This is a genomic window from Actinoplanes cyaneus, assembly GCF_016862095.1.
Classification (GTDB): Bacteria; Actinomycetota; Actinomycetes; order Mycobacteriales; family Micromonosporaceae; genus Actinoplanes; species Actinoplanes cyaneus.
Genome location: NZ_BOMH01000014.1, coordinates 1 through 56,988 on the forward strand (window position 1 = coordinate 1; position 56,988 = coordinate 56,988).

The window sequence follows — 56,988 nt, forward strand, 5'->3', positions numbered from 1 at the left end:
CCCGAAATCAGAGGCCAATTCCGGGCCGGCGGCCCCGGAGCGGGTGAGCGAGGTGAACTTCGGCTGGGGCGCCGGTATGCTGGGCGGTAGGCCGTGACTGGCGCGTTCGGATGGTTGACCATCGGGGAGCGGCCTCGTCGAGATGACGACTGCCGTGCGCCTGGGCCTCTTCGCTACGTGATAGGGAGGTCCTGTGCCTGAATTGAACGCTGAATCCACTGCTTTCCGCTCCGCCCTCGAGGTGGTCCGATCCGTCGAGCCGCGCATCGCTGACGCGATCGAGAAGGAGCTCGCCGATCAGCGGGAGTCGCTGAAGCTGATCGCGAGTGAGAACTACGCTTCGCCGGCCGTCCTGCTCGCCATGGGTAACTGGCTGTCCGACAAGTATGCCGAGGGCACCATCGGGCGCCGCTTCTACGCCGGCTGCCAGAACGTGGACACCGTCGAGTCCGTCGCGGTCGAGCATGCGAAGGCGCTGTTCGACGCGCCGTATGCGTATGTGCAGCCGCACTCCGGCATCGACGCGAACCTGGTCGCCTACTGGGCCATCCTGGCCGATCGCGTCGAGGTGCCGTACCTGAAGAAGTTCGAGAAGCGGCAGATCAACGACCTGACCGACGCCGAGTGGGCCGAGCTGCGGCAGGCGTTCGGCAACCAGCGGCTGCTCGGCATGTCCCTGGACGCCGGCGGTCACCTGACCCACGGGTTCCGGCCGAACATCTCCGGCAAGATGTTCGACCAGCGGTCGTACGGGGTGGACCCGGCCACCGGGCAGATCGACTACAAGGCGCTGCTGGAGTCCGCCAAGGAGTTCAAGCCCGCAGTGATCGTGGGCGGCTACTCGGCGTACCCCCGGAAGGTCAATTTCGCGAAGATGCGCGAGATCGCCGACGAGGTGGGCGCGACCTTCATGGTCGACATGGCGCACTTCGCGGGGCTGGTCGCCGGTGGTGTCTTCACCGGGGATTACAACCCGATCCCGCACGCGCACATCGTCACCACCACCACCCACAAGAGCCTGCGTGGCCCGCGCGGTGGCGCCGTGTTGTGCCAGCCGGAGCTGTCGTCGCAGGTGGATCGTGGCTGCCCGATGGTGCTCGGCGGTCCGCTGCCGCACGTGATGGCCGCCAAGGCGATCGCGTTCGCGGAGGCACGCCGGCCGGAGTTCGCGACGTACGCGCAGCAGATCGTCACCAACAGCCAGGCGCTCGCCGACGGCCTGCTCAAGCGTGGTGTGCAGCTGGTCTCCGGGGGCACCGACAACCACCTGGTGCTGATCGACGTGCACCCGTTCGGGCTGACCGGCCGCCAGGCGGAGCAGGCCCTGCTGGACAGTGGCATCGTCACCAACCGCAACGCGATCCCGTCCGACCCGAACGGAGCCTGGTACACGTCCGGCATCCGCGTCGGCACCCCGGCTCTGACGTCGCGTGGCCTCGGCGCCGCGGAGATGGATCAGATCGCCGAGCTGATTCACACGGTTCTGGCCGGCACCACGCCGGACCCGTCGTCGAAGGCGAAGTTCACGCTGGACGCGGCGCTGTCGGACCGGATCTCGAAGCAGGCGTCAGAGCTGCTCGCCCCGTTCCCGCTCTACCCGTCGGTCAGCCTCGCCTGATCGTCGTTCGCACAGCCGCCCCCGTGGATTTCTCCCCGGGGGCGGTTTGCTGTCCGCCGCCGGCACCGGCTGGTGCTGAGGGCTGCCGCAGCGGCCGGACGCAGCCCTGAGCGCCAGCCGTTAGCGGCCGGCTGGTGCTGAGGGCTGCCGGAAGGGCTGGGAAGAGCCCTGAATGCCAGCCGGAGGGTCGGCGGGGAGCGGGTCGGCTGATCATGGGCGGGGTGGCAGGCGGTGAAGGGTGACGTCGGTCAGCGAGCCGGCGGTGACCTCGGCGGTCATGTAGGTGGCATAGGGCTGCCGCCGCCGGTCGGTCGGTGATCCCGGGTTGAGCAGCCGCAGGCCGGTTTCGGCGGTGGTGTCCCACGGGATGTGGGAGTGGCCGAAGACCAGGACGTCGGCGTCCGGGAACCGCTCGGCGCAGCGCCGCTCCCGGCCGTCGGCGGATCCGGTCTCGTGGACGACCGCGAAGCGAACCCCCTCCAGCTCGGCCCGGGCGATCTCCGGGAGGCGTCTGCGGAGATCGCCGAAGTCGTTGTTCCCGTAACAGCCGATCAGCCGGGTCGCGCGGTCCTCGATCCGGTCGAGCAGGGTCACGTCCACCCAGTCGCCGGCGTGCAGGACGACGTCCGCCTCCTCGATCGCGGCCCAGACCGCGGGCGGCAGATCGCGGGCGCGCTTCGGTACGTGGGTGTCGCTGATCAAGGTCAGTCGCATGGCTTCATCCTGCCCTCCGGCGACCGGGGGACAGGCCGTCGTGGTGGGGACCCGCCGACCGTGAGCCCGATGGGAGCGGGACCATCAACTGGGCTGAACATCCGCATCCGTACCGTATGGGTGTTCTCGCAGGCGGCGGCGGAACCGGTTTCGGAAGAGCTGTTATCGATGTTTGTGAAACACGTCATGACGATTGTTACGAGCCTCTGAGCAGTGCTTACGTAGTGGACGGCGGTGCGACCTGTGTAACTGGGTGGTCATTCGGTACCGGTTCCGGAACCTCGCAACATCCTGGACATCGATTGGTAACGACTCTTAGCGTCGTGGCACCGGGTGAGCGCTCTCCCAGTACCTAGTTCCCCGTCCCGTCCCCCTAGGAGAACCCATGAGACGCTCCCGTTGGCGGAGCGGCGCGATAGTCGGCCTGACGGCCGCTGTCGTCGCCGGTTATGCCGCAATCACCATGACCGGCGCCTCGGCCGCCGAGACGCTGCTGTCGCAGGGCAAGCCCGCGACCGCGTCGTCCACCGAGGCAGCCGGCGCCTACCTCGCCTCGGAAGCCGTCGACGGCAATGCCGGAACCCGCTGGGCCTCGGCCTTCTCCGACCCGCAGTGGCTGCAGGTCGACCTGGGCAGCACGCAGGCCGTCTCCCGGGTCGAGCTCAGCTGGGAGACCGCCGCGGCCAAGGCGTTCGAGATCCAGGTGTCGAACAACGCGAGCACCTGGACCTCGATCTACTCGACGACCACGGCGACCGGCGGGAACCAGAACCTGACGGTGAACGGTTCCGGGCGCTACGTCCGGATGTACGGCACCCAGCGCACCACCGGTTACGGCTACTCGCTGTGGGAGTTCAAGGTCTTCGGCGGCGGCACCACCACGCCGACCGACCCGACCACGTCGCCGTCCGGCCCGACGGTTCCCGGCGGCGGCAGCCTCGGCTCCCAGGTCACCGTCTTCGACCCGAGCATGTCGAGCGCGTCGATCCAGGCCACGGCCGATGCGATCTTCAAGCAGCAGGAGACGAACCAGTTCGGCACCCAGCGCAACCTGCTGGCGTTCAAGCCGGGCACCTACAACGGCCTGAACATCCAGGTCGGGTTCAACACCTCGGTGATCGGTCTCGGTCAGAACCCGCAGGACGTGCGGATCAACGGGGACATCACCGTCGACGCCGGCTGGTTCCAGGGGAACGCGACCCAGAACTTCTGGCGCTCGGTCGAGAACATCTCGCTCTACCCGGTCTCCGGCGCGGACCGCTGGGCCGTGTCGCAGGCCGCGCCGTTCCGCCGGATGGACGTCCACGGTGATCTGAACCTGGCGCCGAACGGCTACGGCTGGGCGTCCGGTGGCTACATCGCCGACTCGCGGATCAGCGGTGTCGAGGGTCAGTACTCGCAGCAGCAGTGGTTCACCCGCAACAGCCAGATCGGCTCGAACTCCAACGCGGTCTGGAACCAGACGTTCGTCGGCGTGCAGGGTGCTCCGGCGAGCAGCTTCCCGAACCCGCCGTACACCACGATCAACCAGACCCCGGTCATCCGGGAGAAGCCGTACCTGTACCTCAACGGCGGCAACTACGCGGTCTTCGTGCCGAACCTGTCGACCAACTCGTCCGGGGTCAGCTGGGCGAACGGCAACACGCCGGGCACCAGCATCCCGCTGAGCCAGTTCTACGTGGCCAAGCCCGGTGACAGCGCGGCGACGATCAACCAGGCGCTCGCGCAGGGCCTCAACCTGATCTTCCAGCCGGGCGTCTACCACGTGAACCAGACGATCAACGTGACCCGGGCGAACACCGTGGTCATGGGTCTGGGCTACGCGACGATCATCCCGGACAACGGCGTCATCCCGATGCAGGTGGCCGATGTGGACGGCGTGAAGGTGGCCGGCCTGCTCTTCGACGCGGGCACCACCAACTCGGCGAACCTGCTGGTCATCGGCCAGAACGGCTCGTCGGCGAACCACGCGGCGAACCCGACCACGGTCCAGGACGTGTTCTTCCGGATCGGCGGCTCGATCGCCGGCAAGGCCACCAACAGCCTGCTGGTGAACAGCAACAACACGATCATCGACCACATCTGGGCGTGGCGGGCCGACCACGGCAACGCCGGCACGTACGGCTGGACCGTCAACACGGCCGACAGCGGCCTGATCGTGAACGGTCAGAACGTGACCGCGTACGGCCTGTTCGTCGAGCACTACCAGAAGTACGAGGTGATCTGGAACGGCAACGGCGGACGGACGTACTTCCTGCAGAACGAGCAGCCGTACGACCCGCCGACGCAGGCGGCGTGGCGCTCCGGGGCCAACGGTTACGCCGCGTACAAGGTGGCCGACTCGGTGACCAGCCACGAGGCGTGGGCGCTGGGCAGCTACTGCTACTTCAACGTCAACCCGAGCATCCACTCGAACAACGGCTTCGAGGTGCCGGTGAACTCCGGGGTGAAGCTGCACAACCTGCTCACCGTGTCGCTCGGTGGCAACGGCGTGATCGACCACGTCGTCAACAACACCGGGGCGGCGGCTCAGGGGACGGCGACCGTGCCGGTGTACCTGAACAGTTTCAACTGAATCGCTGAGTAGTCGATCGGGGGTCGCCACGGGCGGCCCCCGATCACTTTGTGCAACAAGCGTGCAACCGCGTGTTGACATGCCGTAAGCCGAGGCGTCTACTCCAAGGCAACGGCGTCCCTCGATGTGGCGGAGGCGGCATGCGCAGGCTGATGGCGGTCGCAAGCTGCATGACGCTGGCGCTGGCCGGCGCGGCCTGCAGCCGGGGCACCGGTGAGCCGATCGTGGGGCTGATCACCAAGACCGACACGAATCCGTTCTTCGTGACCATGAAGAAGGGCGCCCAGAGCGCCGCCGGGTCGGTCGGCGTCGACCTGCAGACCTTCGCCGGGAAGGTGGACGGCGACAACGAGGCTCAGGTCCAGGCGATCGAGAACCTCATCTCGTTCGGCGCCAAGGGCTTCCTCATCACGCCGAACGACTCGAAGGCGATCGTGCCGTCGCTGGACCGTGCCCACAAGGCGAACATGCTGGTCATCGCCCTCGACACGCCGGTGGACCCGACGGATGCCGCGGATGCCACCTTCGCCACCGACAACTACCAGGCCGGAAAGCTGATCGGCGAGTGGGCGAAGGCCAAGTTCGCCAAGGACGGCAAGCAGGCCAGGATCGCGATGCTCGACCTGAACCCGAACCAGGTCTCCGTCGACGTCAAGCGGGACCAGGGCTTCCTCGAGGGGTTCGGGATCCCGAACGGCGACCCGAACCGGATCGGTGACGAGAACGACCCGCGGATCGCCGGGCACGACGTCACCGACGGGAACGAGGAGGGCGGCCGTACCGCGATGGAGAACCTGCTCCAGAAGGATCCGTCGATCAACCTGGTCTACACGATCAACGAGCCGGCCGCGGCCGGGGCCTACCAGGCGCTGAAGGCGGCCGGCAAGGGCGCCTCCGACGTCACGATCGTCTCGATCGACGGCGGGTGCCCGGGCGTGGACAACGTCGCCAACGGGGTCATCGGCGCCACCTCGATGCAGTTCCCGATCAAGATGGCCCAGCTCGGCGTCGAGGCGATCGCCAAGTACGCCACCGACGGCACGAAACCGCAGAACACCGCCGGCAAGGACTTCATCGACACCGGCGTCCAGCTGATCACCGACGACCCGCAGACCGGCGTGGAGGCCAAGGACTCCGCGTGGGGCAAGCAGAACTGCTGGGGGTGAAGTCCCGACATGACCGCCGCCACCGACTTCGACGTACGCCGGCACGACTCGGCAGGCCTGCGCCTGCAGCACACGCTGCACGGCAACCCGGTGCTCGGGCCGCTGGCCGTGCTGATCCTGGCGATCATCGCGTTCTCGATCGTCAACACCCGCTTCTTCGCCGCGGCCAACCTGTCGCTGGTGCTCGTGCAGGTCACCGTGATCGCCACGCTCGCGCTCGGGCAGACGCTGATCATCCTCACCGCCGGCATCGACCTGTCGGCCGGTGCGATCGCCGTCTTCTCCTCGATCCTGATGGCCCAGTTCTGCGTCAAGGCCGGGCTGCCCGCGGTGCTGGCGCTGCTGCTCGGGCTGGCCTGCGGGACGGCGATGGGCGCGATCAACGGGATGCTGGTGACCCGGCTCAAGCTGCCGCCGTTCATCGTCACGCTCGGCACGCTGACCATCTTCTTCTCACTGAACTCCGTGGTCAGCAACAGCGAGACGGTTCGTGGATCGGACATGCCGCGCCTGATGACGTGGACCGGGGACGCCATCTCGATCGGGAGCTTCCAACTGACGTACGGCTCGATCCTGATGCTCGTGCTCTTCGGGTTCTTCTACTACGCCCTGGGCAGGACCGCGTGGGGTCGCCACGTCTACGCCACCGGGGACGACGCGGAGGCGGCGCGGCTGGCCGGGATCCGGACAAACCGGGTGTTCTTCTCGGTCTACACGGTGGCCGGGCTGCTCTACGCCGTCGGCGGCTGGATCCTGATCGGACGGCTCGCCTCGGCCAGCCCGAACGTCGGCACGGAGTACAACCTGGACTCGATCACCGCCGTGGTGCTCGGCGGGACCAGCCTCTTCGGCGGTCGCGGCGGGGTGATCGGGACCCTGATCGGCGCGCTGATCGTCGGTGTCTTCCGCAACGGGTTGCAGCTGGCCGGCGTCGAGGTGGTCTGGCAGGGGTTCGCGATCGGGCTGCTGGTGCTGGTCGCGGTCTCGCTGGACCAGTGGATCAGGAAGGTGAAGGCATGACCGCCTCCGAAGCTTCCGGCACGCCCGTCCTGGAGGCGAAAGGGCTTGTCAAGCGGTACGGCCGGGTGGTCGCGATCGACGGCAGCGACCTCGAGCTGATGCCGGGCGAGATCCTCGCCGTGATCGGTGACAACGGCGCCGGCAAGTCCAGTCTGATCAAGGCACTGTCCGGTGCCCTCATCCCGGACAGCGGCGAGATGCGACTCGACGGCGCGCCAGTGCAGTTCCGCAATCCGATGGAGGCTCGTGCGGCCGGCATCGAGACCGTCTACCAGACCCTCGCCGTCGCGCCCGGCCTGGACATCGCCGACAACCTGTTCCTGGGGCGGGAGCAGCGCCGGCCCGGCCCGCTGGGGTCGATCTTCCGGATGCTGGACCGCAAGCACATGCGCGAGGAGGCGGCCCGGCACATGAGCGAGCTCGGCGTCGCCACCCTGCAGAACATCGGGCAGGCCGTCGAGTCGCTCTCCGGTGGTCAGCGGCAGGCGGTCGCGGTGGCCAGGGCGGCCGCGTTCGGCAGCAAGGTGGTGATCCTCGACGAGCCGACCGCGGCGCTCGGCGTGAAGGAGGGCAACCGGGTGCTGCAGCTGATCCGCGACGTGCGGGACCGGGGGCTGCCGGTGATCCTGATCAGTCACAACATGCCGCACGTCTTCGAGGTCGCGGACCGCATCCACATCCAGCGGCTGGGCCGGCGGATCGCGGTGATCACGCCGTCCTCGCACTCGATGTCGGACGCGGTGGCGATCATGACGGGTGCCGCCCCGCCGCCGTGACCCGCCTTTTCCACAGCTCTATCCACAGGATGACGGGAGTTATCCACAGGCTGTGAAACGGCGTGGCGGGGCCGGGGATGCGGTGAAACTCTCAGCCCGTACCGTCCGGCGTCGATCAGTCACGCATGTGGTTGCACCGGTCATCTCGGCGGACAGGCGCTCGGACCGGTCGGCGTCTGTTCGTGACCTATGCCGCCGCGAGCCTGGTGCCGGTGATGGTGCTCGGCGCGGTGATGTGGCAGGGGTATCGCCGGGACGCCTCCGAGCAGGGCCGCCGGCAGGGACTGGCACAGGCCCGGGTGATCGCCGAGATGGCGGTCACGCCGTCACTGGACGGCGCCGACCTGGAGGACGGGCTGACCACCAGCCAGCTCGAAGGACTGCGCCGCGCCACCGAGCTGGCGGTCTTCCACGGGTCGGTGCTGCGGCTGCGGGTGCGCGGCTTCGCCGGCCAGGTGGTCTTCTCCGACGACGGCGCCACCGGCGGCGGGCTGGCGGTGTCGGATCCGGATTTCCGGGCCGCGACCACCGGCGCGTCACGCGTCAAGGTCATCGGTGGGCCCGGGCACGAGGTGATCCGGGTGGTGCAGCCGCTGGTGGCCGGCGCCTCCGGGCAGGCTCTCGGGGTCCTGGAGCTGTATCTGCCGTTCCAGGGCATCGCCGCCCAGATGCGGGAGCAGCTCAACGGCGTGACCCGGCGAATCGCCCTGGGACTGGCCGCGCTCTACCTGGTCCTGGCGCTGCTGGCGTGGTGGACGACGCGGTCGTTGAGCCGGTACGCGGCCCGCCAGGAGTACAACGCCACCCACGACATGCTGACCGGCCTGCCGAACCGGGCCGAATACCGCGACCGGGCCGAGGCGGTGCTCGCGGCCGCCGGTCGCGACGGCGGGCACGGCGCGGTGGTGCTGCTCGACCTCAACCGGTTCAAGGAGGTCAACGACACTCTCGGCCACCACGCCGGCGACGAGCTGCTGCGGGTGGTGGCCGACCGGATGCGCGCCGGGCTGGCGGAGGGCGACGTGCTGGCGCGGCTGGGCGGCGACGAGTTCGCCCTGCTGCTGCCCGGGCGCGACGCCGCGCGGACGGTGGCGCTGCTGGAACGGCTGCGTACGTCGGTCGCCGAGGAGCTGGTGCTCGACGGCGTGCCGCTGAACATGGAGGCCAGCTTCGGCATCGCGCTCTACCCCGAGCACGGCCTGGACCTGCAGACGCTCAAGGTGCGCGCCGACGCCGCGATGTACCAGGGCAAACGTGGCGCCGAGGACATCGTGGTGTTCGCCGGCGGGGCGGCCGGGCACCCGCACCAGTGGCTGAAGGTCCAGGCCGAACTCCGGCACGCCCTGGAGCGCGACGAGCTGGTGCTCTGGTACCAGCCCAAGGTCGGCCTGCCGGGTGCCGGGATCAACGGCGTGGAGGCGCTGGTCCGCTGGCAGCACCCGGAGCGCGGGCTGCTGCCGCCCTGCGAGTTCCTGCCTGCCGCCGAGCACTCCGGCCTGATCGCGCCGCTCACCGAATGGGTGCTGCGCCGCGCGCTGATCGACCAGGCCGGCTGGACCGCGACCGGGCAGGACTGGACGCTCTCGGTCAACGTGTCGGCCCGCAACCTCGACGCGCCCGGGTTCGTCGGCTACGTCACGGCGCTGCTCGCCGAGACCGGCGCCCGGCCGGACCGGCTGATGCTGGAGGTCACCGAGACCGCGCTGGCCGGGGACGCGGACAACGCCGTCCGGGCGGTGAAGGAGCTGGGCGCGCTGGGCGTCGGCATCTCGGTCGACGATTTCGGGACCGGATACACCAGCCTGTCGCACCTGCGGGGCCTGCCGATCAGCGAGATCAAGATCGACCGGGCGTTCGTCGCGGACGTCGATGCCGACCCGCAGAGCCAGGCGATCGTCCGCTCGGTGATCGAGCTGGCGCACGGCCTGGGCAGCCGGGTCACCGCCGAGGGCGTGGAGACCGTGGAGATCCACCGCTGGCTCGTCGACGCCGGGTGCGACGAGGCGCAGGGCTACCTCTACGGCCGCCCGGTGCCGTGGCCGCAGGTCGCTGTCGAGCCGATTGCCGAACCGATCACCGAGAGGACCGCCCGATGAACGTCTTCCGTCGTGTCGTGACCGTCGCCGGCGTACTGGCCGTGCTCGCGGCCGGTGGCTGCGCCGAGTCGGCGGCCGAGTCCACCGCGAGCGCCGGCCTGGACCTCACCGGCGCGGTGACCGTCGACGAGAGCCTGCACGCGATGCTGCCGCAGAGTGCCCGCGACCGTGGCTTCGTGCGGTTGGTGACCGACGCCAGTTACGCGCCGATGGAGCACTTCGCCGCGGACGGCAGGACGATCATCGGCTTCGAGCCGGATCTCGCCGCAGCACTCGGTGCGGTGCTCGGCATCAGGGTCGAGATGGTGTTCGGCGATTTCGCGACGGCGCTCGACGAGGTCGCCAAGGGAACCTACGACGGGGTCTTCTCGTCGATGACCGACACCGCGCGCCGGGAGAAGCAGGCGGACTTCGTCAACTACTTCACGACCGGCTCGGCGATCCTGGTGCAGCGTGGGAATCCGCGGCGGATCACCGATCTGGCCGGGCTGTGCGGGCAGCGGGTCGCGGTCGAGGCGGGCACCGTCCAGGAGGACATGCTGCGCCGTGGCCAGGAGCAGTGCGGTGCGCGGCCGATGACCCTGGACGTCGGCCGGACCGGCGCGGATGCGCTGCTGCGGTTGCGGACCGGGCGTGCGGTGGCGCTGCTGCTCGACTACCCGCCGGCGGTCGCGCTGGTCACCGACTCGCTGACGGACGCCTACTACCAGCTCGCCTCGGAGCAGCAGTACGAACCCGGCCTCTACGGCATCGCGGTGGCCAAGGACAACCCCGCGCTGCGGGACGCCCTGCAGGCGGCGCTCACGCGACTGATCAGCACCGGCACCTACGGCGAGCTGCTCCAGCGCTGGAAACTCACCAGCGGCGCGGTCACCGAGGCGACGATCAACGCCGGAGATTGACGGGTATTGTTGCTACACGCTTGTGTAGTACCCTACACAGGTGAGTAGTGACAGCGATCTGACCGCGCGGGCCCGGATCCGGGACGCCGCCATCGGCCTCTTCGCCGAGAAGGGCGTCGCCGGCGCGACGATCCGGGACATCGCGCAGGCCGCCGGGGTCTCCTCCGGCCTGCTCCGGCACCACTTCGGGTCGAAGGAAGGGCTGCGCGACGCCTGCGACGAGTGGGCCACGAGCCGCGTCGCCGAGCTGCAGATCCGATTCGCCGAGACCCAGTTGATCGGCGCTCTCCCGCCGGACACGATGATCCTCCAGCGCTATCTGGTGCGATCGCTGATGGACGGCTCGCCGACCGGGATGAGGCTGTTCGCCGAGTCCATCGACCGGGGCAGCTTCTGGCTGGAGAAGGCCGGCATCGACAGCGCCGACCCGCACGCGTTCGTCGCCGTGATCGCCGCCATGAAGATGGGCATGTTCCTCATGCACGAGCAGCTCTCGAACGTGCTCGGTGAGGACGTCCGCGTCATGCCCGGCTGGCTGCGCATGAACCGTGCCGCGGTGGAGATCTTCCGGCAGTCGCTGCTCACCCCGGAACAGGCCGGCCAGGCCATGCAGGCGCTGGATCGGCTCGCACTCCACGAAGGGGAGAGCACCAATGAGCGAGCTCGCGAGGAAATCGGCTAGCTCAGCGCGTCACGTCGAGCCGGAGCGAAGCGGAGGTGGCGGCGGGACAGCGATCGACGCTGAGGGTCTCATCAAGCGATTCGGGAAGGTCACGGCCCTCGACGGGCTCGACCTGACGGTCCGGACCGGGGAGGTGCACGGCTTCCTCGGCCCCAACGGCGCCGGCAAGACCACCACCATCCGCATCCTGCTCGGGCTGATGCGCAACGACGGCGGCAGCGTGCGCCTGCTCGGCGGCGACCCCTGGGCCGACGCGACGAAACTGCACAGACGATTGGCGTACGTGCCCGGCGACGTCACGTTCTGGCCCAACCTCACCGGTGGCGAGGTGATCGACCTGCTCGGCCGGTTGCGGGGCGGCCTCGATCCGCGGCGCCGCGACGACCTGATCGAGCGGTTCGAGCTGGATCCACGGAAGAAGAGCCGGACGTACTCGAAGGGAAATCGTCAGAAGGTGGCGCTGATCGCCGCCCTCGCCTCCGACGTCGAGTTGCTGATGCTCGACGAGCCGACCTCCGGGCTGGATCCGCTGATGGAGGAGGTGTTCCGGGAGGTCATCCTGCAGGAGAAGAGCCGTGGTGACCGGACCGTGCTGCTCTCCAGCCACATCCTGGCCGAGGTGGAGGCGCTCTGTGACCGGCTGACGATCATCCGCGACGGCCGCTCGGTGGAGACCGGCACGCTCGACGACCTGCGGCACCTGACCCGGACCACGATCCGCGCCGAGCTGACCGGCCCGGTCGACAGCCTGGCCGGCATCGCCGGGGTGCACGACCTGACCAGCGCGGACGGGCGGGTGGCGTTCGACGTGGACGCCGACGGGCTCGAGCCGGCGCTGCGCTCCCTGGTCACGGCCGGAGTGCGCAGCCTGGTCAGCCAGCCGCCGTCGCTGGAGGAGCTGTTCCTGCGGCACTACACCCGCACCGGGAACGGAAGCCCCCGATGACCGGCACCGGCCGGCTGGTGCGGCTCATCCTGCGGCGGGACCGGGTGGTCCTACCGATCTGGGTGCTCCTTCTGGGCCTGCTGCCGCAGCTCTACCTCGCCGGCTTCCAGAAGCTGTTCACCACCGATGCCGAGCGGCTGGAATACGCGCACGTCAGCGGGGCCAACGCGGGGTTCGCCGGGCTCTACGGCCCGCTCTCCGGCGACAGCCTCGGCGAACTCGTCGTCTGGCGCTCCGGGTTCGTCCCGGTGATGATCGGGCTGGCCGCGCTGCTCACCGTCATCCGGCACACCCGTGCCGAGGAGGAGGCCGGGCGCAGCGACCTGCTCCGCGCCACGGTCGTCGGCCGGTGGGCCCAGCTCGCCGCCGCGCTGCTCGTCACCATGCTCAGCGGGCTGATGATCGGCCTGCTGGTGACCGGCTCGATGATCGGGGCCGGTGAGCCGCGCGAGGGCTCGATCGCGTTCGGTGCGCTGTTCACGCTCAGCGCCTGGCTCTTCGCCGGCGTGGCCGCGATCGCCGCGCAGCTCACCACCAGCTCCCGGGGCGCCCGGATGACCGCGGTGCTGGTGCTCGGGATCTCCTTCGTGCTGCGGATGGGCGGGGACATCTCCGCGATCGGCGACGGGCGGCTGGCCTGGCTGTCCTGGCTGTCACCGCTCGGCTGGGCGCAGAAGATCATCCCGTACGGCGAGGACAACTGGGCTCCCGCGGTCATCGCCCTGCTGGGCACGGTGATGGCCGTCGCCGTGGCCGGGGTCCTGCTCGCCCGCCGCGACCTGGGCGCCGGCCTGCTCGCCTCACGACTGGGCCCGGCACACGCCGGCGCCGGCCTCTCCTCGCCGCTCGGTCTGGCCTGGCGGCTGCACCGGGGGCTGCTCCTGGGCTGGACAGCCGGGTTCGCCGCGCTCGGCGTGGTCTTCGGCGGGGTCGGCACGAGCGTGGTGCAGCTCGCCGCGACCAGCAACGAAGTGGCCGACACGTTCAGCAAGATCGGTGGGTCGGGATCGATCACCGACGCGTACTTCGCGTCCACGACCGGGATCTGCGCGCTGGTCGTCTCGCTCTACGCGATCCAGGCGACGCTGCGAATGCGCGACGAGGAGCAGAACGGGCATGCCGAGCTGATCCTCGGAACTGCCGTCGGGCGTACGTCGTGGGCCGCCGGCCACCTGCTCTTCGCGCTGCTCGGGCCGGCCGTGGCGATGGCCGTGCAGGGCGCGGCGGCGGGGTTGACCTTCGGCGACCCCGGGCCGGTGCTCGGTGCCGCGCTGGCGCAACTGCCCGCGATCTGGGTGCTGGGCGCGGTGACCGTGCTGCTGGTCGGGGCGGTGCCGCGGTTCGCCGCCGTCGCGTGGGGGACGGTGGCGGTGAGCCTGCTGATCCTGCTGGTCGGGCCACTGCTGGAGTTCCCGCAGTGGGCGATGGACGTGTCGCCCTTCACCCACGTGCCGCAGTTGCCGGCGGCGAGCTTCTCCGCCGTACCGGAAATCGTGTTGATCCTGATCGCGGTCCTGATCGCCGCGACGGGACTGGCCGCCCTGCGCCGCCGCGACATCCCCGCGTGACAAGCATCGGCTGGTTCTCACCGTGGTCCTGAGGCTCGGAAACCACGGGGAGAACCAGCCGGAGGGTCGGCGGTGTCACCGCCGGCCTGATCAGCGGGTCAGTGCGCCTTGCCGCGTTTCGGCAGCACCAGCTCCTCGTGGTCGAGCTCCCGGTTGAGCACCCGCAGGTTCTCGTCGTCGAGCCGGCCGGCGTCGCGCCAGCGCAGCAGCTCCTCGCGCTCGGCGTCGATCACCGCCTGGCGGACCATCAGCGCCGCCTCGTACTGCGGGGACGGTGGCAACTCCGGGGTGTCGACCTGTTCCAGCAGGTCGAGCCGGTGCCGGTAGCGGTCCAGGCGGATCTGGAGCTGCTTGCGCATGGTCTCCATCGCCTCGTCCTCGACGTTGTCGTGCTGCTCACCCTGGATGTCGTCGAGCCGGTTCAGTGCGGCGCGCACCGCTGCCGAGCGTGCCTCGTTGCGCAGCCGCGCCTTGTCGGTCTGGTTCGCCCGCAGGCCGAGCCGCCGGACCAGCGGCGCGAACGTCAGACCCTGGCCGATCAGCGTGACCAGCACCACCGCGAAGGCGCAGAACGCCAGCAGGCCGCGGTTCGGGATGTTGGTGTTCAAGCTGTAGACCGCGGCGAGCGTGATCACGCCGCGGGTGCCGGCCCAGCTCAGCGCGATGGACTCGCGGCCGCCGAGCGACCTCTCCTTGCGCTTGCCCTTCGGCAGGTCCTCGCCCTCCTCCTCGTCCTCACCACCGAGACGGGTATGCAGCGAGCGGGGCAGCAGCTGGGTCAGCACCAGCCAGAGCGGGCGCAACAGCAGCACGACGGCGAGCGTGACGCTCACCGCGATCACGATGTCGCTGGTCTCGTACTCGTGCAGCTCCTCCAGCACCTTGCTCATCTGGACGCCGATCAGCAGGAAGACCGCACCCTCCAGCAGGAAGTCGATCAAGCGCCAGACAGCGGCGGTCTGCAGGCGGCTGGCGCCGGTCGCATAGCGCGGGGTGTCGTGGCCGATGATCAGGCCGGCCACCACGACCGCCAGCACCCCGGAGAGGTGGTAGTGCTCGGCGAGCAGGAACGCGGCCATCGGGGTGATCAGCGAGATCGCGTTGGCGGTCAGCGGGTCGGCGCGCAGCACCCGCAGGAGCCGGACGAGGTAGGCGACCGCGACGCCGACGACCACGCCGCCGACCGCCATGACCACGAACTTCCCGGCCGTGTTGGTGAAGGTGAACTCCTCCTTGCCGATCGCGACCTGCTGGGCCACCAGCAGGATGGTCAGCGCGGTGGCGTCGTTGAGCAGGCCCTCGCCCTGGATCAGGGTGATCAGCCGCGGCGGCAGGCCGGCCTTGCGGCCGACGGCCAGCGCGGCGACCGGATCGGGAGGCGCGACGGCGGCGCCCAGGGCGATCCCGGCGGCCAGGGTGACGCCGCCGACCGCGAGCGAGAGCCCGAAGCCGACCAGGAACGCGGTGACGATCACCAGGGCGACCGACAGGCTGATCACCGTACGCAGATTGCGCCTGATGTCGAGCAGCGATGAGTCCAGCGCCGCGTTGTAGAGCAGCGGCGGAAGAATGAACGTAAAGATCACGTCGGGTTCGATCTCGAAGTTCTCGCCGGGCAGGAACGCGTAGATGATCCCGGCGACGGTCAGCAGGACGGCGGCGGGCAGGCCGGTCTTCCCGGTGATCCAGTGGACCAGCACGATGATCGCGATGGCCCCCAGACCGAAAAGAAGGGTCTCCTCGTGGCTCATCTCCCTATTCTTCGCTATTCCCGGTCACGCCGTTGTGGCAGGTCGATGACGTGATCGGGATATCCGCCGGACTACTGGCCGAATTGACCCAGCGAGGCACGGTGGCGCCGGATGACGGTCAGAGTGCGGCGGGCGACCTGCCGGGCCGCGACCTCGTCGCCGTCGGTGAGCTCGGCGCGGACCACCCGGGCGGCCCTCTCGTGCAGCATCGCCTGGCTGGAGACGAAGAGCTGGTCGAAATCGGCGTCCGGAGCCGACCGGTAGACCAGCACGCTCTGCTGGACGGTGCTGTTCGGCTCCTGGTCCAGCGGGACGTCGAGGCGCTGGGCGGCGGCCCGGACGGCCAGGTCGAGGCGGGCGCTGTCGGCGGCGAAGCGGGCGCCGAGGCGACGCAGCGCCGGGCTGGAGGCTTTGCGGGCGGCGATCCGGCCGAGCGTGATCTGGGCGAGATTGCCCTGGTGGGCGGTGCGCAGGAAAGCGGCGTCCGGGTCGAGGCGGCGGACCGCCTGAGCCGCGGTGGTGGGCGCGAGCAGGGCCGCGGTCACACAGAACACTGTCGCGAGGCGTCGCGTGAGCATAGAAAAGTCCCCCTATGTCGGTAAGCGCAGGTTAACTGCACCGAAACCGACATAGAGGGACTATCTACTGCTTATAACTCAGTAGCGGTAGTGCTCCGGCTTGAACGGGCCCTCGACGTCCACGCCCAGGTACTCCGCCTGCTTCTTGGTCAGCGTGGTCAGCTTCACGCCCAGCGCGTCCAGGTGCAGGCGCGCGACCTTCTCGTCCAGGTGCTTCGGCAGGACGAAGACCTGCTTCTCGTACTCGCCCGGCTTGGTCCAGAGCTCAATCTGGGCCATCACCTGGTTGGTGAACGACGCCGACATCACGAAGCTGGGGTGGCCGGTGGCGTTGCCCAGGTTCATCAGCCGGCCCTCGGAGAGCACGATCACCGAGTGCCCGTCCGGGAAGCGCCACTCGTGCACCTGCGGCTTGATCTCGATCTTCTCGATGCCGGCCACCTTGTTCAGGCCCGCCATGTCGATCTCGTCGTCGAAGTGACCGACGTTGCCGACGATCGCGTTGTGCTTCATCGCCGACAGGTGCTCGACCGTGATGATGTCGGTGCCGCCGGTGGTCGTCACGAAGATGTCGACCTCGCCGACGATGTCCTCGATCCGGGCGACCTGCAGGCCGTCCATCGCCGCCTGCAGCGCACAGATCGGGTCGACCTCGGTCACGACGACGCGGGCGCCCTGGCCGCGCAGCGTCTCCGCCGCGCCCTTGCCGACGTCACCGTAACCGCAGACCAGCGCCAGCTTGCCGCCCAGCATCACGTCGGTGGCCCGGTTCAGGCCGTCGACCAGGGAGTGGCGGATGCCGTACTTGTTGTCGAACTTGCTCTTGGTGACCGCGTCGTTGACGTTGATCGCCGGGAAGAGCAGCGTGCCCTCCTTGGCCAGCTTGTAGAGCCGGGCCACACCGGTGGTGGTCTCCTCGGTCACGCCGCGGATCTCCGACGCGATCTTGGTGAACCGCTGCGGGTCCTCGGCCAGGCTGGCACGCAGGGTGTCCAGAATGATCGAGTACTCGTGGCTGTCGTTCTCGGTGGTCGACGGAACCGCGCCGGCCGCCTCGAACTCGACACCCTTGTGCACCAGCAGGGTCGCGTCGCCGCCGTCGTCCAGGATCATGTTCGGGCCCTGGCCGTTGCCGAAGTCGAAGAGCTGGGTGGTCGCCCACCAGTACTCCTCCAGGGACTCGCCCTTCCAGGCGAAGACCGGGACGCCAGTGGGGGCGTCGACGGTGCCCTCACGGCCGACGACGACCGCGGCGGCAGCCTCGTCCTGCGTGGAGAAGATGTTGCAGGACACCCAGCGCACCTCGGCGCCGAGCGCGACCAGCGTCTCGATCAGGACGGCGGTCTGCACGGTCATGTGCAGCGAACCGGCGATCCGCGCGCCGGTCAGCGGCTTGGACGCGCCGAACTCCTCGCGCAGCGACATCAGGCCCGGCATCTCGTGCTCGGCGAGACGCAGCTGGTGACGGCCGGCCTCGGCCAGGTTGATGTCGGCGATCGCGAAGTCGAGACCGTTGACGGATCGAAGTTTGTCGCTCATGAAAAGAGGGCTCCTCCCTCTCAGGAGGCGCCCTTACGTCAACACACCGGATCCGAGCGTGGCGGACTCCGTTGTCCGTTGCAGCGCCTCTCGGATCGGCGTAACTACTTTATCCTCTTCGGCGCTTGATCACATGCGCCTGAGGGTTCCGTCGGTATCAGTGACGACGAAGGTCCCGTCGCCCAGCGGCTGCAGGTCGTATTCATCGATCGTGACGATGCCCAGATCATCCAGCACCTCACCGGTGCCGGTGTTGACCCGGTAGTGCCGCCACCACGGCCCGCCGGCTTCCTCGTCCTCGCCGTGGACGACCACGATCACGGTCTCCGCGTCCAGGTAGCCGCCGGTCCACTCGATCACGCCGATCTCCGGATCCTCGCCGAAGTCCGAAACCGTGAGCCGGACGAGCACCTCGCCGCCGGGAAAGGCATGCAGGGCGACGTCCGCCTGGCCCTCGTGGTCGATCGTCATGAATTGGCGCTCGTCGGGCGAGACGTCGATGAGCACACGGTCGGACCAGCCGAAGTTCCGCGGCTCGCCGTCCGGCCCGGCGAGGAAGATCAGCGAGCCGTCCTGGCCCTCTCCGACGTCGAGCATCATCCTGCCGTCGCGGAGCGGGAACTGGTGCCCGCCCTGGCCCACCGCCTCCAGCGGGCGCCGGCTGAGGATCGCACCGGTGGCAGCGTCCAGCACGATCCACTCGTCGTGCTCGGCCGCTGGGTTCGGCGCGTAGACCCACACCCGCGAGTCGTCGGCGGAGAAGGCGACATCGATCATGGCGGCGGGGTCGGGATCTTCCATGTCGAGATCGAGGCGCCACCGCTCGCTGCCGCCCGGATCGATCCGGATCACCGTGCCCTCAGTCGCATAGACCAGGGCGTCCCTGGTGGAGGGGGCCGCGTGGGCCCAGGGGCCGAGCGGGACCGGGAAGATCTTGGAGGACTTCAGGTCTGCTTCGAACACTTCGATGCCACCGACGGCCGGTCGGGAGATCACGCGCACCCCGGGAGCTTAGCGACGGATCGGCCGGTCACTTGATGGGATGGAAAACATCAAGGACCTTCCATGCCACCTCAGAAACCCATCATCCTGTACGCGTGAGGCACCCCCACCGGATCCAGGAGATCGCCACGCGCGCGGGCCTGAGCCCGGCCACCGTCGATCGAGTGCTCCACCAGCGCGGTGGTGTCCGGGAGGGCACGGCCCGCCGGGTGCGTCAGGCGATCGCGGCGCTGGACCGGGAGCTGTCGGCGACGGTGGACCTGCCGGTCGCCGAGGTGGACTGCTTCGACGCCGGGGCGACCGCGGGTTACCTGCTCGAGCAGTGGCTGCACGACCGGGCCGGTGACGTGCTGGTGGTCGGCGGCGTGGACACCGAGCGGCGGGTCGCCGGGTTCCGTTCGGTGGTGCGGCCCAGTCGTCGGCTGCGTCTCGTGACCGGTCCTGATCAGGTGCGGGCCCTTCTGGCGGGCACGCACACGGTTCGCGCGGCCTATGCGACGCGGCCCGGGGCGACGGCCGAGGTGGTCGCGGCGTTCGAGGCTGAGAACCGCAACTACGACGTGTTCCTGGCGCACGGCCTGGACCGGGACAACCTGGCGCTGCTCCGTGCGCGCCGGATCAACGCGGTGCTGCACCAAGATCACGGCATTGACCTGCGGCGATCCGATCGAGCGGATTCACGGGCACACACGGCGCCACCTGGGCCGATACGCTCGCAGCCGGCCGCCGTAAAAGTAATCACGCCTTTCAACGCTCCGGTGTCCTGAACCGGCGAGGCCGTTCGTCATGTGCATGAGACCAACGAAAGGGACCCCATGAAATACATGATGTTCGTCTGCACCGACACCGAGCCGGAGACCGAGCTGGCGGCTCCCGACATCTTCGAGTGGGTGGCCGAGAACGACGCGAACGGCCGGCGGGTGGCAGGCAATCAGCTGGTCAGCCCGGAGGCGGCGACCACGGTGCGGGTGCGCGGCGGCGAGCTGCTGCTCACCGACGGCCCGTTCGCCGAGACCAAAGAGCTGATCGTGGGCTTCGACATCCTGGAGTGCGCGGACCTCGACGAGGCGATCGAGGTGGCCCGCAAGCATCCGATGGCCTGGAACGGGCGACTGGAGCTGCGGCCGTACCACGGTGAATGAACCCGTCTTCCGGGAGGCGTACGGGCGGGTCGTCGCCACGCTGATCCGGCTCACCGATGACTGGCAGCTCGCCGAGGACTGCGCGATGGACGCGGTCGAGTCGGCGCTGGCCCGGTGGCCGCGCGACGGGATGCCGGCGAATCCGGGCGGCTGGCTGATGACGGCCGCCCGGAATCGCGCCATCGACCAGCTCCGGCGGGCCACGATGGCCGAGAAGAAGCTACGTGACCTGGCGCTTCTGCAGGATCCGGAGCCGGCTCCGCAGGGCGACGACCGGCTGCGGCTGATCTTCACGTGCTGCCATCCGGCGCTCGCGACGGAGTCCCGGGTGGCGCTCACCCTCCGTACCGTCGCCGGGGTCGAGACGGCTGAGATCGCGCGCCTCTTCCTGGTCAGCGAGTCGGCGATGGCCCGTCGGCTGAGCCGGGCGAAGGCCAAGATCACGCAGGCGAGGATCCCGTACCGGGTGCCGTCCGGGCCGGCGCTCGCCGAGCGGCTCCCGTCCGTCCTCGCCGTCCTCTACCTGCTGTTCACGCGCGGTTACGACGGCGAGCCGGAGCTTGCCGAGGAGGCGATCCGGCTCGTCCGCCTGCTGCCGGCCGAGCCGGAGGCGACCGCGCTGCTGGCGCTCTGCCTGCTGCAGCACTCGCGGCGGGCGGCCCGGCAGAACGAGACGGGTGATCTGCTCACCCTGGCGGAGCAGGATCGGTCGCTGTGGGATCACGCCGCGATCGCCGAGGCGGTCGAACTGCTCGGCGGGAGCCCGGTGACCGGGCCGTACGCGATCCAGGCGCACATCGCCGCCTGTCACGCGACCGCGCCGGACTTCGCCGCGACCGACTGGCCGACCGTGGCCGCCTGGTACGACCAGCTCGCCCGGGTGCATCCTTCCCCGGTCGTGGAGGTGAACCGGGCGGTCGCGCACGGTTACGCGCACGGTCCCCGGGCCGGGCTGAAGCTGCTCGCCGCGGTCGGTGACGCGGTCGCCGGGTACGCCCCCGCCGTGGCCGCCGCGGCCGACCTGACCGAGCGTGCGGGCGACCCGGCAGCCGCCGCCGTGCTGTTCCGGCAGGCCGCCGACCTGGCCGGCTCGGATGCGGAACGCCGCGCGCTGCTCAAACGCTCCACGGCCGCGGGTTGATTCTGGGTTGCAGAGGTCAGCCTGATCCCCTCGGTGCCGAAGCATCCGGTACCGACGAGGAAGAGGGATGAACATGGCCGGAAACCGTGGACTGGGGCAGTGGTGCCGGGACCGCCGGGTCTCCACCAAAGTGCTCGCGGTCGCCGGCGTGGCGATCGCCGGGACCGCCGTGACCGGGGTGCTGAGCGTGACCGGGATCAACGACCTGGAGAGCACGCGGAACACCGAGATCAGCCGGCTGGTGCCGTACGTGACCAGCCTGAACGGCGCCGCGCTGGATCTCAAGAGCGCCGCCAACGACGAGCGCGGTTTCCTGTTGAAGGGCGACGCCAAGTTCAGCACCGAGGCGCTCGGTCGTCAGGCCGAGGTCAACGCCGCCCTGGACTCCGCCCGCAGGCTCGGCGAGAGTGACGACCAGCGTGCGGTCGCCGACGTCCAGACTGCCAGCGACGCCTGGTTCGAAGCGCTGAAGTCCGAGTTCGCCCTCTACGAGACCGAGCCGGCGAAGGCGGCCGCTCTGGCCCTGGGCAGCAACCGGGACCTGCGCAAGACGTACGAGGCGCTGCTCACCGCCGAGATCGAGGACGCCAACCAGGACATGCTGGCCGGCAAGGGCTTCGACGCCACCGCCAGCCGCACCCGGGTGTCGGTGATCGCCGCGCTCGGCCTCGCGCTGCTGCTGGGCGTGGCCGGCGCCCTGTTCGTCGCCCGGCTGATCATCGTGCCGTTGCGCAAGGTGAGCGGCGTTCTGGACCGGGTGGCCGAGGGCGATCTCTCCGGCGACCCGGATGTGCATCAGCGCGACGAGCTCGGGCACATGGCGGACTCGCTACGGGCCGCGACCGCCTCGCTGCGGCAGACCGTGACCGACCTGACCTCGCACTCGGAGTCGCTGGCGGTCGAGGCCGGCGCGCTGGCCGACACCAGCCGGCAGTCGGCGACCAGCGCCGAGGACGGCGCCCGCCAGGCCGCGACGGTGGCCGACTCGGCGGCGACCATGTCGTTGAACATCCAGACGGTGGCGGCCGGCTCCGAGGAGATGGGCGCGTCGATCCGGGAGATCAGCCAGAGCGCGACCCAGGCCGTCGAGGTGGCGAACCGGGCTGTCGAGGTCACCGCGACGACCAGCGCGGTGATGGCCAAGCTGGGCGAGTCCTCCACCGAGATCAGCGAGGTGGTCAAGACCATCACCGCGATCGCCGAGCAGACGAACCTGCTCGCGCTGAACGCCACCATCGAGGCGGCCCGGGCCGGTGAGATGGGCAAGGGCTTCGCCGTGGTGGCGAGCGAGGTCAAGGAGCTGTCCCAGGAGACCGCCCGGGCCACCGAGGACATCGGCCAGCGGGTCGCCGCGATCCAGACGGACACCGCGGGCGCTGTCGCCGCGATCGAGGAGATCAGCGAGATCATCGGGCGGATCAACGAGTTCCAGACCACCATCGCCTCGGCGGTGGAGGAGCAGACCGTGACCACCAACGAGATGAGCCGCAACGTCAGCGAGGCGGCCGAGGCCGGCAGCCGGGTCGCGGACACCATCACCGGGGTCGCCAGTTCGGTGCAGCTGACCACGGTCGGCGTGGCCGAGGCCGACCGGGCCGCCACGCATCTCGCCGGGATGTCCGCCGACCTGCGGCGCATCGTGGAGCGTTTCACGCTGTAAGAACTGAAAACATCGGGCCCGGTCTTGCAAAAGCACGGCAGAATCGCGGCAAAACCGGACTGACCCTTGTGGAACAGATCACACGACTTCTATGGTCGGCGACATGTTCGCTCCGCCCCGCTGGGCCGCTCTGCTGGCCACGCCGCTGGTCACCCTCGGCGTGGCGATCGGCCCGGCCGACGCTGCCGCAGCACACCCGTCCTCAGTCGCCATCACCCCCACGGCCACCCGTGCCGCTCTCGACCCGGCCCTGGTCGCCGGGCGCGGCGCGGGAGTCGCGTTCACCGAGCAGGAGGCTGAGCACGCCGTCACCACCGGCGCCGTGCTCAGCCCGAGCCGGACCGCATACACGCTCGCCGCCGAGGCCTCCGGACGGTCCGCCGTCTCGCTGGACCCGGGGGAGTACGTCGAGTTCACCCTGCCCAAGGCCGCCAACGCGATCACCGTGCGCTACAGCATTCCGGACGCCCCGAACGGTGGCGGGATCACCGCGCCGCTGACCGTCGGCACTCCCGGCGGCACCCGCACGATGAACCTGACCTCGCAGTATTCGTGGCTCTACAACCAGTACCCGTTCAGCAACGACCCGCGGGCCGGGCTGCTGCACCCGGACTGGTGGATCACCGAGTGCTCCTGCGTGCCGGCGGCCACCACGCCGGCCCCCGAGGTGAGCACGCCGTTCCGGCCCATGCACTTCTACGACGAGCAGCGGCTGCTGCTGGGCCGCACCTACCGCGCGGGCGACCGGATCCGGCTCACCGCGCGCCAGGTGACGACCACGATCGACCTGCTCGACTCCGAGCTGGTCGGAGCGCCCCGGATCGACCTCGGTGGCGTCAACGTGCTGTTGTTCGGCGCCGACCCGACCGGGCGGCGGGACGCGGCGCCGGCGATCGAGCGGGCCATCGCGTACGCCAAGAAGGTCCATCGCCGGGTCTATCTGCCGCCGGGCGTCTTCCAGGTCAACCGGCACATCGTCGTCGACGACGTGACGATCGCCGGGGCCGGCAACTGGTACACGACGGTCAAGGGTCACGAGGTGGCGCTGACCACGCCGGCGCCGGACGGGTCCGTGCACACCGGGGTCGGTTTCTACGGGAAGGCCGGCGGCAGCCGCAACGTGCACCTCGCTGACTTCGCGATCGAGGGTGACGTCCGGGAGCGCATCGACACCGACCAGGTCAACGGCATCGGCGGCGCGATGAGCGACTCGACGATCACCGGGCTGCACCTGCGGCACACCAAGGTCGGCCTCTGGTTCGACGGTCCGATGTCCAACGTGGAGGTCAGCGGCAACATCATCGTCGACCAGATCGCCGACGGGCTGAACTTCCACACCGGGGTCACCGGGTCGGTGGCGCGGAACAACTTCATCCGCAACACCGGTGACGACGGGCTGGCCATGTGGTCGGAGAAGATCGCGGACAGCGACAACACCTTCGACCGGAACACGATCCAGACGCCGACCCTGGCGAACGGCATCGCGATCTACGGCGGCACCGACAACACCGTGTCGCGGAACCTGGTCGCCGACCCGATCCGCGAGGGCAGCGCCCTGCACGTCGGCTCGCGTTTCGGCGCCGAGGCGTTCGGCGGGCGGCTCACGATCGCCGACAACACCACGGTGCGGGCCGGGACGTACGAGCTGAACTGGAACATCGGTCTCGGGGCGATCTGGTTCTACGCCCTCGACTCCAGCATCGACGCGGACATCCGGGTCACCGGGGACCACTACCTGGACAACACGTACAACGCGATCATGCTGGTCTCCGACTGGCCGGTGAAGGATCTCTACTCGATCAACGGGGTGCACTTCCGGGACGTACGCGTCGACGGGGCCGGGACCAGCGTGATCAGCGCCCGGGCGGCCGGCGGTGCCACCTTCGAGAACGTGGACGCGCGCAACGTCGGGGCGGTCGGCGTGAACAACTGCGGCTCGTTCCACTTCACACCCAGCGGGTCTGAGTTCACCCTCAGTGATCTCGGAGGTAACGACGGGGGCTGGCTCGCCCCGTTCACGCCGAACGTGATCACCTGCGACGACCGTCCCGCGGTCGTTCCGCCTCCTGCGCCTTCTACCTGGTGACCTCCATGAGGTGAAGTATCGCGGCCGTACCCGACGAGTTCGGGTACGGCCGCCCGACTTGGTAGCCTTGTCGGCGCACTCGCCGCGGCTGAAGGTTGGGAACTACGTTGAGTCAAACTCTGCTGGTCACCGGCGGTGCCGGATTCGTCGGTACCGCGCTGATCAAGTCCCTGCTGACCGAGTTCCCGGACGCCACTGTCGTCTCTCTCGACAACTACTTCACCGGGTCGGGGGAGAATCACGTCCACGACCCCCGGGTGACCTACATCGAGGGCTCGACCACCGAGATCGCCAAGATCTGGGCCGGGCGCGGGTTGCCCGCCCCGTCGCTGGTGTTCCACCTGGGGGAGTATTCGCGGATCGTGCAGTCCTTCGAGGACCATGACCTGACCTGGGACTTCAACCTGCTGGGCACCAAGGAGGTGGTGAAGTTCACCGCCTCGGCCGGAGCGAAACTGATCTACGCCGGCTCCAGCTCGAAGTTCGGCAACGACGGCGACGACGAGAACCTCAACCCGTACGCCTGGACCAAGGCCAAGAACATCGAGTACATCAAGAACTACTCGAACTGGTTCGGGCTGGACTACGCGATCGCGTACTTCTACAACGTGTACGGGCCCGGCCAGATCGCCAGCGGGAAGTACGCCACCGTGATCGGCATCTTCGAGCGGCAGTACCTGGCCGGTGAGCCGCTCACCGTCGTCGCGCCCGGCACCCAGACCCGCGACTTCACCCACATCGACGACATCGTCCGCGGCCTGATCCTGGTGGCCCGCAGCGGCGACGGCGACGGTTACCTGCTGGGCACCGGGCGGGAGTGGCCGCTCGCCGAGGTGGCCGGGCTCTTCGGCACGGAGTTCACGCTGATCCCGGCGCTGCCCGGCGAGCGCGTGCGCGGCAAGGCGGACCTGACCAAGGCGGCCGGGCTGGGCTGGCAGCCGCGCAAGCAGCTCAACGAGTACATCGCCGAGTTCGTCGCCACCAACCCGCGCGGCTAACCGGCGAGGGGGCGGAGCATCGCGAGCAGCGCGCCGGGGTCGGGGAGTGTCCCGAAGAATGCGGCATCGGTGGCCTCCACGGCGGTGATCGCCCGCTGAGCCACCTGAGCGCCGTGCTCGGTCACCCTCAGCCGCTTGGCGCGAGTGTCGGCCGCGTCGACCTCGCGCTCGATCAGTGACTTCGCCTCCAGCTTGCGGAGCACCTGCGACGTCATCTTCACGTCGGTGCCGGCCTGCCGCGCCACGGTCAGCTGGTTGGGCGGCTCGCCGCGGGTGTTCAACCACCACGTGGTGGCCAGCAACACGAACTGGACATGGGTCAGATCCAGCGGGGTCAGCGCCGCGGCGATCGCCCGCTGCCAGCGCAGCGTGACGTGCCACATCAGGAAGCCGGGGCTGTCACCCGGGTCGAGCGCCATGTCCTCAGCCTTCCGCCCGCCGCACCAGGGCGGCGACGACATCCGGGAAGTCGGCGGTGATCGCGGGGCCGATCTGCGGACCCACCTGCTCGGCGGCCGGACCGCTGATCTCGGTCCGGTAGGTCACCCGGGTCGTGCCGGGCGTCACCGGCTCCAGCGAGTGCACCGTGCGGACGACGAAATCGCCGGCGTCCATCTCGTCGGTGAACAGCTTCCCTGGCACGACCTCGGTGAGCCGCATCCGCAGGGGTTCATCGCCGGGCGGAGTCATGGTGAACACCGAGCCGGCCTGGAACGGACCGTCGATCTCGATCTTCTCGACGCCCTCGTTCCACTCCGGCCACTGCGCAACGGTCGACCAGTGATGCCACAGGGCCTCCGGGGTCGCGGTTGTTTCCACGCTGTGCTCGTACTCCCACATGGTGCTCTCCCTCAGCAGTTCGGATGTGCAAAGACTATCTACGCGCAGACTATCTGTCAACGCGGGACCGCTCGCCCGCACCGCCGGGGGGTGTTCAACGATCAAAGGCCGATTCGCCCGTACGGGAAATCGGCCTTTGATCGTGAAAAGGTGTCAGCCGGTGGCGCGGGGCCTGGAGGTGACCGCGGACAGCGGCGTGGCGACGTCTTCCAGGGACTTGCCCTCGGCGTCGACGCCCAGGAAGATCTCGACCACCCCGCCGATCGCCATGACCGCGGCACCGATCAGGTAACCGATGAAGAGTTTGCCCGGGTCCTCGCCCTCGCCGATCAGCCAGCCGTAGAAGACCGGGCCGATCGCGCCGAAGCACTGCGCGATGGCGAAGAAGACCGCGATGGCCTGCGCCCGGATCTCCAGCGGGAAGATCTCGCTCACCGTCAGGTACGCCGAGCTGGCGCCCGCCGACGCGAAGAAGAAGATGATGCACCAGGCGATGGTCTGGGTCATCGCGTTCAGGATCCCGGCGTTGAACATCACCGCGCTGATCGCCAGGAGCACTGCGGAGAGCAGGTACGTTCCCGAGATCATCTTGCGTCGCCCGACCACGTCGAAGAGGTGCCCGAGGATGAGCGGCCCGGCCAGGTTCCCGACCGCGAAGGCGATCAGGTAGAGCGGCGCCTTCGTCTCGTCGACCCCGTAGAAGTTGGTCAGCACCAGCGTGTAGGTGAAGAAGATCGCGTTGTACAGGAACGACTGCGTGATCATCAGCGTGGCGCCGAGGATGGACCGCTGTGGCAGCTGTTTGAAGAGCACCCGGACAAGCGACAGGTAGCCGTGCGACTCGGTCGGCCGGATCTCGATCGCCTTGGATTCGTCGAGCGGGGCCAGCGTCTGACCGGACGCCTCGACGGCCTCCTCGATCTGCCGGATGTTCGTCTCGGCCTCGGCTTCCCGGCCGTGCATGATCAGCCAGCGCGGGCTCTCCGGCAGGTGCCGGCGCAGGTTCCAGATGCAGAGACCGATGATCGGTCCGATCAGGAAGCCGAGCCGCCAGCCGAGATTCAGGTCCATGTGGTCGAGCAGGACGAAGGTTCCGAGCGTGCCCAGGACCGCGCCGCCCCAGTACGTGCCGTTGACGCCGATGTCGACGCGCCCGCGGTACTTCGCCGGCATCATCTCGTCGATCGCGGAGTTGATCGCGGCGTATTCGCCACCGATGCCCGCTCCGGCGATGAATCTCGTGAGATACAGGAAGGTAAGCGCCAGAGCGTCATTACCCCAGGTCAACGCGGTGAGCGCGTTGCCTGCGAGGTACACGCCCAGGGTCACGATGAACAGGTTCTTGCGGCCGAGCTTGTCGGAGAGGCGCCCGAAGAACAGGGCGCCGAAGACCTCGCCGAGCAGGTAGACAGTGGCGATCGCGCCCACCGCGGTGCTGCTCAGATGCAGGGTCTCCTCCTCTTGCAGCACCGGGCCGATCGCGCTGGCGATGGTGATCTCCAGGCCGTCGAGCACCCACGCGGTGCCGAGCGCCAGGATCATTCGAGTGTGGAACGGCGACCAGCTCAAGCGGTCGATGCGGGCGGGGATCAAGCTCCGGATGGTTCCCGAATTGGAAGCCGGGGCTGGAGATCCGAGGCCTTGAGCCATAGGAACACCTCCAGAAATGCCATGATGTAGCTCACGGCTTACCCAGAGTGCCGATTACCATGCACGGTGATGGATGCGATCGGTGTCGCAGTGATCGGTTTCGGCTGGATGGGTCGGGTGCACACCCAGGCCTATGCCCGGGTTCGCCACCATTACCCCGATCTGCCGGCACCCGTACTGGTGACGGTCGCCGACGACGTACCCGGCCGGGCCGCCGGCGCTGCCACCCGCTACGGATTCGCGGCCTCCACCACCGACTGGCGTGAGCTGCTCGACGACCACCGGATCGGCGCGGTCAGCATCACCGCGCCGAACTTCCTGCACCGGGAGATCGGCGCGGCGTTCGCGGCCACCGGGCGGCACATCTGGATCGAGAAGCCGGTCGGGCTCAACGCCGACGACGCCCGGGCGCTGATCGGAAGCGGACAGATCTGCGTCGGCTTCAACTACCGGCACGCGCCGGCCGTGCAGCGGGCCAGGACGATCCTGCGCGACGGCGGGATCGGCCGGGCCACGCACGCCCGGTTCGCGTTCCTCAGCGACTACGCGTCCTCCCCGGACGGTGCGCTGACCTGGCGTTTCCAGCGTGCCCGTGGCGGCAACGGGGTGCTCGGCGACCTCGGCGCGCACGCCATCGACCTGGCCCGGCACCTGCTCGGCGAGATCGACGAGGTGGTCGCGGCGGACACCGCGATCTTCATCCCGCGGCGTCCGGCGCCGGGCGGCGCGACGACCGGGCACGAGCGCGGCACCGGGCCGCTGGGACCGGTCGAGAACGAGGACTGGTTCGCCGCTCTGCTGCGGGTCGGCGACGCCCGGGTCACCATCGAGGCCAGTCGCGTCGCCACCGGCGAACAGAACAACTACGGCTTCGCCATTCACGGTACGAACGGTGTCCTGAGCTGGGATTTCCGCCGGATGGGCGAGCTGCTTCTCAACGGTCGCACGATCTTCGCCGGGCCGGGCGACGGCGACTTCGTGGCGTTCCAGCCCGGTCCCGGCAACGCGATGAGCTACGACGACCTGAAGGTGATCGAGGCCGCGCTGTTCTTCCGCTCGATCACCTCCGGCGTCCCGCACGGCGCGACCCTGCCCGACGCCGTCCGCGCCGCCGAGGTCCTCGGCGAGATCGCCCGGCACGCCGCTGCGAAAACCCCTTCCCGCGTACGGCCATAGCCGGCGCGCCCAGCGAGCCCCCGCAAGGCCGCTGTCCCCACCGGCACCCCCGCGCGTCCCGCGAGCCGGCTGGCTTTCAGGGGTGCTTCAAAGGGCGGATACACCCTTCAGGGCCAGCCGGAAGCGGGCGGCGCACTGCGGGCCGGGACCGGCGGCGGGCTCGCGGGCGGTGCCGCACGCGGTGCCGGCGGGCCGTGGCGCGCGGCCACGGCCCGTACCGGGAAATGGGCGTCAGGCGGGGTCGAGGGCCAGCGCGTCGAAGATGAAGTTCGGGCTGAGGAACGTCGTGCCGCTGCTGCCGCTGATCGTGGAGATCGACAGCGTGTTCGTGCCGGTCTTCAGGGCGCTCGCCGGGATCGTGAACGTGTAGGTCGTGTTGATCCCCCGCCACGTGCCCCGGGTGATGTTGCGCGAGTCCAGGTTCGCCGGCGCCGGGGAGGCCGAGGACGGCGAGGAGTAGCTGCCGACGGTCACCGCGGGACGGCCGCCGGCGAAGCTCGACGTCGTGCCGATGCGCAGCTTGACGCCGCCCGACGGCACCGAGGACAGGCTGAAGTTCAGTGCCATCGGCGAGTTGACCGACTTGAACTCGGCCATCGGGAACTTCGCGGCGTCGGTCACGCTGTAGCCGCTCGCCTTCCACGACGACATCCGGGAGTCCGACGGGTGCTCCGTCTCGATCTTGTCGGCGTTGAGGAAACCGGCCGGGGTGCCGTCGAACTTGCCGACCTGGAAGAGAGTGCCGGCCGACGGGACGCTGCCGGTCAGGGTGAGCGGCGTGGTGGCGCCGGCGGTCACCGCGATCGACTTGGTGGCGCCGACGGCGAGCTCACCGGCGTAGAGCGTCGCGGTGTACGTGCCCGGCTTGACATGCCCGATCACGAACTGGCCGGCCTTCACCTGACCCCAGTACTGACCGTTCGCGCCGGCCAGGCCCACTGTCGCGGGCAGGCCGTTCCAGCTGCCGCTCGCGGTGCCGCTCACGCCACCACGCTGGGCGTTCGAGAGCAGACCAGGAATGTACGAGCTGAGGAAGTCCGTGCTGTGCGGGGCCGGCGCCGCGCCGTCGGTGAGGGCCAGCGCGTACGGCCCGTGCAGCCCCAGCCGCAGGGCCTCGGTCTGCTGGTGACCACTGAACATGTAGTGCGTGATGTTGACCGCGGTCCCGGTGTCGTTGACCTCGATGTCCCGGAAGAACGGGCCGCCCGAGGTCATGTCGTTGTTACCCGGGATCAGGTACGCCCCGTGACCGTTGCCGCTCGCCCCGAACGGCTGCTGCGTGATCAGTCGCTGGGAGCTGAAGAACTTCGACGCGGTCTGTCCGTTCGCGAACGCGAACACGTCCGAGCCCTCGACCGTCGACGTCGTCCCGGCGGTCCGTGCGGCCACCGGTGACGTGGTCAGCAGCGAGCTCTTCAGCCGGCTGATGAACCGGGCCTCACCCGGGTTCAGCGCCTTGGTGATGTTCGTGGCCAGGTAGATCGTGTTGTCGTTCTTGCGCGCGAAGTAGTACTGCGTCACCCCGATCGACGAGTTCGTCGCGCTGACCAGGATCGAGCTGCCGTTGTTGAAGGTCTGGCCGGTGACCGTCGCGGATGACCAGCCGGACTCGAACTGCCCGGCGGCCTGACCGGAAGCGGTCAGCTCGGTGCCGTTGTGCTTCAACGAGGTGAGGTTGCCGTTCGTGGTGTTCACCACGAAGCTCACGCCGGTGCCGGTGTCGAACGTGATGCTGGATGCGGCGCTGGCCCACGGCTGGCCGCCGAGCAGGCCGGCGCCGGCCAGCACCGCGACCGTGGCGAGGCCGCCGGCCAGGGCCTTGCGACGGTTGCGGGAGGCGGGGCGCCGGTGCGAGGAGGGGGACTGGGGATCGGGGGTCATGCCTGGTGGTGTCCCGCGGGCACGGAAAGGTTGCCCGCCGCGCCGATCCTTTTCCCGCCCACGGTGGGCCGGGGCGCGGAGCAAACCGCAACTGCGAGACTGATCTCGGCATGCGCGTTCCACCCGGGGAGGGTCAGTTGAAGCTGAGAATCGTGGCGGTCGTGCTCGCGCTGAGCCTGGCCGGCTGTGGCGGGACCACTGACACTCCGGCGGCGAGCAGCGGTTCGGCCGGCGTGACCGGCACCGTCAACGTCTTCGCGGCGGCGTCGCTCACCGAGTCGTTCACCACGCTGGGCAAGCAGTTCGAGGCGGCGCACCGGGGCACCACGGTGAAGTTCAACTTCGCCGGCAGCTCCGCGCTGGCCACCCAGATCAACCAGGGCGCGCCGGTCGACGTGTTCGCCTCGGCCGCGCCGAAGAACATGCAGGCGGTCACCGAGGCCGTCGCGCCCGTCACGTTCGCGAAGAACCAGCTGGTCATCGCGGTGGCGAAGGGCAACCCGAAAGCGATCACGGGGTTGTCCGGCCTGACCGCCCCCGGTCTGAAGGTGGCGCTCTGCGCCGAGGCGGTGCCCTGCGGCGCGGCGGCCAAGACGGCGCTCGCGACGTCCGGCGTCACCCTCACCCCGGTCACCCTGGAGCAGGACGTGAAGGCGGCGCTCTCCAAGCTCAAGCTCGGCGAGGTGGACGCGGCACTGGTCTACCGCACCGACGCGAAGGCGTCGGCGGCCGAGGTCGACGCTGTCGAGTTCCCGGAGTCCGCGAAGGCGATCAACGAGTACCCGATCGCGGTGCTGAAGAACGCCGCGAACGCGGCCGGCGCCCGGGCGTTCGCCGACTACGTGCTCTCCGCCGACGGGATCGCAGTGCTGACCGCAGCGGGGTTCCAGGCGCCGTGACGCGAGGGCGGGTCCCGCCGGCGCTGCTGGTGCCCGCGATCGGTGGGCTGATCTTCCTGGTCCTGCCGCTCGCGGGCCTGCTGTGGCGCACCCCGTGGGCCGGCCTGCCGCAGCGGCTCACCGAGCCGGGGGTGGTCGAGGCCCTCAAGTTGTCCCTGCTCACGGCGAGCCTGGCCACCGCGGTGTGCCTCATTCTGGGCGTTCCGCTGGCCTGGATGCTGGCCCGCGCCGAGTTCCCCGGCCGCCGTCTGGTGCGGGCGCTGATCACCGTCCCGCTGGTGCTCCCACCGGTCGTGGGCGGCATCGCGCTGCTGCTCGCCCTGGGCCGCCGGGGGCTGCTCGGCGGCTGGCTGTACTCGACGTTCCGGGTGAGCCTGCCGTTCACCACGGCCGGGGTGGTCGTCGCGGAGGCGTTCGTGGCCCTGCCGTTCCTGGTCATCTCGGTCGAAGGGGCGTTGCGGGGCGCCGACTCCCGGTACGAGGAGGCCGCCGCGACGCTCGGCGCGAGCCGCTGGACGACGTTCACGCACGTGACGCTGCCGCTGGTGGCACCCGGGATCGCGGCCGGCGGGGTGCTCTGCTGGGCGCGGGCGCTGGGCGAGTTCGGTGCGACGATCACCTTCGCCGGGAACTATCCGGGGATCACCCAGACCATGCCGCTCGCCGTCTACCAGACGATGGAGAGCGGCGACCTGGACGGAGCGGTGGTGCTGAGCCTGATCCTGCTGGCCGTGTCGGTGACGATCCTGGCCGCTCTCCGGGACCGATGGCTGACCGCGCCGTGAGCCTGCTGGAAGCCCGCCTGGTGGTGCGGCGCGGCGAGTTCCACCTGGACGTCGCGCTTTCCATCGCGCGCGGCGAGACGGTCGCGCTGCTCGGGCCGAACGGGGCGGGCAAGACCACCGCCCTGCGCGCCCTGGCCGGGCTCACCCCGCTCTCCGGCGGATTCCTGCGAGTCGACGGACGGGACCTCTCGGCGACCCCGCCCGAGCACCGCCGGGTCGGCGTCGTCTTCCAGGACTATCTGCTCTTCCCCCACCTCAGTGCCCGGGACAACGTGGCGTTCGGGCCGCGCCGGCAGGGAGTCGACCGGCGGACCGCGCACGAGACCGCGGACCGCTGGCTGGAACGGGTCGGGCTGACCGATCTTGCCCGTCGCAAACCGCGGCACCTCTCCGGCGGGCAGGCGCAGCGGGTCGCGCTGGCCCGGGCGCTCGCCGTCGACCCGGTGCTGTTGCTGCTGGACGAGCCGCTCGCCGCGCTCGACGCCCGCACCCGGCTGGAGACGCGCGCCGAGCTGCACCGCCACCTCGCCGCGCATCCGGGCGCGACGCTGCTGGTCACGCACGATCCGCTGGACGCGCTGGTGCTCGCCGACCGGCTGATCGTCATCGAGGGCGGTCGCGTGGTCCAGGAGGGCGACGCCGCGACGATCACCGCCCGGCCCCGGACGGACTACGTGGCCCAGCTCGTCGGCCTCAACCTCTACCGCGGGCGGGGCGACGGTCATGCCGTACGGCTGGACAGCGGTTTCGTCCTGACCGCGACCGACAGCGTGCACGGCGACGCGTTCGTCGCCTTCCCCCCGGCGGCGGTCGCGCTGCACCCGGCGCAGCCGGACGGCAGCCCGCGCAACACCTGGCCGGCCGTGCTCACCGACATCCAGCGGCACGGCGACAACCTGCGGGTCCGCCTGGACGGCCCGATCGTGGTGGCAGCTGACATCACCCCGGCCGCGGCCGCCCACCTCGACCTGGCCCCGGGGCGGGAGCTGTGGGCGGCGGTCAAGGCCAGCGAGACCCGCGCGTATCCCGCCGGCGTTCCCGAAGCGTGATGCGCGCGGTGGCTCTTCAGGAGAAGAGCTGGAGGACGGACGCGCCACCGCAGACGAGGACCAGCAGACCGGCCGCGGCGAGGCCGAGAATGATCAAAGGCTGGCGGGGTCTGGCGGGCCAGTTGCCGAGCAGGCCAGGGCGAGCCGGTCCGCGGCCCTGCGGCATGGTCACCGGCCGGGCGGCGCCGGCGAACCTCCGGTCCGGCCCGGACGCTCCGGCTCCGGCTCCGGCTCCGGCTCCGGCCCGCGCCGCCCCGGCCTCGCGCCAGGCCGAGCCGGTTTCAGGGCGGGCCGAGCCGGTTTCAGGACGAGCTGAGCGGGCTGCGGGCCGGGCGGAGCCGGTCTTGGGCCGGGCCGAGCCGGTTTCGGGGCGGGCTGAGCCGGCTTTGGGGCGGGCCGAGCCGGTGAACGCTCCGGGCCTCGCCGTGCCGGCGAAACGGGAAGGCTCGCCGGGGGATCGGGCCGGGCTGCCATGAGCGCGGATCGGCAGGTCGGCCGGCCCGTCCGGAGCACGGAGCGGAAGGTGACTGAGCAGACGGGTCGGCGTGGTGCCGTCGGTGCTGCGCAGGTGGCGGCACATGCCGATGATCTCGTCCGGCGACGGCCGCGACGCCGGGTCGTTCACCACGCACGCCCGGATCACCGAGGCGAGCGCCGGGTCGACGCCGTCGACGTCGATCTGTTCCCGCATCAGCCGCAGGTAGATCGCCTGAAAGGACCCGTGCCCGTACGGCCGTCGCCCGGTGGCCGCATACGCCATCGTCGCGCCGAGCGCGAACACGTCCGTCGCCGGCGTGAGATCGTCCCCGTCCACCATCTCCGGTGCGATGTAACCGGGCGTGCCCATCGACACCCCGGTGAGCGTGAACCCGCTCGCCCCCGCCGAGCGGGCGAGACCGAAATCGATCAGCTGTGGCCCGGTCGCGGAGAGGATGACGTTCTGCGGTTTGAGGTCCCGGTGGCAGATCCCGTGCCGGTGGATGTCGCCCAGGCCCTCGGCGACCGCGGCCATCACCTCGGCGCACCTGCTCGGCGGCATCGGCCCGTCCGCCTTGACCGCCGAGGAGAGGGTCGGCCCGGGAATGTACTCGGTCGCCATCCAGAACGGCGGCGAGTTCAGCTCGTAGTCGATCAGCGCGGCCGTGTACGCGCTGCGCACCGTCCCGACCGTCGCCACCTCGCGCCGGAACCGGGCCACCGCCTCCGGGTGCTCCAGGTAATCCGGGCTGATCACCTTGACCGCGGCGGGGCGCCCGCCGGGCGACCGTCCGAGGTAGACAGTTCCCATGCCACCGGCGCCGAGGGTGGCCTCGATCTCGTACCGGCCGACCGTGAGCGGTTCGCCGGGCAGGAGTGGCCGCATTGGTCAGCGATCCCTTCGGCCGTTGATCAGCAAGAGGTACGCACATGGTTGCAGATGAATGGAAAACCTTCCGCACCGGACGACAGTCGCCTTCCGGACGATCGGCCGTTCATCACATTGCTACCCGTGACCGCCTCAACGAGGGAAAACAGCCAGTATTTCCACATTCGAGCCGCTTACGACGAGGTCAGGCGGCCGGGGCGAGTTCCTCCGGGTACGCCGTGCCCAGCTCCTGGAACACTGCCGCGTTCAGGGTGAACGCCAGCTGCGTCTCGGCGACCAGCGTGTCCAGCTCGGCGGCCGGCAGGTCGAGCGCGTCCAGCCGGGCGCGGTAGACGGTCTTGTACGCCTTCGGGTCGGCGATCTGCTCGAAGTGGTAGAACGCCGTGCCCCGCGTCCCCAGGTGGTACGTCGCCGCGACCCTGCGCCCGACGAGCTGCCCGCCGGAGAGATCGCCGAGGTAGCGCACGTAGTGATGGGCCACGAAATGGGCCGGCGAGGTGTGGCAGTGCTCGCGCAGCCGCTCGGCGTACCGCCGGGTGGCCTCGACCGGCACGGCGTGCGCCTCCCAGCCGGGGCCGTGGAGATGGGCCAGATCGGACTCCAGGGCCGCGACCCGGGACAGGGCCGGGTCGGCGAACTCCCCGGCGACCGGGTTGTCACGCATGGCGAGCGCGGCGGCTTCCAGCTCGCGGTAGATGATCAGGTATTGCGCGGTGAGCGCCGCGAACCCGGCGGCCGGGACCGTGCCGCCCATCAGCCGCGCGATGAAGCTGCGGGTCTCGGCGTCGCGGTGCTCGGACATGGTGGCCTTGCGCAGACGTGCGGCGAATCCGGTCATCTCAGGGCTCGTCCTTCCTGGTGACGGTGAGGCGGAAGCACGAAGGGCACACACCTGATCATGAGGGTGGGACGGGGGAGATGTCCAGGTCGGCGACGCGGGGCGGGCGTCGTCCGACACGACGCGACTCCCGCGCCGCATCCGCCGGCGCGGGAGTCGGAACGAGCAGAAACAGGGCGGACGGCATCCACCTGCGGCCGCGATGCTCCTTACGATGAGTGCGGGCCGGCCGGGAATCGTTGCGGAATTCCCGGCCGGTTCCCCGTCCGGGACTCACGCGCGGATCCGGGCCGGGCCCCGTGCCCGGCCCGGATCGTCCGGGTCAGCCGCCCAGGGAGGCGGCGGCGGAGGCGATGGTGGACGCGAAGTAGCTGACCTGGGTGTAGACGCCCGGCTTGTTCGGGCGGGCGCACCCGTCGCCCCAGCTCACGATGCCGACCTGGACCCAGGCGTTGGCGGAGTCGCGGCGGAACATCGGGCCACCGGAGTCACCCTGGCAGGTGTCGGTGCCGCCGGAGGTGTAACCGGCGCAGATCTCGTTGCTGGCGATGATCTCGCCGTTGTACATCGAGCTGGAGTTGCACGTGGTGTCGCTGACGAACGGGACGGTGGCCTTGAGCAGGTAGCGCTGCTGCGAGCCGCCCTCGGTGGCCGCGCCCCAGCCGGCGATGGTGAACGTGCCCGAGTCGTACGCGGTGGTCTTCGCGATCGGCAGCGTGGCCAGGCCGGTCACCGGGCTGGCGAGCCGGATCAGCGCCCAGTCCTTGCCGTTGCCGTTGTAGCCGGGCGCCCGGTAGACGTAGTTCGACTTCCGGGTGATCTTGCTGGTCGAGTTCAGGTCGACGACGCCCATGGTGGCCGTGATGGAGGTGTTCGTGCCGGTGCCGTTGACGCAGTGCGCGGCGGTGAGCACCAGGGTCGGGCTGTAGAGCGCGCCACCGCAGCCCATCGACAACCGCACCATGAACGGGAACTCGCCCTGCGTGGCCCGGGTGCCACCGACCACGTTCGCATCGGCGTGCGCCGCGCCGGGTGCGGCCAGCACGCCCATGGTGGCCGCGGTGATCGCGGCGGCCGCGGTCGCCAGAAGGGTTCGCCATCTGCGCATCTTCGGTTCTCCTCGTCCCAGGGGGATACGCCCGGTGGGGCGTTGGGATGAGGGTCCCACCGATATCGAGCCATATGGATATCCCAATTCGCTCATACCGTCGACCGGACTCAGCGGATCGATCGATGAAGATGTCTTGTTGACTTGATGCCGTCACGGTCGTAATTTTCATCAACAAGAGATATCGATGAAAACGATGACCGCAGACTCGGGCCGCGAGAGGACAACCGTGAGCGTGACGAGCGAGGACTTCCTGCAGCACATCCGCGCGGTCATCGACCGCGTCGGCACGGGGCAGGCGGCCGGGAAACGCAAGGCCGCGGAGCTGCTGGCCGCGACCGTGCGGAACGGGGGCGTGATCCAGGCCTTCGGCTGCGGCCACTCCGAGGCGCTCGCCATGGAGATCGCCGGTCGTGCCGGGGGCCTGGTTCCGACGAACCGGATCGCGCTGCGCGACGTCGTCCTCTACGGTGGCGACCCGCTCGAGGTGCTTGCCGACCCGATGGTCGAGCGCGACCCCGCCATCGCCCACCGGCTCTACGGGCTGGCCCCGGTCAAGCCCGACGACGCGTTCGTGATCGCCTCGAACTCCGGGATCAACGGCGCTGTCGTCGAGATGGCGCTGCTGGTCAAGGAGCGCGGGCACGCGCTGATCGCGATCACGTCGGCGGAGCACTCGGCCGGGGTCGAGTCCCGGCACCCGAGCGGGCGCAAGCTCGGCGAGATCGCGGACGTGGTGCTCGACAACGGCGCCCCCTACGGCGACGCGGCCCTGGCGCTGCCGGGTGGCGGCGCGGTCGGCGCGGTCTCCTCGATCACCGCTGCGCTGCTCGCCCAGCAGATCATCACCGAGGTGGTCGCGAAGCTGTTGGCGGACGGCGTCACGCCGCCGGTCTACCACTCCGACAACGTGCCCGGCGGCAAGGAGCACAACGCCGAGCTGGAGGCGCGGTACGCCGGCCGGATCCGGCGCACGGCCTGATCCAGCGACCCAGTAACTCCCTTTCCCCCAATCCCCCTGTGGGAGGAGTGCACCCATGTTGATCGACAAACATCGATTCGCGGGACTCGCCGTGGCCGTTCTGGCCGCCTCGGGCATCGTCGCCCTCGGCTCCGGCTCGCCCGCTTCCGCCGCCGACTGCGGCTATCTCTTCGACGACTTCCACTACAGCGCGTCCTCGGACGCGGCATTGACCTCGAACGGCTGGACCCCTCGCAGCTACCAGGGCGGTCCCGGCGTGGCCGGGGCGACCTGGTCGCCCGCCAACATCACGTTCCCGGCCGCGAACGGGGACAAGGTCGCGCAGCTCACCGCCTACACCGACGGCACCGCGGCCGGGACCGGGCACGCCGAGCTCTACTCGACCCAGAAGCGATACCTGGAGGGCACCTACGCCAGCCGGATCAAGTTCACCGACGCGCCGGCGTCCGGGCCGGACGGCGACCACATCAACGAGACGTTCTTCACGATCAGTCCGCTCAACGGGGACCTCGACCCGACCTACAGCGAGCTGGACATCTCCGAATACCTGCCAAACGGTGGATGGGGCGAAACCGGGCCGATCAACTACCAGACGACCTGGTACACGTATCGCAACGAGCCCTGGTACGCGGACAACCTGCACTCCTCGCAACGCTCCAGCCTGGACGGATGGCACGACCTGGTCGCGCAGGTGGCCAACGGGCACGTCGTCTACTGGATCGACGGGGTGCAGGTCGGGGACCACGGCGGCAAGTACTTCCCGCGCCAGACGATGACGATCAACTGGAACCTGTGGTTCATCGACCTGGCCGCGCACTCGGGTGGGAAGAGCACGTACGTCCAGCAGGTCGACTGGGTGCTGTTCGCCAAGAACCAGGTGCTGTCACCGGCGCAGGCGACCTCGCAGGCGGCCGGATACCGTACCGGCGGCACCGCGTTCCTGGACACCGTCGCGTCGGGTGGCACGTGCTCGAACCCGTCCACGCCGCCGTCGTCACCGCCCACCTCCCCGCCGCCGTCCTCGCCGCCCACCTCCCAGCCGCCGGCGACCGGATGCTCGGACGCGCCGGAGTGGGCGTTCGGCACCGTGTACCTCGGTGGAGCGCTGGTCAAGCACGAGAAGAGCAGGTACGGCGACCCGGCCGGCCCCGCCTCGGGCCAAGGGAAGCACCTGTGGAAGGCCCGGTACTGGACACAGGGCTCCGAGCCCGGCTGGACCGAGCAATGGCAGGACCTCGGCCGCTGCTGAGCTCCGGCTCCGACCGGAACGGCGGGCAGCGCCCCGCCGTTCCGTGCACCTGCTGGGACGCGTCCGACCGGCGTCGGCTTGACTGTGGAGATGACCGAGCGTGCGCCGGATGGCGGGAACGGACCACCGGTTGCGTCGCGGCGCGGCCGATGGTCCGGCAACGTGCTGGGCGTTCTGATCATCCTGGCCATCGCGTACGTTCTCCTCGCCACCGCGATGACCGTCGCCCGCTTCACCGGCCCGGATTTCGCCGACGCCCGCCGGACGGGCAAGGCCGAGGTGCTCGGTTGTGAACGGCGTGGACCGGTCGGCCTCAAGGGTTTCGGCTTCTACGAGGCGTGCACCGTGTCGATCCCGTGGGGCAGCCGGCGGCGCGTGACGATCGACAAGCCCGGGTTCTTCACGGACGAGAAACCCGGCGACACGATCGTGATCGGGGAGAACCCGGGAAGCCGGGGGAATGTCGGCTACTCGCGCCCCGAGCTGCCCAGCCGGGGATGGGTGACCCTGATCGCGGCTGTCATCGGGTTCATCGGGGTGCTCCCGATCCTGGTGCTCCTCGCGGTGCTGCGCGACGGCCTGCGGAGTCTGTTCCGGCGCCGACGGGCGTGAGCCGCGTTTTGTCGGCGTCCTTCGGTTCGGTCGTGCCGCTCCGGGAGGACGAGATCCTGGCCGCCACCGGGGGTGCCAAGCTGACCCGGGAGCACATCGAGGCGATCGATGGTCTCGCCGAGGAACGGTGGATCGGCCGGTGCGCGGTGTTGCACGACACCGCCGGTAATCCGTCCGAGATCTACTTCTGGGGCTTTTCGGGGGACTGACGCGAAATTACATGATCACCCTGTGCGACACACCATGTGGCGCTGCGAGTCATGGGTGAGGCCCATATATAGTGTCGATCGCAGCTGGTTCGGTGCGCTCCGGAAGGGGCGTGCCGAGGTAAGAGGGAATCCGGTGTGATGCCGGAACTGCCCCGCAGCGGTGAGTGGGAACGACCGCCGTCACACGGCACTGGGCCGCGAGGCCTGGGAAGCGACGGTCAGTAGGAGACCTTGCACAAGGTCACGCCCGCGAGTCCGAAGACCTGCCAGCGCGCCGCACGCAACCGTGTGCGGCGGTCGAAGGCCGCGTGGGACGGCCGACGCCGAGGGATCAGCCGTGCGCGTGTGCGTGCCCGGCTGGGTCGATGGTGTCTTCCTGCGCGTGGTCAGCGGCCGTGTTGACTCGCGAGGGAAGAGGGCCATGACGCTCACGCCGGAGAAGAGCCTGGAGACGGCCGCTGTGCCGGAGCAGCGCCGCCACGTCATGCAGGTGCGCAAGCGCAACGGCGAGCTGGAGCCCGTCGACGTCAACAAGATCGTCGCCGCTGTCGAGCGGCGGATCGCCGGCCTGGACGAGGTCGACCCGCTGCGGGTGGCGACCAAGACCATCAGCGGGCTGTACGACGGCGCCACCACCGAGGAACTGGACAAGCTCTCGATCCAGACGGCCGCCGAGCTGATCGGCGAGGAGCCGCAGTACTCGCGGCTGGCCGCCCGCCTGCTGATCGACCTGGTCGAGCAGGAGGTCGCCGAGCAGGGCGTCAGCTCGTTCAGCGAGTCCATCACGCTGGGCCACACCGAGGGCCTGATCGGCGACAGCACGCTCGCGTTCGTCACGGAGAACCGGGACGCGCTGGACGCGGCGATCGACCGCGACGCCGACCTGCGTTTCGAGTACTTCGGGCTGCGCACCGTCGCCGACCGGTACCTGCTGCGCCACCCGACCCGGCGGGTCCCGATCGAGACCCCGCAGTACTGGCTGCTCCGCGTCGCCTGTGGTCTGTCGCAGACCGTGCAGGAGGCGATCGGCTTCTACCGCCTCATGGCGAGCCTGGCCTATCTGCCCAGCTCACCGACCCTGTTCAACTCCGGCACGAAGCACACCCAGATGTCGAGCTGCTTCCTCGTCGACTCGCCGAAGGACGAGCTGGACTCGATCTACGAGCGTTACCACCAGGTCGCCAAGCTGTCGAAGTTCTCCGGCGGCATCGGCATCGCCTGGTCCCGGGTGCGGGGCCGCGGCGCGCTGATCCGGGGCACGAACGGCAAGTCGAACGGCATCGTCCCGTTCCTGAAGACCCTGGACGCCGGCGTGGCAGCGGTCAACCAGGGCGGCCGGCGCAAGGGCGCGGCCTGCGTCTACCTGGAGCCGTGGCACCCGGACATCGAGGAGTTCCTCGAGCTGCGCGACAACACCGGCGAGGAGTCGCGCCGCACCCACAACCTGAACCTGGCCAACTGGATCCCGGACGAGTTCATGCGCCGCGTCGAGGCCGACGAGGACTGGTCGCTGGTCGACCCGTCCGACGCGCCCGAGCTGCCCGACCTCTTCGGTGACGCGTGGACCGAGGCGTACCGCAACGCGGAGAAGAAGGCGGTCAAGACCGTCAAGGCCCGCGACCTGTACGGCCGGATGATGCGCACCCTGGCGCAGACCGGCAACGGCTGGATGACGTTCAAGGACCGCTCGAACGCGCTGTCGAACCAGACCGGCGCGCCCGGCAACACGATCCACCTGTCGAACCTGTGCACCGAGATCCTCGAGGTCAACAGCGACGACGAGACCGCGGTCTGCAACCTGGGATCGATCAACCTGGGCGCGCACACGACGGCCGGCGGGGTGGACTGGGAGCGGCTGCGTTCCACCGTCCGGACCGCTGTCGTCTTCCTGGACCGGGTCATCGACATCAACTACTACCCGTCGCAGCAGGCGGCCGCGTCCAACCCGCGGTGGCGCCCGGTCGGGCTGGGGCTGATGGGCCTTCAGGACGCGTTCTTCACGCTGGGCCTGCCGTTCGACTCGGCGGAGGCGAAGGAGCTGTCGACCCGGGTGCAGGAGGAGATCTTCCTGACCGCGCTCGAGGCGTCCGCCGGTCTCGCCGAGCAGTTCGGGCCTCATCCGGCGTACGCCGAGACGCGTGCCGCCAAGGGGCAGCTGCACCCGGACCTGTGGGGCGCCTCGGTGTCCCAGACGGGCCGCTGGGACGCGCTGCGCGCCACGATCGCCGAGCATGGCCTGCGTAACTCGCTGCTGATCGCGATCGCGCCGACCGCGACCATCGCGTCGATCGCCGGCTGCTACGAGTGCATCGAGCCGCAGGTGTCGAACCTGTTCAAGCGCGAGACGATGTCCGGCGAGTTCCTGCAGATCAACACGTACCTCGTCCGGGAGCTGAAGTCCCGCGGCCTGTGGACCGCCCCGGTCCGGGAGGCGATCAAGCGCGCCGAGGGCTCGGTGCAGGGCATCGCCGAGCTTCCTTCGGACATCAAGGAGCTTTTCCGTACGGCGTGGGAGCTTCCCCAGCGCGCCCTGATCGACCTGGCCGCGGCCCGTGCGCCGTTCATCGACCAGTCGCAGTCGCTGAACCTGTTCCTGGCCGCGCCGACGATCGGCAAGCTGTCGTCGATGTACCTCTACGCCTGGAAGTCCGGGCTGAAGACCTCGTACTACCTGCGCTCGCGCCCCGCGACGCGCATCCAGCAGGCCACCACCGCGATCGCCCCGGCGGCGACCGTCGTGCCGGCCCGGAGCACCACAGTGGTCGCCGACCCGTCCGGCCCCGGCCAGGTCGCCACCCTCAGCCTGAACCTGCTCGGCGACACCGGTGGTGCGCTCGCCGCGGCCCTTGAGAACCCCGACATCTGTGAGGCATGCCAGTAATGCTGCTCGACCCTGGAATGGACCTGACCCTGCGGCCGATGAAGTACCCGCACTTCTTCGACCGCTACAAGGACGCCATCAAGAACACCTGGACGGTCGAGGAGGTCGATCTGCACTCCGACCTCGCCGACCTGGCCAAGCTGACGCCTGCCGAGCAGCACCTGGTGTCCCGGCTGGTCGCGTTCTTCGCCACCGGTGACACGATCGTGGCGAACAACCTGGTGCTCAACCTCTACCAGCACGTGAACAGCCCCGAGGGCCGGCTCTACCTGTCGCGGCAGCTGTTCGAGGAGGCCGTGCACGTCCAGTTCTATCTGAACCTGCTGGACACGTACGTGCCGGACGAGACCGAGCGGTTCGAGGCGTTCGCGGCGATCGAGAACATCCCGTCGATCGCGCGCAAGGCCGAGTTCTGCTTCAAGTGGATCGACTCGGTGTTCGACCTGCGCAAGCTGGAGACGAAAGCCGACCGCCGGGCCTTCCTGCTCAACGTCATCTGCTTCGCGGCGTGCATCGAGGGACTGTTCTTCTACGGCGCTTTCGCGTACGTGTACTTCCTGCGCTCCCGCGGTGTCCTCCAGGGCCTGGCGTCCGGGACGAACTGGGTGTTCCGCGACGAGTCGATGCACATGGCGTTCGCGTTCGACGTGGTCGACACCGTGCGTCAGGAGGAGCCGGACCTGTTCGACGCCGAGATGGAGCAGCAGGTCCGCGACATGCTCGCCGAGGCCGTCGAGTGCGAGGTCCAGTTCGCCGAGGACCTGCTCGCCCAGGGCGTCTCCGGGATGTCCCTCGGTGACATGCGCGAATACCTGCAGCACGTCGCAGACCGGCGGCTGCAGGTGCTCGGCATCGCCCCGATGTACGGCAGCAAGAACCCGTTCGCGTTCATGGAGCTGCAGGACGTGCAGGAGCTGTCGAACTTCTTCGAGCGTCGCGTCTCCGCCTACCAGGTCGGCGTCACCGGCTCGGTCTCCTTCGACGACGACTTCTGACCGTCCGCCGCAACCCCGCGACGTCCGCCCGGGGTTGCGGCGGCGGCCGCGACCCGGGGTTCCGGCTGGTTCTCATGGGCGTTATGAGGCACGAATAACGCCCATGAGAACCAGCCGGGAGGGTGAGCGCGCCACCTGCGGAACCACCAGCCTCGTCGCGGGCTTCACCCGTGGGGCTGTGCGACCGGCTCGCGTTGCCGGGGGCACAGCCCCACGCGTGGAGCCGTGCCGCCGGCTCGCGGCGTCGACGGGTTTGGTGCTCTGACCGTGCCCACCCGCGGAGGCCGCCCTTGCGGGCTGAGCGTTCTGGGCGCGCCAGCGCCCTGCTCGGCCCGGAAGGGTCCCCGCGGGAGCGACGGTCTGTACCCCGGCGGAGATCGGCAATGAAGGTCTAGAAGTTGATGTTGATCTAGAAGTTGATCTAGACCCGGCGGCGCCGGCGGGTGAGCGAGAAGCCGAACAGGCCGGTCAGTGCGGCGAGGATGCCGCCGCCCACGGTCCAGAACCAGCGGCCGGAGAAGTCCGGCAGCCAGTCCGCGCTGAAGCTGCTCTTCTCGGGCTCGGCGGACGGTGACACCGACGACGCCGGGGTGGTCAGCACCGTCCCGGGCTGGTTGTTCGGGACCAGCGGCTTGGCGAGTTCACCCTGGTCGGCGTCGAGGTCACCCTTCGGGGTGGCGAGGGAGAGGCTGACCTTGAGCGGCAGGCCGAGGTCTCCCTCCGGCACCTTCGTGCTGGACAGCCGCACGTAGTACGTGCCGGGCAGCGGGTCGCCGTCCTGCGGCTCGGCCCAGGAGCGCACCTGGCGCAGCCGGCATCCGAGCGTGACCTGCGCGGCGTCCTTCGCGGCGACGGGGCTCTGCTCGCCGGCCACGCATGCCTGCCGCCGCCGCAGCCCGTCGAAGACCTCGACGATCCACGACTCGTCGCCGGAGCGGCCCTTGTCCGGCAGGGCGACCGTGGCGGTGAGGTCCGGGCGCTGACCGGCCTCGGCGGTGAACTGCCAGTACAGGTAGTCGCCGGTGACCGCGCCGACCTGGACCGCCTGGTTCGCGGTGATCGGCACCGCGGTCAGGAACGAGGTGCCGGCGGTGTTGACCGCGGGCGCCGGGGACGGGTCGTCCGCGAGCGCCGGAGCCGGGACGGCAGCGACGCCGAAGACCACGGCGCCGGCGAGAGCGAGCTGCTTGATGCGCATCAGTTCTCCCTCCAGGTGGCCACCCAGTAACGGGTGATCCAGCCGGCGAGCACGCCGGCGAGCAGTCCGGCGATCGCCAGGACCAGCAGGAACAGGAAGCCGCGGCCGAGGCCGGGCGCGTCCGGGGTGTGCGAGGCGTCGACCAGGTCAATGCTCAGCTCGACGGGCATGCCGGTGTCGGTGACCACCTTGGACGCGAACGAGTTGCTGACGATCAGGCACACCTCGGTCGTTCGGGTCGCGTCGTCGTCGGTGTCCGCGTCGGCCGCCTCCGCCGAGGCCTTGGCGTCGGCCTTCTGCTCGTCCGCCGACCAGCGCAGACCCGCCGACAACACGTCGGTCCGGCCGCTGCCGGCGTCGAGGCCGCGGACCAGTTCACGGCCGTCAGTGGTGGAGGCTTTCAGCAGTACGCCGTAGTCGGGCTGGACCGCCCGGTCGAGCGCGACGCTCACCGAGGCACGCAGCTCCTGGTCGGGCTGCACGGCGACCCGGTAGAAGCGGTGCTCGCTGATCTTCTCCCGGTCGGTGTAGACGCCGGGCGCGAGCAGCGGCGCGTTCGCGCAGCTCCCGGTGCCGGTGACGGTGGCCGGCTGCACGGGCGGCGGGGTCGCGGCCCGGTCGACGAGCTGCTGGACCCGGTCGGTCAGCTCCTCCTCGCTGTTGGCCGCGGCGAACGTGCCGCCGGTCGCGGTGGAGATGCAGACCAGCTGCTTGCGGGTCTTCTCGTCCGGGGTGAGGCCGAGGGTGTCGACGACGAGGTGGGTGCCCTGCGCCGCCAGGTCGCGGGCGACCTCGCACGGGTCCGGCGGGGTGCAGGTGTCCTCGCCGTCGGTGATCAGCACGATCCGCCGGGTGGCGCCGGTGTCGCCCAGATCGGCGGCGGCCTGCTTCAGCGCCAGGCCGATCGGGGTGTAGCCGGTCGGTTTGAGCGTGGCGATCGCGTTCTTGGCCTGAACCTGGTTGACCGGGCCGATCGGGATGATCTGCTGGGTGTCCTGGCAGGCGATCTTCTTGTCCTTGCCGCCGTAGGTGGCGCCGAGAACGCGGATGCCGAGCTGGGTGGTCGCCGGCAGAGCGTCGACGACCTTGCCGAACGCCCGTTTGGCCACCGCTATCCGGGTCTCGCCGTCGATGTCGGCGGCCGCCATCGAGCCGCTGACGTCGAGGACCAGCTCGACTCGGGGTGGTTCGGAGGCTCCGGGCTCACGGGCGTTCGCCGGGGCGGCGCCGAGGAGGGTGGCAGCGCCGATCAATCCAGTCGCTACCACTATGGACAGACGTTTGTGGATCACGCGCCAAGATCATAAACATAGGCATACGCCATGATCCGGGGCGGGGTTGCCTGCGCGGCCGGCGTTCCCGGGCGGGACCGGCCGCGCGTCTGCGGGCGGGGCGGGGGTGGGTCAGGCGCGACGGGCGTAGGTCGTCACTTGACGGCGGGCCAGGTCCTCCAGGATCTCGGCGGTCGCCGAGGAGCCGAAGCGGGTCACGCCGACCGAGGCCATCGCCAGCAGCGTGTCCAGACTGCGGATCCCGCCGGACGCCTTGACCTGTACCTTCGGCGAGACGGCCGAGCGCATCAGGGCCAGGTCGTCAAGCGTCGCACCGGTCGGCGCGAAGCCCGTCGAGGTCTTCACGAACGCGGCGCCGGCCCGCTCGGCGGCCCAGCACGCGGCCAGCTTCTCCTCGTCGGTGAGGTACGCCGTCTCGAGGATGACCTTGACGTGCGCCTCGCCGGCCGCCCGGACGATCTCCTTGATCTCGGTCTCCACCGCGGCGATGTCGCCCGACCGCAGCCAGCCGATGTTGATCACCATGTCGATCTCGGTCGCGCCGCGGGCCACCGCCTGCTCGGTCTCGGCGACCTTGACCTCGGTGCTGGTGTCGCCGTGCGGGAAGCCGATCACGGTGCCGACCTGGACGCCGGTGTCGTGCAGCAGCTCGACCGCGAGCGGCACGTCGGACGGCCGCACGCAGACGGACGCCACCTGGTACTTCGCGGCGACGGCGCAACCCTGACGAACGTCCTCACTGGTGAACTGCGGCTGGAGGATGGAGTGGTCGATCATGCGGGCGATCTGCGGCACCGTGAAATCCATGACTGCAAAAGCTACCTGTCTAGACAACCACTTGTCTAGACAGGTTGTGCCGCTCGGTAGGGTGTCCCTCATGTCCGCCGGACCAGACTTCGCGCCGCGCTACTTCCGTATCGAGCAGGAGCTCCGAGCGCGGATCGCCAACGCGCGGCCGCATGATCCACTGCCCTCCGAGCCGGAGCTGGCGCGCGAGTTCGGAGTCAGCCGGATGACCGCCCGGGCAGCGGTGACGCAGCTGGTCAACGACGGTCTGGCGTACCGGGCGCCCGGCCGCGGCACGTTCGTGGCGGTGCCCACCGGCCCGCGCCGCGCCGACAACCTGGTCCGCCTCAGCGAGGAGATCCGCAAACAGGGCAAGAAGCCGTCGTCCCGGGTGGTCAGCGCCGAGCTGCGGCCGGCCACCGTGATCGAGGCGACCCGGCTGCGGCAGCGGGCCGGCGACGTGGTCGCGATCTACCGGGTGCGGCAGGCCGACGGCGATCCGTTCGCCTTCGAGCACGCCTGCTACCCCGGGGTGCTGAACGCGCTGCTCGACTTCGACCTGTCCGGTTCGGTGCACGAGGCGCTGGTCGCGCTCGGTCGTGTCCCGACCCGGGGCACCTCCACGATCACCGCCCAGCCGGCCAACGAGGAGGACGCGAAGGAGCTGGGCGTCCCGGCCGGCACCGCGTTGCTCGTCGAGGAACGGCTCATCCTGGACCAGCAGGGGCGGCCGCTGGAGCTGAGCGAGTCGCGCTACACCGGCACGAAGTACCGCCTCGACGTCGCCTTCGGGGTCGAGCCGCACCAGTAAACGACTTCCGGCACGACCGCGGGCGCCGGTAACGTCGGCGACGTGTCGTACCAGTTCTACCTCTGAGCTGCCCTGAGCAGGCCTGCCGTGCGCGTCGCGCCGCGGGCCGCTCGCCGCTGTCCACCAACAGCCCTCTCGCTCAGAGGAAGAAATCGGCATGCCTGCCACCACCACTGTTCAGCTCGTCGCTGCCGGAATTCGCGCTGATCGGGCGCGACTGTCCGGAATTGATCTCGCCGTCTCGGCCGGCTCCCGCTGGGGGATCGTCGGGGAGAACGGCCGGGGAAAGACCACCCTGCTGCGGATCCTGGCGGGGACGCTCGCCCCGGACGCCGGGACCGTCCACCTCGTCGGGACGCTCGGGGTCGCCGATCAAGAACTGACCTTCCAGCCGGGGGACACGGTCGGGACGTTTGTCGAGGCGGCGCTGGCGGAGTCCCGGGCGGCGCTTGCCGGTCTGGAAGAAGCAGCTCAGTCGCTTGCCGAGGCTTCCTCCGGCGCGCTCGTGGAGGCCGAGGGCCTCTACGCGCGGGCGCTCGGCGTGGCGGAACGGCTCGACGCCTGGGACGCGGACCGCCGCGTCGACCTCGCCCTGGCCCGGCTCGGCGCGGTCGATGATCGGGAGCGGCCGCTGGCCACGCTTTCGGTCGGCCAGCGTTACCGGGTGCGGCTGGCCTGCCTGCTCGGCGCGGCCCACGACTTCCTGCTGATGGACGAGCCGACCAACCACCTGGACGCGGACGGACTCGACTTCCTGACTGGTCGGTTGCGGTCACACCCGGGCGGGGTGGTGCTGGTCAGCCACGATCGGGCGTTGCTCAGCGACGTGACCACGACGATCCTCGACCTGGATCCGACCATGGACGGCCGGCCCGCGGTCCACGGCGGCGGATTCGCCGGATATCAGAGCGGGCGGGCCGCGGCGCTCGCCCGCTGGGAACAGACCTACGACGAGCAGGCCGCCGAACGTGCCCGGCTCGCGGACGCGCTCTCCGAGGCGCAGAACCGCCTGGTCACCGGATGGCGGCCGGACAAGGGGGTCGGGCGGCACAAGCGGGCCACCCGTGCGTCCGGACTGGTGCGCTCCGTTCACCGCAGGAGCGACGAGCTTGACAGGCAAGCGGTCACGGCGCCGCGGCCACCGGCCCGGTTCCGGATGCCGGAGCTGCCGGAACGGCCCGGAGTGACCCTGCTCGCCGCGGACCGGATCACCGTGGGGCAGCGGCTGCGGCAGCCCGTCTCGGTGACGCTCGCGTCGGGATCGCGGCTGGTGGTCACCGGCTCCAACGGGGCGGGCAAGTCGACGCTGCTCGCTGTGCTCGCAGGACTTCTCCGACCCGATTCGGGTACGGTGTCGCGCGCTCACGGCGTACGCACGGGTCTGCTGTCCCAGGAATCGCCGGAGCCGGCGGCGCGCAGGGCGACGGTGACCACTTTCGGCCTCCTCGCCGCGTCCGATTCCGGTCGGCCGCTCTCCACCGGGCAGCGGCGCCGGTGGGACCTGGCATCGCTGCTGGCCACCGAGCCGCACGTGCTGCTGCTCGACGAACCGACCAACCACCTGTCGATCGCGCTGGTCGACGAGCTGACCGAGGCGCTGCTGCACACGCCGGCCGCGGTGGTCGTCGCCACCCACGACCGGCAACTGCGCAAGGATCTCGGCGCCTGGCCCGAACTGCACCTCGGCTAGGAGTTACCGGCCGGCTGGGCGATCCAGCTCCGTTCCGATTGCCTGACCCCGGGAGAGCCGCCGTGACTCGCACGGCGGCTCTCTCCGGCGGCCCGCACGGCTCACCCCGAACTGAGCCGTGACCCCCTCAGCCCTCGCGGGCTCATTCGCAGTGCCAGAGCACGGGCTGGATGTTGTCGTTCGCGTCGTCGGACTGGCCCCCGATGGTCCGGCCGTCATCGCTCAGCGTGTTGGCGAGGTCGGCCAGGCGGTCACCACCGGCCGGCGCCAGCCCGGGCAGCGCGATCAGGTGCTCGTCGGCGAGCAGCTTGGCGCCGCCCTGCTTGCCGACGCCGGTCTGCCAGCCCATGGCGTTCACCGCGTCGGCGCTCTTGTCGAACTGACCGACGACGGTCATCTCGCCCGTCCGCACATTCCAGCGGATCGCCTCGACCTTGCCCTGGGCCTTCTTCTCACCACTGGCCGATTTGCCGCCGGCCTCGTTCGCCACGCCGACGGCCCAGCCGTTGCGGAGGTGGAAGAGCCGGCCCTCGAACCGCTTGCCGTCCGTGTCAGGCAGTCGCAGCGCGTGATGGGTGCCGTCCGGCAGCCAGACGTAGGGCACCTTGTTGTCGAGCGTGCCGATCACGGTGCCGTCGTCGTCGATGTCGGTCGCGATCGCCGTCTGCGTGCCCGCCGGCACCGGAAGCTGGGTCGGGCCGGCCGACGGCGAGGACCAGAGCAGCGGATGAGCCCCGTCGTCCCCGACGATCTTGCCGTCCCGGTTGATCGCGTAGGCCGACCCGCTCGAGACGCCGGGCAGCTGAGTGACCTTGCCGTCCCGGAACACGAACGGCATCGGAGTGTTTTCCCCGATGTAGCTCCACCCCACCGCCGTGCCGCTCGTGTTGACGTCGTGCAGCAACTCCTCCTCGTCACCCGGGAGCGGCACCTCCTCGGCCACCCCGTTGTGCCAGATGACCGCCTGATAGCCGCCGGCTTTCGGATAGGACCGGCCCACGAAGAACTTCCCGGTGGGGTCGGCGCCGAAGACCAGCGCCGCACGAGCGCCGTCCGGCACCGGCAGCCGCTCGATCGTGCAGCTCGCCGGGGCTTTGACGGCCGTGGCCGTCGTGGTCGTGGTCGCGGCCGGCTGCGCCGGGGTCGTCGCCGGGCCGGGCGACCTGATCATCAGGCCGCCGACGGTGACAGCAGCCACGGTCAGCGTGACAGCCCCGGTGTAGGTGGCGCCCCGGATGGCCCGCTTACGGCGGGCGGCCGAGATCGCCAGGGGGATGTCCACCGTGGAGGGCGAGCTCGGCTCGGTGTCGAGCGGGCGCAGCAGATCGAAGTCGGATGGCATGTCGGCTCCTCAAATCGTGGCGGCGAGCTCAGGCTCACCGAGCAGACGTCGCAGAGTGGCGAGACCACGGGAGGTGTGGCTCTTGACCGTGCCGGAGGTGCAGCCGAGAGTCGCCGCGACCTCGTCGACCGGCAGGTCGTAGAAGAACCGGAGCACGAGCACCGCCTGCTGGCGGCGCGGCAGCCGGGCGAGTGCCGCGCGGACGACCAGGCGATCCTCGACAGCGCTCGGCTCGAGCGGCGGCGGCTCGGGCGCATGCCGGAACAGCCGGACCTTGGCCCACGACAGCCGTCGCTCGTCCACGAACGACCTGACCAGCATGGTCCGCACGTAGGCGTCGAGATGCTCGGCGGCACTCGCCCGCCGCCACTTCAGGAACAGCGTGGTGATCGTCTGCTGCACCAGATCGTCGGCACGGTGATCGTCACCGGCGAGAAGGAACGCCAGCCGTCTCAGCGCGGGAACACGCGCTGACACGTACTCGATGTACTCCTTCTCCGAGCCATCCCGCATCGCACTGCCCTTCCGTCGGTTCATCACCCCTCAGACGGCCCCGGCGGACCGCCCGGTTGTCATGCCGTGCAGAGCAGTTTGCCGATTTGAGGTACGCCGGCCGAGGCGCGCGATTCAGGCGGACCGGGAAGTGCTGGCTGCCAGTGAACCCAGAAGCGAAAGGGCCTCGGCGCTCGGTGATCCCGGCTCGGCGTGATAGACCACAAGCTCTTGGCCGGGGCTCGACCGGACGTCGAAGGTCTGCATCCGCAACGTCAACGTCCCCACGTCGCCGTGGTGGAAGTGCTTGCTCTCCGCGGTCTTGCCGCGTGCGTCATGACTCATCCACAGCTCGGCGAACTCAGGGCTGGCGGCGAGCAGCTCGGCGAGAACCTGCCGGATCCGGGGATCGTCGGGAGACTTGCCGTAACCGAGACGGAAGCCGGCCACGGAGTTGCGGGCGACGTGCAGCCAATCCCGGTAGAACGTGCGCCCGGCTGGGTCGGTGAAGACGATGTGCATCAGATTGCGCGAATGCGCCCAGCTGTGGAACAGCGCGTCCGCGATCGCGTTGGACGCCAGGACGTCGAACGCCCGGTTGTAGACGACGGCCGGATTGTTCGGCCAGGTCCCCATCAACGACAGCAGGCTCGGATCGACACGGTCGTTGCCGGCCGCCGACAGCGCCCGAGGGCTGAGCCCGGCCACCCTGAACAGGTGCTGACGCTCGTCCTCACCGAGGCGCAGAGCCACCGCCAACGCGTCGACCACCTGGGCCGAGGGCGACCGTTCACGCCCCTGCTCGAGACGAACGTAGTAGTCCACGCTCATCCCGGCCAGCATGGCCACTTCCTCGCGCCGCAGGCCCGGAACCCGGCGCTGCCCGGTGCTGACCAGGTTCGCCTCGGCCGGGCCGATCTTCGCGCGGCGGGCACGGAGATAGGCGCCCAGTTCAGAGCCATGCATACCGGCATCGTAGGTGCCGGATCGGCGTCCTGCCTGGGTGCGGTGCACCCAGGAACGTCTCGCCCTGGAACCCTCCGCTCCGCCCTGTGGATGCTTTCACCGGTCGCCGATGCGATCGGCCCGGAGCACTGCCAGGGAAGGACTGCCATGTATCTCCACGACGTTGCCCGCCACACCCAGCTGGACCGCCTGCGCGCCACCACCCGGGACTCCCGCCGGCGCGTCCTGCTCACCGGCGCGACGGTGGTCACCATGGATGCCGCGCTGGGTGTCCTGCCCGTCGGGGACGTCCTGATCGAAGGCGACACGATCGCTGCCGTCGGCGCGAACCTGGGCGTCGAGGACGCGATCGTGATCGACGTACGCGGTGCCGTCCTGACACCCGGTTTCGTCGACACCCACCGGCACGCCTGGCAGGCCCAGCTGCGCCGGATCATGCCCGACGTCGACGACCTCGGCGCGTACGTGACCACCACGCTGATGGGTTACGCGCCGGTCTACCGGCCGCACGACATGTACGTCGGCACCAGGCTGGCGGCGCTGACCGCGATCGACAGCGGTATCACCACGATGCTCGACTTCTCCCACAACTCGCGTACGGCAGCACACTCCGACGAGGCGGTCCGGGCGTTGCTGGACACCGGCATCCGGGGGATCCACGCCGCCATGGCACCGCACTTCGGTGACTGGGACAGGCAGTGGCCGGCGGATCTGGCCCGGCTCGTCAAGGAGCACGACAGCAGACTGGTCACCTTCCGCCTGGCGACCCTGGCGACCGGCGAGATCGGTGGCCCGGATCTGGCGTACGGCCCGCGACTCGCCGCGATGGCGCGAGACCTCGGTGTCGGGGTCAGCGTCGACGCCGTCTTCGGACCCGCTTCGTCGCACGCGATCCTGGAATGGGAACGGCAAGGCCTGCTCGGGCCCGACGTCACCCTCATCCACGCAACCGGCCTGACCGACGACGCGTGGCGGGCGATCGGCGACACCGGAACCACCATCGCCCTGGCACCGACGTCGGAGGCTCAGATAGGCCTGGAGTCCGCGATCCCGGCCGTCGACGAGGCGCTCGCCGCCGGCGTACGGCCCGGTTTGAGCATCGATGTGGAAGTCGCCCTGGCCAGCGACATGTTCACGCAGATGCGGGCACTGCACGCCATCCAGCGGATGCGGGCCGTCAACGCCGTCTACGGCACCGGCACCGAGCCGCGGCGCATCAGCACGGGAGACGTGCTGGACTTCGCCACGCTGCAGGGCGCGCGCACCAACGGACTCGGTGACCTGACCGGCTCGCTGACCGTGGGCAAACAAGCAGACCTGCTGGTGATCGGTGCCCAGGACATCAACACCATGCCGCTCAACGACGCGGTGGGCAGCGTGGTGCTCGGCGCCGACGCCCGCAACATCGACACCGTGATCATCGCCGGGCAGGTCCGCAAATGGGCCGGCCGGCTGCTCGACGTGGACCTCGCCGCGCTGCGTGACGAGGTCGCCGCCTCCCGCGATCACATCCTGCACGCCCATTCGACCATCGGAACCACGAGGTGACCCTGATGAGATTCCCCCTTCTGACAGTGCTCAGCGGCGCGTCCATCGCCGTGCTCGTCGCGGCGTGCTCCGTGTCGCCGGACCGAGAGACGCCCGCCGTGCCGGCCGAAATCGATCAAGAGCCGCCGCACCCGTACGTCGGGATGTGGGTGACGGCTGACGGCCACATCCGCCAGGAACTGCTCGCCAACGGACGCTACGACGAGGCGCGTGGCCGGCGGAAGAGCGCCTACACCGGCTCCTACCAGGTGTTCGGAACCCGTATCGAGTACGTCGACGACACCGGCTTCACCGCGGACGGAACGTTCGACGCGGACATCCTGCACCACGGCGGCGACGTCTTCTACCGCGAGGGCAGCGACGCACACCGACGGTCGAGCGGGAGCTAGCTAGTCGAGGAGCTCACGGATGTCGGCGGCGGTGAGCCCCGCCGACGCGAACTCCCCGCCATCCATCACGCCGGCGAACAGTTCGGCCTTGCGCGCCTGCAAGGCCATCACCTTCTCCTCGATGGTGTCGCGGGCGACCAGGCGATAGACCATCACGTTGCGGGTCTGTCCGATGCGGTGGGTCCGGTCCACAGCCTGCGCTTCCGTAGCGGGATTCCACCACGGGTCGAGCAGGATGCAGTAGTCCGCCTCGGTCAGGTTCAGGCCGAACCCACCGGCCTTCAAACTGATCAAGAAGACCGGCGCGGCACCGGTCTTGAACTCCTCGACCACCCGCTTGCGGTCACGTGTCGTGCCGTCCAGGTACGCGCACGCGATCCCGGCCTGCTCCAACCGGTCGCGAGCGGCGCCGAGGAAGCGGGTGAACTGGCTGAACACCAGGGTGCGGTGCCCCTCCGCAACGATGTCGCCGAGCTGCTCGACCAGCAGATCCAGCTTGGTCGAGGAAACCGCGCGGTGTTGCTCGTCGACCAGCGCCACGTCCAGGCTGGCCTGCCGCAGCAGCGTCAGCGAGCGGAAGATCTCGAACCGGTTCTTCTCCAGGTCGCCCAGCAGGCCGAGCACCTTCTGCCGCTCCCGCTGAAGGTAACGCTGGTAGATCTTGCGATGCCCGGGTGACAGGTCGACCTCGACCACCTGTTCCTGCTTGGCCGGCAGCTCAGCGGCGACCTCACTCTTGCGGCGGCGCAGCACGAGCGGGCGGATCCGCCGGCGAAGCTGGGCGAGCCGATCCTGATCGCGGTCACGTTCGATCGGTTGGCGGTAGTACTGGGTGAACCGGTCGAGACGCGGAAAGAGGCCGGGCGCCGCGATCGAGCAGAGCGCCCACAGCTCGGCCAGGTTGTTCTCCATCGGCGTACCGGTGATGGCGATCTTGAAGGGTGCCGGAAGGCGACGGGCACATTTGTACGCCTGGGACTGCGGGTTCTTCACGAACTGCGCCTCGTCGAGCACCAGGCCGGCCCAGTCCATCGTGACGTAGTCGTCGAACTCCAGGCGGAACAGGGTGTAGGACGTGACCACGACGTCGGCCTCTCCGATCGCCTCGGCCAGGCTGATTCCTCGCCGGGCCGCGGTCGAGGTGATCGCGCAGACTTCGAGATCGGGGGTGAAGCGGCCGGCCTCGGCTGCCCAGTTGTGCACGACGCTGGCCGGCGCGACGACCAGGAACCGGCCGTGCTTGCGGGCATGGCAGAGGAGCGCCAAGGCCTGCAGCGTCTTACCGAGACCCATGTCATCGGCGAGGATGCCACCGAGCCCGTTGTCGTGCAGCGCCGCCAGCCAGCGAAAACCCTCCAACTGGTAGGGGCGCAGCTCAGCGTTCACCTCGGCCGGCAGCGGCTGGTCCAGAAGCACCCCCGCCTCGCTCAGCGCGGCCACCGTACGCTGCCAATCGGCTGCCTGACCGGCGGCCAGCTCACCCAACTCGGCCAGCTCGTCCCAGACGCCGGCCTGGAACCGGCCGACCCGCAGCACCCCCGGCGGACTGTCGGTGAGCGCGCGGGACTCGGCGATCAGCTCGCGCAGCTGCCGGAACTCCGGGCGGTCGAGAGCGAAATAGACGCCGCTGGGCAGGATCAGGAACTCCTGATCCTGAGCGAGCCCGACGAAGAGCGCCTCGAAATCGACCTGCTCGCCGCCCACGTCGACGCGAACCGACAGATCGAACCAGTCGTGCTCGTCGGCCTGCGTGCCGGCGAACGTGATGACCGGTGGCGCTTCGCTCTCCTGAAGAACCCAGTCCTCGTCCGGCTCGATCACCGACACACCGAGCTCGACCAGGGCGGGAACCATCGTCCCCAAGAAATGGATCATGGCGTCGCCGCCGAGCACCGACTCGGCGGCGAGCCGAGGACCCGCCCGGCCCGATTCCAGCAGGCCAGACCCGACAAGATCAGCCAATTGGCGTACGAGATCAGCCTGCTCGTCGGAGA

At 69.7% G+C, this 56,988-nt stretch carries 49 protein-coding genes and 3 riboswitches (1 of these 52 only partly in view); of the genes, 30 read left to right on the forward strand and 19 right to left on the reverse strand.

The window, feature by feature from the left end:
* Window positions 1-83: 83 nt before the first annotated feature.
* A riboswitch (ZMP/ZTP riboswitch) is annotated at window positions 84-173 on the forward strand.
* A 20-nt stretch (window positions 174-193) separates the two neighbouring features.
* Window positions 194-1,618 carry a glycine hydroxymethyltransferase gene (locus Acy02nite_RS08535; protein ID WP_203739296.1) on the forward strand — a complete coding sequence of 475 codons (1,425 nt, stop codon included), beginning with the start codon at window positions 194-196 and terminating at the stop codon, window positions 1,616-1,618.
* A gap of 210 nt (window positions 1,619-1,828) precedes the next feature.
* Here the strand turns inward: Acy02nite_RS08535 and Acy02nite_RS08540 are convergent, their stop codons facing one another.
* Window positions 1,829-2,332, reverse strand: coding sequence for a metallophosphoesterase family protein (locus Acy02nite_RS08540; protein ID WP_203739297.1), 504 nt, complete (start codon window positions 2,330-2,332; stop codon window positions 1,829-1,831).
* Window positions 2,333-2,717: 385 nt separating this feature from the next.
* Between Acy02nite_RS08540 and Acy02nite_RS08545 the strand changes: the two genes are divergently transcribed.
* From Acy02nite_RS08545 to Acy02nite_RS08585, 9 genes are all read left to right on the forward strand, one after another.
* Entirely contained in the window at window positions 2,718-4,907 is a 2,190-nt protein-coding gene (locus Acy02nite_RS08545; RefSeq protein ID WP_203739298.1) for a discoidin domain-containing protein, read from the forward strand.
* Between the two features lie 140 nt (window positions 4,908-5,047).
* Window positions 5,048-6,073: a sugar ABC transporter substrate-binding protein gene (locus Acy02nite_RS08550; protein WP_203739299.1), complete on the forward strand. Its 1,026-nt coding sequence runs from the start codon at window positions 5,048-5,050 to the stop codon at window positions 6,071-6,073.
* 9 nt (window positions 6,074-6,082) lie between these two features.
* Entirely contained in the window at window positions 6,083-7,093 is a 1,011-nt protein-coding gene (locus tag Acy02nite_RS08555) for an ABC transporter permease (RefSeq protein WP_203739300.1), read from the forward strand.
* A complete protein-coding gene (locus Acy02nite_RS08560; RefSeq protein WP_203739301.1) occupies window positions 7,090-7,869 on the forward strand; it encodes an ATP-binding cassette domain-containing protein in 780 nt (259 codons plus the stop codon). The genes Acy02nite_RS08555 and Acy02nite_RS08560 overlap by 4 nt, the downstream gene beginning before the upstream one ends.
* A gap of 182 nt (window positions 7,870-8,051) precedes the next feature.
* Entirely contained in the window at window positions 8,052-9,965 is a 1,914-nt protein-coding gene (locus Acy02nite_RS08565) for a putative bifunctional diguanylate cyclase/phosphodiesterase (RefSeq protein WP_239174469.1), read from the forward strand.
* Window positions 9,962-10,867, forward strand: a complete 906-nt coding sequence (locus Acy02nite_RS08570) for an ABC transporter substrate-binding protein (protein WP_203739303.1) — start codon at window positions 9,962-9,964, stop codon at window positions 10,865-10,867. Before Acy02nite_RS08565 ends, Acy02nite_RS08570 begins: the two co-directional genes overlap by 4 nt.
* 40 nt (window positions 10,868-10,907) lie before the next feature.
* A complete protein-coding gene (locus Acy02nite_RS08575) occupies window positions 10,908-11,549 on the forward strand; it encodes a TetR/AcrR family transcriptional regulator (protein WP_203739304.1) in 642 nt (213 codons plus the stop codon).
* Window positions 11,521-12,495 carry an ABC transporter ATP-binding protein gene (locus Acy02nite_RS08580; RefSeq protein ID WP_239174472.1) on the forward strand — a complete coding sequence of 325 codons (975 nt, stop codon included), beginning with the start codon at window positions 11,521-11,523 and terminating at the stop codon, window positions 12,493-12,495. The genes Acy02nite_RS08575 and Acy02nite_RS08580 overlap by 29 nt, the downstream gene beginning before the upstream one ends.
* On the forward strand, window positions 12,492-14,063 hold the full coding sequence (locus tag Acy02nite_RS08585; RefSeq protein ID WP_203739305.1) for an ABC transporter permease: 1,572 nt from the start codon (window positions 12,492-12,494) through the stop codon (window positions 14,061-14,063). The genes Acy02nite_RS08580 and Acy02nite_RS08585 overlap by 4 nt, the downstream gene beginning before the upstream one ends.
* 98 nt (window positions 14,064-14,161) lie before the next feature.
* Here Acy02nite_RS08585 and Acy02nite_RS08590 read toward each other — a convergent pair whose 3' ends face one another.
* The 4 genes from Acy02nite_RS08590 to Acy02nite_RS08605 form a co-directional block, all read right to left on the reverse strand.
* Complete coding sequence (locus tag Acy02nite_RS08590; RefSeq protein WP_203739306.1) at window positions 14,162-15,814, reverse strand: Na+/H+ antiporter; 1,653 nt, start codon at window positions 15,812-15,814, stop codon at window positions 14,162-14,164.
* Window positions 15,815-15,885: 71 nt separating this feature from the next.
* Window positions 15,886-16,392, reverse strand: a complete 507-nt coding sequence (locus tag Acy02nite_RS08595) for a DUF4142 domain-containing protein (protein WP_203739307.1) — start codon at window positions 16,390-16,392, stop codon at window positions 15,886-15,888.
* Window positions 16,393-16,470: 78 nt separating this feature from the next.
* Complete coding sequence (gene ahcY, locus Acy02nite_RS08600) at window positions 16,471-17,931, reverse strand: adenosylhomocysteinase (protein WP_203739308.1); 1,461 nt, start codon at window positions 17,929-17,931, stop codon at window positions 16,471-16,473.
* Between the two features lie 18 nt (window positions 17,932-17,949).
* Window positions 17,950-18,029, reverse strand: a riboswitch (S-adenosyl-L-homocysteine riboswitch).
* Window positions 18,030-18,060: 31 nt separating this feature from the next.
* Complete coding sequence (locus Acy02nite_RS08605; RefSeq protein WP_203739309.1) at window positions 18,061-18,933, reverse strand: hypothetical protein; 873 nt, start codon at window positions 18,931-18,933, stop codon at window positions 18,061-18,063.
* Window positions 18,934-19,028: 95 nt separating this feature from the next.
* Between Acy02nite_RS08605 and Acy02nite_RS08610 the strand changes: the two genes are divergently transcribed.
* From Acy02nite_RS08610 to Acy02nite_RS08635, 6 genes are all read left to right on the forward strand, one after another.
* Entirely contained in the window at window positions 19,029-19,700 is a 672-nt protein-coding gene (locus Acy02nite_RS08610; protein WP_203739310.1) for a LacI family DNA-binding transcriptional regulator, read from the forward strand.
* Window positions 19,701-19,748: 48 nt separating this feature from the next.
* The gene (locus Acy02nite_RS08615; RefSeq protein ID WP_203739311.1) at window positions 19,749-20,075 is read left to right on the forward strand and encodes a YciI family protein; all 327 of its coding nucleotides are present in this window, start codon (window positions 19,749-19,751) and stop codon (window positions 20,073-20,075) included.
* Window positions 20,068-21,216 (forward strand): RNA polymerase sigma factor, encoded by a 1,149-nt coding sequence (locus tag Acy02nite_RS08620; protein WP_203739312.1) that lies wholly within the window; start codon window positions 20,068-20,070, stop codon window positions 21,214-21,216. Before Acy02nite_RS08615 ends, Acy02nite_RS08620 begins: the two co-directional genes overlap by 8 nt.
* A gap of 67 nt (window positions 21,217-21,283) precedes the next feature.
* Window positions 21,284-22,876: a methyl-accepting chemotaxis protein gene (locus Acy02nite_RS08625; RefSeq protein WP_203739313.1), complete on the forward strand. Its 1,593-nt coding sequence runs from the start codon at window positions 21,284-21,286 to the stop codon at window positions 22,874-22,876.
* A 103-nt stretch (window positions 22,877-22,979) separates the two neighbouring features.
* Complete coding sequence (locus tag Acy02nite_RS08630; RefSeq protein ID WP_239174476.1) at window positions 22,980-24,962, forward strand: glycosyl hydrolase family 28-related protein; 1,983 nt, start codon at window positions 22,980-22,982, stop codon at window positions 24,960-24,962.
* A 107-nt stretch (window positions 24,963-25,069) separates the two neighbouring features.
* Window positions 25,070-25,960 (forward strand): NAD-dependent epimerase/dehydratase family protein, encoded by an 891-nt coding sequence (locus Acy02nite_RS08635; RefSeq protein ID WP_203739315.1) that lies wholly within the window; start codon window positions 25,070-25,072, stop codon window positions 25,958-25,960.
* Here the strand turns inward: Acy02nite_RS08635 and Acy02nite_RS08640 are convergent.
* From Acy02nite_RS08640 to Acy02nite_RS08650, 3 genes are all read right to left on the reverse strand, one after another.
* Window positions 25,957-26,379: a MarR family winged helix-turn-helix transcriptional regulator gene (locus Acy02nite_RS08640; RefSeq protein WP_203739316.1), complete on the reverse strand. Its 423-nt coding sequence runs from the start codon at window positions 26,377-26,379 to the stop codon at window positions 25,957-25,959. The genes Acy02nite_RS08635 and Acy02nite_RS08640 overlap by 4 nt on opposite strands.
* A gap of 4 nt (window positions 26,380-26,383) precedes the next feature.
* Window positions 26,384-26,800: an SRPBCC family protein gene (locus Acy02nite_RS08645; RefSeq protein WP_203739317.1), complete on the reverse strand. Its 417-nt coding sequence runs from the start codon at window positions 26,798-26,800 to the stop codon at window positions 26,384-26,386.
* A gap of 153 nt (window positions 26,801-26,953) precedes the next feature.
* Window positions 26,954-28,393 carry an MFS transporter gene (locus Acy02nite_RS08650; protein WP_239174479.1) on the reverse strand — a complete coding sequence of 480 codons (1,440 nt, stop codon included), beginning with the start codon at window positions 28,391-28,393 and terminating at the stop codon, window positions 26,954-26,956.
* A 126-nt stretch (window positions 28,394-28,519) separates the two neighbouring features.
* Between Acy02nite_RS08650 and Acy02nite_RS08655 the strand changes: the two genes are divergently transcribed.
* Window positions 28,520-29,626, forward strand: a complete 1,107-nt coding sequence (locus Acy02nite_RS08655; protein ID WP_203739319.1) for a Gfo/Idh/MocA family protein — start codon at window positions 28,520-28,522, stop codon at window positions 29,624-29,626.
* Between the two features lie 231 nt (window positions 29,627-29,857).
* Here Acy02nite_RS08655 and Acy02nite_RS08660 read toward each other — a convergent pair whose 3' ends face one another.
* A complete protein-coding gene (locus Acy02nite_RS08660) occupies window positions 29,858-31,507 on the reverse strand; it encodes a rhamnogalacturonan lyase B N-terminal domain-containing protein (protein WP_203739320.1) in 1,650 nt (549 codons plus the stop codon).
* 110 nt (window positions 31,508-31,617) lie between these two features.
* On the opposite strand from Acy02nite_RS08660, the gene modA reads away from it, so the two are divergent.
* From modA to Acy02nite_RS08675, 3 genes are read left to right on the forward strand one after another with little or no spacing between them, the layout of a single operon-like run.
* Window positions 31,618-32,406 (forward strand): molybdate ABC transporter substrate-binding protein, encoded by a 789-nt coding sequence (modA, locus tag Acy02nite_RS08665; protein WP_203739321.1) that lies wholly within the window; start codon window positions 31,618-31,620, stop codon window positions 32,404-32,406.
* Window positions 32,403-33,191: an ABC transporter permease gene (locus Acy02nite_RS08670; RefSeq protein ID WP_203739322.1), complete on the forward strand. Its 789-nt coding sequence runs from the start codon at window positions 32,403-32,405 to the stop codon at window positions 33,189-33,191. Before modA ends, Acy02nite_RS08670 begins: the two co-directional genes overlap by 4 nt.
* Window positions 33,173-34,240 (forward strand): ABC transporter ATP-binding protein, encoded by a 1,068-nt coding sequence (locus tag Acy02nite_RS08675; protein ID WP_203739323.1) that lies wholly within the window; start codon window positions 33,173-33,175, stop codon window positions 34,238-34,240. The genes Acy02nite_RS08670 and Acy02nite_RS08675 overlap by 19 nt, the downstream gene beginning before the upstream one ends.
* A gap of 16 nt (window positions 34,241-34,256) precedes the next feature.
* Here the strand turns inward: Acy02nite_RS08675 and Acy02nite_RS08680 are convergent, their stop codons facing one another.
* From Acy02nite_RS08680 to Acy02nite_RS08690, 3 genes are all read right to left on the reverse strand, one after another.
* Entirely contained in the window at window positions 34,257-35,603 is a 1,347-nt protein-coding gene (locus Acy02nite_RS08680; RefSeq protein WP_203739324.1) for a protein kinase domain-containing protein, read from the reverse strand.
* A gap of 187 nt (window positions 35,604-35,790) precedes the next feature.
* Window positions 35,791-36,444: a biliverdin-producing heme oxygenase gene (locus Acy02nite_RS08685; RefSeq protein ID WP_203739325.1), complete on the reverse strand. Its 654-nt coding sequence runs from the start codon at window positions 36,442-36,444 to the stop codon at window positions 35,791-35,793.
* Window positions 36,445-36,766: 322 nt separating this feature from the next.
* Window positions 36,767-37,552 (reverse strand): S1 family peptidase, encoded by a 786-nt coding sequence (locus Acy02nite_RS08690; protein WP_203739326.1) that lies wholly within the window; start codon window positions 37,550-37,552, stop codon window positions 36,767-36,769.
* A 196-nt stretch (window positions 37,553-37,748) separates the two neighbouring features.
* On the opposite strand from Acy02nite_RS08690, the gene Acy02nite_RS08695 reads away from it, so the two are divergent.
* From Acy02nite_RS08695 to Acy02nite_RS08720, 6 genes are all read left to right on the forward strand, one after another.
* A complete protein-coding gene (locus tag Acy02nite_RS08695) occupies window positions 37,749-38,534 on the forward strand; it encodes a sugar isomerase domain-containing protein (protein WP_203739327.1) in 786 nt (261 codons plus the stop codon).
* 55 nt (window positions 38,535-38,589) lie between these two features.
* On the forward strand, window positions 38,590-39,783 hold the full coding sequence (locus Acy02nite_RS08700; protein WP_203739328.1) for a glycoside hydrolase family 16 protein: 1,194 nt from the start codon (window positions 38,590-38,592) through the stop codon (window positions 39,781-39,783).
* Window positions 39,784-39,873: 90 nt separating this feature from the next.
* Window positions 39,874-40,395, forward strand: coding sequence for a DUF6346 domain-containing protein (locus Acy02nite_RS08705; protein ID WP_203739329.1), 522 nt, complete (start codon window positions 39,874-39,876; stop codon window positions 40,393-40,395).
* 32 nt (window positions 40,396-40,427) lie between these two features.
* Window positions 40,428-40,604: a hypothetical protein gene (locus Acy02nite_RS08710; RefSeq protein ID WP_203739330.1), complete on the forward strand. Its 177-nt coding sequence runs from the start codon at window positions 40,428-40,430 to the stop codon at window positions 40,602-40,604.
* A 65-nt stretch (window positions 40,605-40,669) separates the two neighbouring features.
* Window positions 40,670-40,889, forward strand: a riboswitch (cobalamin riboswitch).
* Between the two features lie 136 nt (window positions 40,890-41,025).
* On the forward strand, window positions 41,026-43,485 hold the full coding sequence (locus Acy02nite_RS08715) for a ribonucleoside-diphosphate reductase subunit alpha (RefSeq protein ID WP_203739331.1): 2,460 nt from the start codon (window positions 41,026-41,028) through the stop codon (window positions 43,483-43,485).
* The gene (locus Acy02nite_RS08720) at window positions 43,485-44,480 is read left to right on the forward strand and encodes a ribonucleotide-diphosphate reductase subunit beta (RefSeq protein WP_203739332.1); all 996 of its coding nucleotides are present in this window, start codon (window positions 43,485-43,487) and stop codon (window positions 44,478-44,480) included. Before Acy02nite_RS08715 ends, Acy02nite_RS08720 begins: the two co-directional genes overlap by 1 nt.
* Before the next feature lie 421 nt (window positions 44,481-44,901).
* On the opposite strand, the gene Acy02nite_RS08725 is transcribed toward Acy02nite_RS08720, so the two are convergent.
* The 3 genes from Acy02nite_RS08725 to deoC form a co-directional block, all read right to left on the reverse strand.
* Window positions 44,902-45,678, reverse strand: coding sequence for a peptidase (locus Acy02nite_RS08725; RefSeq protein WP_203739333.1), 777 nt, complete (start codon window positions 45,676-45,678; stop codon window positions 44,902-44,904).
* Entirely contained in the window at window positions 45,678-46,967 is a 1,290-nt protein-coding gene (locus Acy02nite_RS08730; RefSeq protein ID WP_425548212.1) for a VWA domain-containing protein, read from the reverse strand. The genes Acy02nite_RS08725 and Acy02nite_RS08730 overlap by 1 nt, the downstream gene beginning before the upstream one ends.
* Window positions 46,968-47,081: 114 nt before the next feature.
* Window positions 47,082-47,777 (reverse strand): deoxyribose-phosphate aldolase, encoded by a 696-nt coding sequence (gene deoC / locus Acy02nite_RS08735; protein WP_203739335.1) that lies wholly within the window; start codon window positions 47,775-47,777, stop codon window positions 47,082-47,084.
* A 70-nt stretch (window positions 47,778-47,847) separates the two neighbouring features.
* On the opposite strand from deoC, the gene Acy02nite_RS08740 reads away from it, so the two are divergent.
* Together Acy02nite_RS08740 and Acy02nite_RS08745 are read left to right on the forward strand one after the other, a co-directional pair.
* On the forward strand, window positions 47,848-48,567 hold the full coding sequence (locus Acy02nite_RS08740; protein WP_203739336.1) for a GntR family transcriptional regulator: 720 nt from the start codon (window positions 47,848-47,850) through the stop codon (window positions 48,565-48,567).
* A gap of 157 nt (window positions 48,568-48,724) precedes the next feature.
* Window positions 48,725-50,257, forward strand: coding sequence for an ABC-F family ATP-binding cassette domain-containing protein (locus Acy02nite_RS08745; protein WP_203739337.1), 1,533 nt, complete (start codon window positions 48,725-48,727; stop codon window positions 50,255-50,257).
* 142 nt (window positions 50,258-50,399) lie between these two features.
* On the opposite strand, the gene Acy02nite_RS08750 is transcribed toward Acy02nite_RS08745, so the two are convergent.
* The 3 genes from Acy02nite_RS08750 to Acy02nite_RS08760 form a co-directional block, all read right to left on the reverse strand.
* Window positions 50,400-51,599, reverse strand: a complete 1,200-nt coding sequence (locus tag Acy02nite_RS08750) for a hypothetical protein (protein ID WP_203739338.1) — start codon at window positions 51,597-51,599, stop codon at window positions 50,400-50,402.
* Window positions 51,600-51,608: 9 nt separating this feature from the next.
* On the reverse strand, window positions 51,609-52,112 hold the full coding sequence (locus Acy02nite_RS08755; RefSeq protein ID WP_203739339.1) for a SigE family RNA polymerase sigma factor: 504 nt from the start codon (window positions 52,110-52,112) through the stop codon (window positions 51,609-51,611).
* Window positions 52,113-52,226: 114 nt separating this feature from the next.
* Window positions 52,227-53,057, reverse strand: coding sequence for a helix-turn-helix transcriptional regulator (locus Acy02nite_RS08760; RefSeq protein ID WP_203739340.1), 831 nt, complete (start codon window positions 53,055-53,057; stop codon window positions 52,227-52,229).
* 147 nt (window positions 53,058-53,204) lie between these two features.
* Here Acy02nite_RS08760 and Acy02nite_RS08765 point away from each other — a divergent pair, with 147 nt between their 5' ends.
* Together Acy02nite_RS08765 and Acy02nite_RS08770 are read left to right on the forward strand one after the other, a co-directional pair.
* Window positions 53,205-54,605, forward strand: coding sequence for an amidohydrolase family protein (locus Acy02nite_RS08765; RefSeq protein WP_203739341.1), 1,401 nt, complete (start codon window positions 53,205-53,207; stop codon window positions 54,603-54,605).
* A gap of 5 nt (window positions 54,606-54,610) precedes the next feature.
* Entirely contained in the window at window positions 54,611-54,994 is a 384-nt protein-coding gene (locus tag Acy02nite_RS08770) for an Atu4866 domain-containing protein (protein WP_203739342.1), read from the forward strand.
* On the opposite strand, the gene Acy02nite_RS08775 is transcribed toward Acy02nite_RS08770, so the two are convergent.
* On the reverse strand, window positions 54,995-56,988 hold the 3' portion of the coding sequence (locus Acy02nite_RS08775; protein WP_203739343.1) for a DEAD/DEAH box helicase. Its footprint extends 1,225 nt past the window's final position; only the last 1,994 of its 3,219 coding nucleotides appear in the window; its start codon lies beyond the right edge, outside the window — the gene reads right to left on this strand; it ends in the stop codon at window positions 54,995-54,997.

Bases quoted from the DNA above. Each gene is read 5' to 3' on its own strand.
- Acy02nite_RS08585 (WP_203739305.1), top strand. From the start codon at position 12,492: ATGACCGGCACCGGCCGGCTGGTGCGGCTCATCCTGCGGCGGGACCGG.
- Acy02nite_RS08705 (WP_203739329.1), top strand. From the start codon at position 39,874: ATGACCGAGCGTGCGCCGGATGGCGGGAACGGACCACCGGTTGCGTCG.
- Acy02nite_RS08770 (WP_203739342.1), top strand. From the start codon at position 54,611: ATGAGATTCCCCCTTCTGACAGTGCTCAGCGGCGCGTCCATCGCCGTG.
- modA (WP_203739321.1), top strand. From the start codon at position 31,618: ATGCGCGTTCCACCCGGGGAGGGTCAGTTGAAGCTGAGAATCGTGGCG.
- Acy02nite_RS08550 (WP_203739299.1), top strand. From the start codon at position 5,048: ATGCGCAGGCTGATGGCGGTCGCAAGCTGCATGACGCTGGCGCTGGCC.
- Acy02nite_RS08685 (WP_203739325.1), bottom strand. From the start codon at position 36,444: ATGACCGGATTCGCCGCACGTCTGCGCAAGGCCACCATGTCCGAGCAC.
- Acy02nite_RS08655 (WP_203739319.1), top strand. From the start codon at position 28,520: ATGGATGCGATCGGTGTCGCAGTGATCGGTTTCGGCTGGATGGGTCGG.
- Acy02nite_RS08690 (WP_203739326.1), bottom strand. From the start codon at position 37,552: ATGCGCAGATGGCGAACCCTTCTGGCGACCGCGGCCGCCGCGATCACC.
- deoC (WP_203739335.1), bottom strand. From the start codon at position 47,777: ATGGATTTCACGGTGCCGCAGATCGCCCGCATGATCGACCACTCCATC.
- ahcY (WP_203739308.1), bottom strand. From the start codon at position 17,931: ATGAGCGACAAACTTCGATCCGTCAACGGTCTCGACTTCGCGATCGCC.
- Acy02nite_RS08570 (WP_203739303.1), top strand. From the start codon at position 9,962: ATGAACGTCTTCCGTCGTGTCGTGACCGTCGCCGGCGTACTGGCCGTG.
- Acy02nite_RS08680 (WP_203739324.1), bottom strand. From the start codon at position 35,603: ATGCGGCCACTCCTGCCCGGCGAACCGCTCACGGTCGGCCGGTACGAG.
- Acy02nite_RS08560 (WP_203739301.1), top strand. From the start codon at position 7,090: ATGACCGCCTCCGAAGCTTCCGGCACGCCCGTCCTGGAGGCGAAAGGG.
- Acy02nite_RS08645 (WP_203739317.1), bottom strand. From the start codon at position 26,800: ATGTGGGAGTACGAGCACAGCGTGGAAACAACCGCGACCCCGGAGGCC.
- Acy02nite_RS08755 (WP_203739339.1), bottom strand. From the start codon at position 52,112: ATGCGGGATGGCTCGGAGAAGGAGTACATCGAGTACGTGTCAGCGCGT.
- Acy02nite_RS08695 (WP_203739327.1), top strand. From the start codon at position 37,749: ATGACCGCAGACTCGGGCCGCGAGAGGACAACCGTGAGCGTGACGAGC.
- Acy02nite_RS08750 (WP_203739338.1), bottom strand. From the start codon at position 51,599: ATGCCATCCGACTTCGATCTGCTGCGCCCGCTCGACACCGAGCCGAGC.
- Acy02nite_RS08660 (WP_203739320.1), bottom strand. From the start codon at position 31,507: ATGACCCCCGATCCCCAGTCCCCCTCCTCGCACCGGCGCCCCGCCTCC.
- Acy02nite_RS08715 (WP_203739331.1), top strand. From the start codon at position 41,026: ATGACGCTCACGCCGGAGAAGAGCCTGGAGACGGCCGCTGTGCCGGAG.
- Acy02nite_RS08720 (WP_203739332.1), top strand. From the start codon at position 43,485: ATGCTGCTCGACCCTGGAATGGACCTGACCCTGCGGCCGATGAAGTAC.
- Acy02nite_RS08765 (WP_203739341.1), top strand. From the start codon at position 53,205: ATGTATCTCCACGACGTTGCCCGCCACACCCAGCTGGACCGCCTGCGC.
- Acy02nite_RS08580 (WP_239174472.1), top strand. From the start codon at position 11,521: ATGAGCGAGCTCGCGAGGAAATCGGCTAGCTCAGCGCGTCACGTCGAG.
- Acy02nite_RS08615 (WP_203739311.1), top strand. From the start codon at position 19,749: ATGAAATACATGATGTTCGTCTGCACCGACACCGAGCCGGAGACCGAG.
- Acy02nite_RS08590 (WP_203739306.1), bottom strand. From the start codon at position 15,814: ATGAGCCACGAGGAGACCCTTCTTTTCGGTCTGGGGGCCATCGCGATC.
- Acy02nite_RS08760 (WP_203739340.1), bottom strand. From the start codon at position 53,057: ATGCATGGCTCTGAACTGGGCGCCTATCTCCGTGCCCGCCGCGCGAAG.
- Acy02nite_RS08545 (WP_203739298.1), top strand. From the start codon at position 2,718: ATGAGACGCTCCCGTTGGCGGAGCGGCGCGATAGTCGGCCTGACGGCC.
- Acy02nite_RS08740 (WP_203739336.1), top strand. From the start codon at position 47,848: ATGTCCGCCGGACCAGACTTCGCGCCGCGCTACTTCCGTATCGAGCAG.
- Acy02nite_RS08595 (WP_203739307.1), bottom strand. From the start codon at position 16,392: ATGCTCACGCGACGCCTCGCGACAGTGTTCTGTGTGACCGCGGCCCTG.
- Acy02nite_RS08640 (WP_203739316.1), bottom strand. From the start codon at position 26,379: ATGGCGCTCGACCCGGGTGACAGCCCCGGCTTCCTGATGTGGCACGTC.
- Acy02nite_RS08745 (WP_203739337.1), top strand. From the start codon at position 48,725: ATGCCTGCCACCACCACTGTTCAGCTCGTCGCTGCCGGAATTCGCGCT.
- Acy02nite_RS08555 (WP_203739300.1), top strand. From the start codon at position 6,083: ATGACCGCCGCCACCGACTTCGACGTACGCCGGCACGACTCGGCAGGC.
- Acy02nite_RS08630 (WP_239174476.1), top strand. From the start codon at position 22,980: ATGTTCGCTCCGCCCCGCTGGGCCGCTCTGCTGGCCACGCCGCTGGTC.
- Acy02nite_RS08625 (WP_203739313.1), top strand. From the start codon at position 21,284: ATGAACATGGCCGGAAACCGTGGACTGGGGCAGTGGTGCCGGGACCGC.
- Acy02nite_RS08725 (WP_203739333.1), bottom strand. From the start codon at position 45,678: ATGCGCATCAAGCAGCTCGCTCTCGCCGGCGCCGTGGTCTTCGGCGTC.
- Acy02nite_RS08700 (WP_203739328.1), top strand. From the start codon at position 38,590: ATGTTGATCGACAAACATCGATTCGCGGGACTCGCCGTGGCCGTTCTG.
- Acy02nite_RS08540 (WP_203739297.1), bottom strand. From the start codon at position 2,332: ATGCGACTGACCTTGATCAGCGACACCCACGTACCGAAGCGCGCCCGC.
- Acy02nite_RS08675 (WP_203739323.1), top strand. From the start codon at position 33,173: ATGGCTGACCGCGCCGTGAGCCTGCTGGAAGCCCGCCTGGTGGTGCGG.